This is a genomic window from Psychroserpens mesophilus (assembly GCF_050617655.1).
GTDB classification, from domain to species: domain Bacteria; phylum Bacteroidota; class Bacteroidia; order Flavobacteriales; family Flavobacteriaceae; genus Psychroserpens; species Psychroserpens mesophilus_A.
Genome location: NZ_JBODQC010000003.1, coordinates 1 through 57671 on the forward strand (window position 1 = coordinate 1; position 57671 = coordinate 57671).

Here is a 57671-nt window from a genome sequence, read left to right on the forward strand (position 1 = left end):
ACAGGCGATGCAGGAGATACAGTAACCTATAGTATTGATGGTGGTACCTCAGTAACAGCAAGTATTCCAGCAGATGGTACTTTAGAGATAGCAGTGATAGGAATTACAGCCAATACAAGTATAGATGTTAGCAATGTAGCCAATGCGAATTGTGATACAGATTTAACAGGAGTTAGTGCAACGATTACGGTTGATGCTTTACCTAATGCAGGAGCAGATGGGAACGTTGAAATCTGTATTAATGAGGATTTAACAGAAACAGAAATATTTGCTGAATTAGGAGGAACACCTGATGTTGGTGGTAATTGGACTGATGGATTAGGTAACGCTGTGAGTTTCCCAATTGTTGACGCTGGAGTATACACTTACACAGTTATTGGAAATGGTGCATGTGCTTCGGTTTCTGATACAGCAATCGTAACTGTAACCGTATGTCCTTTACCTTTAATAGAGGTTATTAAAACGGCTTCTGTTAACGATAATGGAGATAACGTTATTGGAGTTGGAGATGTAATTAATTATACAATTACAGTAACAAATGTTGGGAATTTAATATTGAATAATGTGATGATTGTTAGTGATGATTTAACAAATTTAAATGGTAATCCGCTTACATTAGATTTAGGACCAACATTTGATTCATTAAATTCAGACAACATAGAAGGTTTGTTATTAGTGGGAGAAACAGCAACATATCAGGCTAGTTATACCATTACCCAAGATGATGTTGATTCAGGAGGTGTTCAAAATATTGCTGTTGCTGAAGGAGACAGTCCAGTCGGTACTACTGTTAGCGATCAAAGTGATGACCCTACAGATACAACTGATGCTGATTTGGATGGTAATGGAGATCCAGATGATCCAACAGTAATTGCGACAGATTCAAATTTTGAATTATCAGTATTTAAAGAAGTTGATGTTTTAGAGCCATTAATTGGTGACAATGTCACATTTACAATTACAGTTACTAATGAAGGTTTTGTAACTGCAACTGGAGTGGTTGTCGAAGATGTACTTCCTAGCGGCTATTCTTTTGTTGATGCAATAGTAACAGTAGATAATGGTACATATTCTGATTCTAATGGTCTTTGGACAGTTGGTCAATTAAATCCAGGACAAGTTGCAATCCTTCAGATTACAGTTGAAGTGCTTGGTTTTGGAGATTATGTAAATACCGCCTTAATTTCAGATTTTATTGGTGGAAATGATACAAACACTAATAACAATGAATCTTCTGCTTCAGTTGATCCAATTTGTTTAACCATATACAATGAGTTTTCACCTAATGGAGATGGAGTTAATGAAACCTTTGTTATAGATTGTATAGAAACCTTCCCTAATAATACGTTAGAGGTTTATAACCGTTGGGGAAATATAGTTTACTCAACAAGAGGATATAAAAACGATTGGGAAGGTACTTCTAATGGAAGAGTTGTTCTCGATGGATCTAATCAATTACCAGTAGGTACCTACTACTATGTTATCGACTTAGGTGATGGCTCAGAACCAAGAGTAGGATGGTTATACATTAATAGATAAAATTAGGCAAGATTAAAAACAATATTGAAATGATACAGAAATCATCATTAGTAAAAGGATTAATACTGTTAGTGTTTAGTGCATTAACTATTAATACTAGTTTTGCACAGCAAGACCCTCAGTATACACAGTATATGTATAATACTATGAGTGTTAATCCTGCATACGCTGGACAACGAGAAGTGCTAAGTGTAACAGGTTTATACCGCACACAATGGGTTGGTATAGATGGAGCACCTAAAACACAGACTTTAGGAATTCATGCACCACTAAGGAACGATAAGATAGGTTTAGGGCTTTCTATTGTTAACGATGCATTAGGTCCAGCAAACGAAACATATATAGATGCAAATTTTTCATACACGATTCAGGTTAATGAGTCATTGACAAAGTTGTCCTTTGGTGTTAAAGCAGGAGCACATTTGTTAGATACTGATTGGAGCAAAGGACGTTTTCAAAATCCTGATGCAGCTTTTAGTGAAAACGTAAGCTTATTTTCTCCCACAGTAGGAGCAGGTTTATATCTTCATAACAGAAAATGGTATGTAGGGCTCTCAGTTCCTAATTTTCTAACGACTGATCATTATGATGATTTTCAGGAATCTGTAGCCAAAGAGCGAATGAATTATTATTTAATCGCTGGATATGTGTTTGACCTTAGTGAAAATACTAAATTCAAACCAGCAGCTTTAGTAAAGGCAGTTTCTGGTGCACCTTTAATAGCAGATGTATCCGCAAACTTTTTATTTAATAAGAAATTCACATTAGGTGTAGCCTGGCGTTGGGATGACTCTTTAAGTGGCCTTGCTGGTTTTCAAGTTACTGATGGCTTATATATAGGTTATTCATATGATGCTACAACAACTAATCTGAATAATTATAATAGTGGTTCACACGAAATCATGTTACGTTTTGAAATGCAAAAATTAGGTAGAATATTATCACCTAGATTCTTCTAAAAAAATGATTATGAAAACAAAAAGAATACTATCTATACTCGCATTTAGCTTTATTTTTACAATAGGCTATGCGCAAAAAGGAAAAGTGAGACAGGCTAAAAAAGAGTACGATAATTTAGCTTACGTAAAAACCAGTGAGATTCTGCTGGAAGTTGCAAACAATGGTTACAAGTCTGTTGATTTACTTCAGAAACTTGCCAATTCATTTTACTTTAACAATCAAATGAAAGAGGCTGCACAATGGTATGGTGAGTTAATGGCTATGAGTGAAGACATGGATCCAGAGTACTACTTTAGATATGCTCAAGCTCTAAAGTCTGTTGAGAACTATACAGAATCTGACAAGTGGATGAAAAAATTCCACGAGGCAGATCGTAGTGACCTTAGAGGAAGAGCTTTTGCTTCAACTGTAGATTATTTATCTATGATTGATGAAGCAAGTCGTGATTTTAAAGTCTATAATATGGATATCAACACGGATGTTTCTGATTTCGGAACCACACAATATCAAGATCAGTTGGTTTTTGCTTCAGCTAGAGGTGGAGGAAAAAAATACAAATGGAATGAACAGCCTTTCCTGGATTTATTCACAGCAGAAAAACAGGAAGATGGATCTTACGGTAATGTTACAGCTCTTAATGATCAGGTAAATAGTAAGTTTCACGAATCAACAGTTTCATTTACACCAGATGATCAGGTCATGTATTTCACGAGAAACAATTATTACAATAAAAAGTATAAGAGTAGTGAAGATGGTACAAATAGATTAAAAATTTTTAAAGCCACTTTAGAGGATGATACATGGACCAACATAGAGCCAGTTCATTTTAATAGTGACGAATATAGTGTTGCACATCCAACAATAAACCTTAAAGGCACTAAAATGTACTTTGCCTCAGATATGAATGGCACTTTAGGGAAGTCTGATATTTTTGAAGTTGATATTAATGCTGACGGAACTTTAGGAGAACCTGTTAATTTAGGAACTTCTATTAATACTGAAGGTCATGAGACTTTTCCATTTGTAAATTCTGAAGGTGATTTGTTCTTTTCTTCTAACGGATTCACAGGCTTGGGTGGATTAGATGTTTTTGTCATTAGAGAATTTGAAAAGCGTAGAGCATTAAACCAGCAATTAATTTTAGAGAATGTCGGAAGGCCAATTAATAGTCCGATGGACGATTTCGGTTATTACGAAAATGTGGCAACAAAAGAAGGTTTCTTTACATCTAACAGAGATGGAGGAAAAGGAGATGACGATATCTATAGTTTTTCAATTCCAGATTGCGAGCAGATTGTTGAAGGTATTGTAAAAGACCAAGAAACCGATGAACTCATCGTAGGCGCAAAAGTGACATTATTAGATGCAGATGGTGTAGCTCTTAATTCACAAACTGTTGGAAATGATGCTGCTTATATGTTTGAAAAACTAGAATGTGAGAAGGAGTATTTAATTAGAATTGAAGCCGAAGATTATGAAACTGTTGAAGAGCGTTTTACCACACCTAAGAAAAGACAAAAGTTAGTAATAAACCCTAAACTAGAAAAAGATGTAAAAGGTATTGGTCAAGGAACAGATTTAGCTGAAACTCTTGGAATTCCTATTATATACTTCGATTATGACAAATACGATATTCGTTATGATGCTGAAGTTGAATTACAAAAAGTTTTGGCTGTTATGAATCAATATCCAGATATGGTTGTCGATATAAAAAGTCATACAGATTGCAGAGGAAAAGCAGAGTATAACGAAAGACTTTCTGAAAACAGAGCACAAGCTACACGTGATTATCTGGTTTCAAAAGGAATTGATGCATCAAGACTCACGGCAAAAGGCTATGGAGAATCTCAATTAGTTAACGATTGTGGTTGTGAACCAACTAATAATTCAGATTGTACAGAAGCTCAACATCAATTAAACAGACGTAGTGAGTTTATTATTGTAAAGATGTAATCTTTCTATTAAATAAAAGTTAAAAGCTGTCTTTTTAAGACAGCTTTTTTATTTCTAGTACATTTTGTGAAATTTAGTTGTTATTTTTGTTAGCTATGAAATACGCTAAAGCAATTAATTATAGTAGTATGTCTATTAGCGAATTACATCTGACCCAATAAACCTATAAATTTGACAGATGAAAGAAGAACACGTAATTCTTGTTAACGAGAATGATGAACAAATAGGCACGATGCCCAAAATGGAAGCGCATGAAAAAGCACTTTTACATCGTGCGTTTTCAGTTTTTGTTTTTAATGATAATAATGAGCTAATGCTTCAACAGCGTGCTAAACATAAATATCATTCACCATTGTTATGGACCAATACGTGTTGTAGTCACCAGAGAGAAGGGGAAACTAATTTAGAAGCTGGTAAACGTCGCTTGCAAGAAGAAATGGGATTTGTAACAGAACTCAAAGAGACGATTTCTTTTATTTATAAGGCACCTTTTGATAATGGTTTGACAGAACATGAATTTGATCATATTTTGGTTGGTGAGTATTATGGAGAACCAAATATTAATCCTGATGAAGTTGAATGTTGGAAATGGATGCCTTTGGAAGCTGTAAAAGTCGATATAGATCTGCATCCTGAACGATACACAGCATGGTTTAAGATTATTTTTGATAAATTTTACGAACACATAAATATCGCTAAACAATGAGAGTAACTGTAAGTAGAAAAGCTCATTTTAATGCAGCACACCGTTTGTATCGTAAAGACTGGAGCTTTGAAAAAAATGATGAGATTTTCGGAAAGTGCAACAACCCAAACTTTCATGGGCATAATTATGAACTCATTGTAAGTGTCACAGGCACTATCGATAAAGAGACAGGTTATGTCATCGATATGAAAATCTTAAAAGATATTATTAAATCTGAAGTAGAAGATGCTTTTGATCACAAAAATCTTAATGTTGAAGTGTCTGAATTTAAAAACTTAAACCCTACGGCTGAAAACATTGTTGTTGTCATTTACAATAAAATAAAGCCTAAATTAAATACAGATTTTGATTTAGAAATTACACTTTATGAAACACCACGAAATTTTGTAACCTATTCAGGATTATGAAAACACAGTTGTATCCAATCAAATTCAAACCCATTTTAAAGGAAAAAATCTGGGGAGGCGAAAAACTCAAGAACCTACTTAATAAAGATTCTAAACTAACCAATGTAGGAGAAAGCTGGGAAATTAGTGATGTTGAGGGAGATACATCAATTGTGGTTAACGGTTCTTTAAAAGGACAATCACTTAAAACGCTTTTAGAAACCTACACATCACAAATTTTAGGAGTTAAGAATTATAACATATTTGGACATACTTTTCCGCTCCTGATTAAATTCATTGATGCAAAGTTGGACTTATCTATACAATTACATCCTAATGATGAATTAGCGGCAAAACGTCATAATTCCTTCGGGAAAACAGAAATGTGGTATGTCATGCAAGCAGATAAAGATGCCAACTTAATTGTAGGTTTCAATCAAAACATGACACCAGAAAAATATATAAGGCATTTAGAGAATAAAACACTTACACAAATTCTCAATTTTAACAAAGTAAAAGCAGGAGATACGTATTTTATTGAAGTAGGACGAGTACATGCTATAGGAGCAGGAGTGTTACTGGCTGAAATTCAGCAAACAAGTGATATTACCTATCGGGTTTACGATTGGGATCGTGTTGACGACCAAGGAAATGAGCGTGAATTACATAACGATTTGGCTATCGAGGCTTTTAACTTTGAAATGGAAGACAATTTTAGAGTCGATTATAAAACCGATGAGAATACATCCAACGATATGGTAAATTGTCCATATTTTAAGACGAGTTTTCTTCATGTTACAGATTCAATTTTAAAATTGAATACAAAAGATTCGTTTTTTATTTATATGTGCGTTGAAGGAGAAGCATTGATAGAAACAGAACACGCTTCAGAATTTATAAAACAAGGTGAAACCCTTTTAATTCCAGCAGCAATAGAAACCTATAAAATAACGGCTTCGAATGCAAAACTATTAGAAGTTTATGTTTAATTTTGTAGCAAATAAATTTATATAATTATGGCAAATGTTAGAGACCTAAAAAAAGACATTAATTTTGTTTTAGGAGATATTATAGAAGCAGTTTATGTTTGGGAATATTCAAACACAAATAAAGACACAAAAAAGAGCGAGGCTATCATTGATGAAGCTATTACCACTTTTGATGAACTAATAGCTAAAGTTAACGATAGAAATGTCGAGAACAAAAAAGCACACTTTAAAGCCATTAATAATGAGCTTGAAGTAAAAGGAAGGGCTTTAATCGAAAAAGTGAATAAATTATAAACTTTTTTTACAGGGCTATTTGCAAATATCATTTTCAAGTTTATATTTGCAGGCTGAAAAGCCGATGTAGCTCAGCTGGCTAGAGCAGCTGATTTGTAATCAGCAGGTCGTGGGTTCGAGTCCCTCCATCGGCTCAACACATAAAAAAAACTCCAATCATGTGATTGGAGTTTTTTTTATGTTATTATCAGATTTAATTGTTGTCTTCAGCTTTTCTAAACTCAATAGTTTCCTTCAGGAGTTTACCATACTTAGACGCTTTTATTTGTGGAGTTAAGGTATTATAAATAGTGTCTAAATAGCGAACTGATGTGTTAGGTATTTCATAAATGGCTAAATAAGGAGCAACTTCACTATTGTTATTACCCAAAGAAAAATTAATAGTATACCTATACTTTTCTTTCAAGAAGTTTTGTTGCTGCTCATTAAATGAAGTACCACTATTCGATTCAAAATTGGATTGTAATACGTCTAAATTTCTATTATTTAATTTGCTTATTGTCGACAAATACTCTTCCAGAACCTCTTGTTGTTTCGATCCTTTAATCTTAGAATTATAATTAAATAATTTTCTGGTTGAATGTATTTCGGTAACACCAGTATCCGCAAAAAACACGACCATTTCTTCTTCAGAAGCATTCTTGTCGAGTTTTAAATAAAGCATTTCAGGTTCTTCTAAGTTGGTGTGTAATTCAAAATTAGGCTCACCTTGAATTTCAAGAGAATCTAGAGTTATAAGAAGCGAATCTTGTTGTTTCTGTAAATAAACAGTACCTTTTTTTAAACCTTTTACATAACCTTTAAGTGTAAAGTTAGAATCTGTGTCTTTTTCACAAGACATATTTAATAGAATCAATACAGTTAGGCTTAAAAATTTAGAGATTTTTCTCATTTTAAATTTTAAAATTAGTAATTAAGTTATTGGAGCAACTATTCTCATTAATTCAGCAGTTAGCATGGCGCCATATGTCCCAACGACATACCCAAAAACGGCCAATAAAACTCCTACGGTTGCTAAGGATGGATGAAATGCAGCCGCAACAACTGGCGCAGATGCTGCACCTCCAATGTTTGCTTTACTTCCAACAGCTAAGAAAAAATATGGTGCTCTAATGAGTTTTGCTACTAAAAAGAGAAGCCCAACATGAATGGCCATCCATATTAAGCCAACAACAATCAATCCTGGATTATCGACAATTTTTGTAAGATCCATTTTCATACCAATGGTGGCAACAAGAATATAAATAAATACACTTCCTATTTTACTGGCACCTGCACCTTCGTATTTTTTTATTCTCGTAAACGACAATATAATGCCTAAAATTGTTGCTATAGAAATCATCCAAAAGAATTGAGATCCAAAAGAAGACCATGCCGATTTTTTATCGCTTACAACCTCAATGTTAGATTTTAAAAATTCAGAAATTTCATTCGCTCCAAAATGAGAAAAGCCAACAACTGTAAATGCAATTCCTAAAATAACCATGAAATCTGCTAGTGTTGGGTTTCTAGAAATGCTTGCAGCATAACTAGAAACTTTTTCTTTTAAGATTTCAATAGAGCTATTATCTGCTTTTAACCATTTGTCAATTTTCTCTTGCTTACCTATGCCCAATAAAAGAATAGCCATCCAAATATTCGCAACGACAATGTCAACAATAACCATACCTGCGTAATTTGTAGTATTGTACTCATAAATTTCTAGCATAGCTGCTTGATTGGCACCACCACCAATCCAGCTTCCTGCAAGTGTGGAAAGACCTCTCCAAACGGCATCAGCTCCTGCGCCACCTACAGTTTCTGGCGATACTAATGCAATTAAAAAAACAGCAATTGGTCCACCAATAATAATTCCTAAAGTTCCTGTGCCGAACATCGCTAAAGCTTTCCAACCTAAATTAAAGACCGCTTTTAAGTCAATACTAATGGTCATAAGTACCAAGGCGGCAGGAAGTAAAAATCTACTTGCAATATAATACGCTTGAGATTTTCCTGTGACTTCTACCAATGTTCCTTGCTTATTTTCTAATCCCCATTCTGGAGCAATTATACCGAAAGTAGTTAGAGCTGCTGGTAGCATATATGCCATTAATAATGCAGGAACATATTTATAGAATTTTTTCCAAAAACGGTTCTCACTTGTAGATGTGTAAAAAACAAAACCTAATGTTAACATTAAGAGTCCAAAAACTATAGTGTCTTCAGTAAAAAATGGTTTTGCTTCAATTAATAGAGTAGTATCCATATACAAAAATTTAAAGGCGCAAAATACCAAAATAAAAGCGCATAAAAAAAACGACTTGCTAAGAGTCGCTTTCATTTTTCTTTTTGGGTTGTCTATTCTTTTCTTTAAGATACTGCATCAGCATCCACTCAATCTGACCATTGGTACTTCTGAACTCGTCAGCAGCCCATTTTTCAATAGCCTTGAGCATATCTTCATTAATTCGTAATGCAAATGCTTTCTTTTTAGACATCTTATTTTTTTATAAATCTTTCAACGACTTCAATCAATTCTTCAGAAAGTTTAAAATCTGGAGACATATAAGAAGCCATATTGTCTTCATCTTTTTCTATTGTTTTTAAAACATGGTTCATGTTATCAATAATGACCAATTCTGATTTTGGATTCGCTTTATGAAGGTTTTCAGCATCTTTTTCTTCAACCTGTATGTCTTTGGTTCCATTAATTATGAGTATCGGAATGTGTAACTTTTTAATTTCTTCTATTGGATCCAATTTTAAATAACTACTTAAAAACTGATGGTTTTGCTTTGCAAATAATCCCATGAGCATTGGATTGATTTCTTTTATGGATCCTGTGTTTTTTAATTCATCAATATGTGTTTTAACAATTTTTGCTAACTCCGGATTTTGCCCATTGTATTGCCTGATTAAGGTCTTGTCTACAGATTCACCTAGTCCAGCTAATGATATATATTTATTAATGTCATTATTATTAATAGCCATCATGGCAACCAGAGAACCTTGACTATGACCAATTACATTTATGCTACTGAAACGCTCATCGTTTTTGAAATTCTTAATTACAGCCTTAACATCTTCGACGAGATCATTAAATTCATAACTTTTTAGAATGTGTTTAATATTTGAAGGTGTTACGTTTCGTTTATCAAATCTAAAAAAGGCAATACCTTTATTAGTCATTGCTTCTGCGAATTGTTTTATATAATTACCATTAACGCCATATTGTGGCTGATTACCATTACGATCTGGATTTCCTGAGCCACTAACAAAAATAAGTAGTGGTTGTTGTTTTACGTCAGCATGATATGTTAGTGTTCCAGGTAACTGAATACTGTCGTTCATGATTAAGAGGTCTTCCGAAGTAAATGTGTTTTGAGCTATTCCATAAAATGATATAACAATACACGCTAAGAGTAATTTGAATTTCATCATTTGTTTATTTTGTTTTGGTATATTAATAGAATTATGGGTAACATAATACTGCTTCCAATTACCAAAGGAAGAAACCAGCTATCTATGTTGCTAATATTTCCTTTGGAAGACTCTACAATATTGTACGCTATGACTCCAAAAATAAGCATTACAAATAGGTTAGCAAACCGAACAATTCTAGTGCTAAACCTATAGTTTTTAAGTGCGTTTTCTTCTGTAATATTGACCATATAATTATGCAGGTGCGGAAACTTGTTTATAAAATATAGTCCAATAAACATAACTATACCTAAAGCAGGAAGTAACCACAGCATGCTTTTTTCACTATAACCATCAACTTCTCCTCTGGCATTAAAATGAGATGGAATACGATCTGGCAATTCTGAATACGATAGGGCTGTATAAGCGATTAATAAAATTAATAATGTTGCTGATAGAATATCAAGAATAATGTCTAACCCTTCTAACGGGACGTTTATTTTTGGTCTACCTGTTTTCATTATCTGTTTTTATTACGTTCTAAAACAATATAGGAAATAGTATGTTGATTAGGTACAATACTATTTACAACCCAACCCTCTCTTGCATGATTGTTGAGAAGATCTTCAAGTTTTTCAACAGTATTTCTAAAGCCTAGTTTTGGAGTTACTACTTTATATTCTTTCATCATTAATGATTTAAAGTTCCTGTATTGAGAACTGGAGCTGCATCTTTATCACCACACAGAACAACCATTAAATTACTAACCATAGCTGCTTTTCGTTCTTCATCTAGATGAACGACCTCTTTTTTGCTTAATTGTTCGATGGCCATTTCAACCATACTTACGGCACCTTCAACAATTTTATGTCTAGCAGCAACAATGGCTGTAGCTTGTTGACGTTTAAGCATTGCATTTGCTATTTCCTGAGCATATGCCAAATAACCAATTCGTGCTTCAAGGACTTCAATACCTGCAATAGATAAACGCTCATCTATTTCTTTTTCAAGGGCATTACTAACTTCATTTACACTGGAACGTAATGTAATGTCTTCATCTACACCTTCATCTGCAAAATTGTCATATGGATACATGCTTGCTAACTTTCTAACAGCAGCATCAGTTTGAACCCGAACAAAATTTTCGTAATTATCTACATCAAAAGCAGCCTTGTAAGTGTTTTGTACACGCCAAACTAAAATGGTACTAATCATAACCGGATTACCAAGTTTGTCATTTACTTTTAAGCGTTCACTATCAAAATTGCTTGCTCTGAGTGAAATTTTCTTCTTCGTATAAAACGGATTTACCCAATAGAAGCCATTCTTTTTTACAGTACCTACATACTTTCCAAAAAGTAATAAAACTCGAGAGCCATTAGGTTGCACCATTATAAAACCAGGAGCAATTAAAATCGCGATAACAACACTAATTAAAAACCAAGGGTTTTTTAAAGATATCATAGTAATAATACTTCCAAAGAAAAGTATTAAAAATAAAAAAAGCATTAAGTAGCCATTTGCTGGGACAATTATTTTTTCTTCTTTCATTGTTGTTGGTTTAAATTAAATAATTCAATATGATATTATTTTGATATCAAATTTACATCAAACTTTTTTTGTTTCCAAATTGAGTTTGGCACACCATTTGCTTTATTACTAATGTAAATGATTATGATGATATTAAACGAGGAGTGATTACCTCAACTAATGGAGTAAACATTTTCATTTGGTTGGTTAGTTAGTAAAAAAGCATCTCAGTCTTGAGATGCTTTTTTTAATGCCTTAAACAAAGTGATTGATGCTAGTTTTTTATAAATGAAATAAGCTCAGCAATTAATTCGCTGGAGATCAACCTGAAAGATTCATTATAAGACTTTGAGTTTTCTAATTCTTTTCCCTCAATAATAAAAAGCACATGATTCATGTTTTCTATTATTTTTAATGTTGCTTCAGACGATTCATTTTTTAAGAGTTCTGCTTCAGATACAGGGACTTGTAAATCTTTACTGCCATTTACAATTAGTATAGGTATGTCTAAATTTTGAATGAGTTCTTGAGGATTATACTGCATCCAACTCATCATGAAAGGTTGTACATCTGTACTAAAAATGGAACCTAAAGCTTGAGGATAATCTTTTGTTAATTTTCCTTCTTTGAGCGATTCAAAAGCACGTTTAGTGCTTTTTTCTAAAGCAGGATCCATTTGTGTTATTTGATCAATAATCACATTGTCGATTGATTTTGCAGATCCAGCTAATGATATAAATTGATCGACGTTATTTTTTGAAGCAACCATCCCAACCAAGCTTCCTTGTCCGTGACCAATAACGACAATTTTTGAATAGTTATTTTGAGATTTAAAATAATTTATAACAGCATTAGCATCTGTAATAAAATCATCAAAAGTAATATTAGGATTTACTTTACCTTTTCTAATTTGTTTTACAATTCGCTTGTCATATCTAAATGTAGCAACACCTTGATTTGAAAGACTTTCTGCAAGTTTTTTTAAAGCATTATTATTTTGAAAATTTTGATTACCATTTCTGTCTGTCGGACCTGAATCTGCAATTATGATAGCCATAACAGGATTACTTACATCAACAGGAGCTAAAAGTGTCCCATCAATGTGTTCATTAATAGATAGGTCTTGAGCAGTAAAATTGATATTTTGAGCAAAAGCTACTGTAGTACAAAGTAATAGTATATGATTTACAAATGCTTTCATCTTATCGTATTAAAATTAAAATTGATATCAAAAATACGCAAAAGTAATTTTGTTTTTAGCTAACGGTTTTAAGTCTATTTTATTTAACACGAAAGGGAAATTCTTATTTTTTTAAAATTTTATGATGTGCATTTCATCGGTGAAATGCACGTTTTTATCTTTAAATGTTAAAATTATATGTATTTCATCGATTAATTATGTATTTAAACTTGTGAATTGAAATAGAGTTCTATATTTGAAGTGTACTAAAATTTAGTTTTTAGTTCAATGGATTAATTAATTAATATTTGCTTATGTGCTGAGTTAGTGACCCTAAATCTACCACATAAATAAAACGCAAATTAGGAAAACCGAGATTGAGGGATCTCGGTTTTTTCTTTTTTATAGAGTTTGTAAATTTCTAAACGTTAAATTGATTCGTGCTCCAATCACTTTTTTTGTTTTTGCAATTTGATGTAGCCAATGATGTTGCATGGCACCTTTCATTATCAAGAGGCTACCGTGTTCTAATCCTATTTTATAACGTTCTCCCTTTAAGCGTCTGTGCTTGAAATGAAAAGGTCTGACTTCACCTAAGCTTAACGATGCAATAACTGGATTTTCTCCTAATTCCTTTTCATTATCAGCATGCCAACCGTTACTATCGTTTCCATCTCTGTATAAATTAATAAGTACAGTTGTAAATGTATGTTGGGTTTCCTGTTGTATTTTGTTTTTTATTTCTAACAATTCTGAAGTAAAAGGTTGAGGATACATTGTGATGTTAGAATAAGAATAAGATGATTTGTTTTCAGCAAAAAGAGCTGTTAATCTGGGTTGTTTGAAAGTTTTTCCAAAAATGGTAATATCGTCTTGTTGCCAATCTATATTTGATTTCAGATGTTTTAAATAGTAATCGGCTTTTAATTGGTTTAAGAACTTTGGAATGTAAATTAATTCGGCATCAGGTAGTTTTAAAATCGTTTTTTCTTCAGAAAACAGGTTCATCATTTAATTTTTATCTAAATTAGCTTATATCCTATGAAACTCAAAATTACAATCATATCATTAGTGTTATTTTCGCTGGCTATTGGTTTTCAAGAGCAAAAAGAGCTTCCTGAAGGGTTTGTTTACGCCAAAAATGTAATTCCTGACTTAAATGTAGAGTTGCGTTATTATACAACTCATAATTTTGTTGGTGATACTATTGATGGTTATAAAGCCAATTCATTAATCATAACAAAAGAAACTGCTGAAGCTTTAAAAAAAGTACAACACGACTTACAACAGCAAAATTTATGCTTAAAAGTCTATGATGGTTACAGACCACAACGAGCTGTGAATCATTTTATGCGTTGGGCAAAAGATTTAAACGATACGATTAATAAACAGCAATTTTATCCAGATGTGGAAAAGCGTTATTTATTTCAGGAAGAATACATAGCTACTCGCTCTGGTCATAGTAGAGGTAGTACTTTAGATTTGACAATTATTAATGGCATTACAAGTGAACCTTTAGATATGGGAAGTCCTTATGATTTCTTCGGAAAAAAGTCTTGGGTAAATCATGAAGATTTAACAGAAATACAAAAAGCGAATAGACGTTTATTACAGGAGGTTATGTTGAAGCATAATTTCAGGAATTATGCTAAAGAATGGTGGCATTTTACCTTGAGGTGGGAACCTTTTCCTGACACTTATTTTGATTTTGAAATAGAATAGTTACACGGTTTCGTATGTTGACTAATCGTCTAATGTTATTGCATTGAGTATTGAGATAAGACGTTTTTATGGGATGGGCTAAAATCATAAAAAACAATTGCTAAACCATATAGTTGTGTAGTGAATTAAGTAAAGTTGAATTCCTTGGTTTTTATTTTATATGAAATGTATATAAGATGATTTAACAATTTATCATATATTCACTCCCGTTTTAAATGTAAACAAAAAATTGAAAAAACTCTTATTTTTAAAACCCGTTTTCATGTTTTTTATAATAGGAATTATTATAACAACATGTAGTAGGTTTATTCTTTTTGTATGGTTTTCAGAAAGAGTGACAGAAATTGAAAACTATTGGTTCATCTTTCCTATTGGCTTAAGAATTGATTTAATTCTATTGTCCTATATCGCTCTTTTGCCTACACTTTTAATAGTTTTGTTACCAGATAGTTGGTTAAAGAAAATAAATGCATTTATTAGATTCTATTTTATAATTTTTCTATTCTTATTATTGCTTATGGAATTAGCAACACCTAATTTTATATTGCAATACGACACCAGACCTAATCGTCTTTTTGTAGAGTATTTAGAATATCCTAAAGAAGTATTTGGAATGTTGTTCAAAAGTTTTTTAGGGATTATGACTTTTGCAATAATTGTACTATCATTTATAGGATATGTACTGGTTAAAAAGTCTAAACAATGGTTTAAAATAGCATCTACGAGTAGCTATGTGTTTAAATTGATATCGTTACCATTAGTCGCTTTTTTATTGTTTTTTGGTGCTCGTTCGAGTTTAACGTCTAAGCGACCAATAAACGCTAGTGATGCTGTTTTTTCAACAGACCAGCTAACTAATAGTCTGGCTTTGAATTCATTATATACTGTTGGTTTTGCTGTTTACTCATTAAAAAATGAAGAGAACACTATAGAAATGTATGGTAAATTACCAGTGGATGAAGCGTTACAAAGAGTAAAAAAATACATGACTGCATCAGCCTCTGATTTTAAAAGTTCTGAGATTCCGTTATTGCACATGCAAGAAAGCACGCATAAAAAAGAAAAACCCTATAACCTTGTTATCTTTCTACAAGAAAGCCTTGGCGCAGAATATGTAGGCTCATTAGGAGGTTTACCTTTAACTCCAAACTTTGATTCCTTATCAAGAGAAGGGCTTTTATTTACAAATATATATGCCACTGGAACCCGAAGCGTACGAGGAATAGAAGCTGTTACCACAGGTTTTTTACCAACACCTTCAAGAAGTGTAGTTAAATTAGGGAAGTCGCAAAATGGCTTTTTTACACTTGCAGATGCTTTAAAGCGACAAGGCTATCAAACCAGTTTTGTATATGGTGGTTCTGCTAACTTTGATAATATGGCCTCTTTTTTTAACGGGAATGGATTTGATGATATTATCGATGAAAGAGATTATGAAAAAGAAGATTATGATTTTAAAGGAAATTGGGGAGTTTCAGATGAGTCTTTAGTTAGAAAAGGAAATGAGTTATATGCATCTTATAATGGGCAATCATTTTTTTCTTTAATGTTTTCGAGTTCTAATCACGAACCTTTTGAGTTTCCTGATGGTAAAATTGAATTATATGATCAGGAGAAAAACACGGTGAACAATGCTATCAAGTATGCAGATTATGCGATTGGCGAATTTTTTAAATTGGCTAAAAATGAAGCCTATTACGATGAAACAGTCTTTATAGTTATCTCAGATCACAATACAAGAACCTGGGGAAAAGATTTAATTCCTGTAAATAAATTCCATATTCCAGCTTTAATCATAGCACCTAATATTGAAGGAGGAATCACCTATGATAAACTTTGTAGTCAGTTAGATATTCCACCAACACTATTGGATTTAATAGGAATTGATATCGAAACACCTATGGTTGGCAGAAACCTCTTTGAACTAAGCGAAGAGACAAAAGGGCGCGCAATTATGCAGTTTCATAGTACAAATGCATTCAGAGTAGATGAAGATTTAATTGTACTTCAAGCAGGAAAAGAACCAGTACAGTTTAAAATTGACGAGAATGATAATTTAAGTCCATCACAGCTTGATAACGATTTGGCCAAAGACGCATTGAGTCATATTATAACAGCATCAGATCAATATAATTCTCGTAAATACAAATTAAACCAAAAGGAAAAATAAAATACTACTATGAAAGATTTTATTGTAGGACGATTAAAAAGCTTAAAGTTTGCCTTTAAAGGATCATTCTTATTAATCACAACAGAACATAGTGTGATGTTGCAAACAAGTTTGTGTTGCATTATTATTATTCTGGGGTTTTACTTTGATATCTCTAAACAAGATTGGATTAATCAAACTCTTGCAATGGCTTTACTGTTAAGTATAGAAGGCTTAAACACAGCTGTTGAAAAAATAGCTGATTTTGTACATCCTAATCATCATGAACGTATTGGTTTTATAAAAGATATCGCTGCAGGTGCAGTTACTTTTGCAGCACTTGGATCTATTGTTGTATTTTTAATTATCTATTTGCCTTACTTTTAATATGATTCTTTTTTAGATTTCGGGTGCTTATTACGAGTGTTATTAAAGTAGTAATTTACAAATACCACCAAGCCCAATACATCAATCCAAATTGAAGTGGAATGCGTATAATTAAAATCCATTTCGGGATTCCAGCACTTGCTTTTTCTCCAGATAACATATAAAAATGCACTAATAAGAAAATGAGTAGCATAGTTATAATGCCATAAACAGCAAACACTTTTAACGCCGGAATACAAATGGCTATTCCTAAACCAATTTCAGCAATACCACTTAAATAGACTAACAGTTTATGATTTGGTAAATACTGAGGCATAATTCTCATGTAAGATTTTGGTTTTATAAAATGCATCATACCTGCCACAATATACAGTGCAGGCATTACATAAAAGTGCCAACTGTTATTCATCTTTATACACTTTAAAAGTCATTCCAACACCATAGTTGTTAAGGTCAGTTCTGAGTAAACTGGACTCTATGCCATTTCCTTTTTTAAATTGAACCCAACCATTATCATTAATAAAAACACGTTTGATAAATGTACGATAATCGTCTATTTCATCTGTAAAAGGGAGTAAAGGTCTAAAATTTGTAGGTATTTTAACAGTACCCGTTTTGGTTTTAATCTCTTTATATTTTTTATTAGGTAACAGTTTGCCATTATCATCAGTATAACCCAGAACTTGTAGAGACACATAAAAACCGTTATCAGGAATAATGATGTCGTGCTCTGAAACATCAAGGTTAAATTCATCTCCATTCTTTTCAGTAGCTCTAAATACGATATTGGCATAGGTGAGTGGTTCTCCTGGACTACCATTATTGTTTTTATAAAATTTCACCTTAAATAAAGTAGAAAATGTTCTTTTATCTGCATTACTACGTTTGCGTTTTTTCCAGTCACGTGATTCTAAAGTAATGGGAAATATAATAGATGAAATCTTTTTCAACAGATCATCCTCATTAGGAAAAAACACCGCTATTTCACTTTCAATAGTTGGCAACCAACATTTGTAGTAATCGTCATCTACATATGGTTTTATGGTTTCGGTTTTAAACTTTCGATTCACAGTTGTGCTAATCACAACTTCGTCTAATGTATTGGTTTTAGTATCTAAAAAAATGGATTTGGAAAGGTTTTTTGTGGCAACGGCTTTTTCTTTAAAACCTAATGCAGAAATGTAGAGAGAATCAACATCAGGATACAACTTTTTGGTGAAAAAGAAATACCCTTCATCGTCAGCAAAAATTCCTTGACCATCACCAAATGAAATGGTAGCATAGGAGACAGGGTAATCTGTTTCACTACTAATCACTTTGGTTTGAGAAAAACCAATAGTTGCGATACATAAAAGTAATGCTGTAAAATGTTTATTTAACTGATGCAATCCAATTGTCAATTTTAGTTTCTAATAATGCTAAGGGCATACAACCCGATTCTAATACCTGATTGTGAAATTGAGCCACATTAAAAGAGTCACCTAACTCTTTTTCGGCTTTAGCACGTAATTCCAGAAGTTTAAGCTGACCAATTTTATAAGATAATGCTTGTCCTGGCATTGCCATATAACGTTCAATTTCTGAAGTTATGCTTGCTTCACTTTCAGCTTCATTTTGAAGTGAATACTTAATAGCTTCTTCACGAGACCATCCTTTGGCATGGATTCCTGTGTCTACCACCAAACGAATGGCACGATGCATTTCCATACTTAACATTCCAAAATATTGATAAGGATCTGTATATAAACCTAATTCTTTTCCTAATGATTCACAATACAAAGCCCAACCTTCACCATAAGCGCTGTACCAAAGTGTTTTTCTGAAATCAGGTAAGTCTTTATTTTCTTGTTGTAATGAAATTTGAAAGTGATGCCCTGGAATAGCTTCATGTAAAAACAGCGCTTCATCTGAAAACACATTGTATTTTGAAGCATCAGGAATAGGTGTGTAAAAAATACCAGGACGGGAACCATCCAGTGCTCCTGGATTGTATTCTGCGCTGGCTGATGCTTCGCGGAAGGCTTCAGTACGACGCACTTCAAAAGCTGTTTTAGGTTTTAAATCAAATAGTTTTTCTATTTGAGGTTTCATAGTATTGTGAATTTTATTGAAATTATCAATAATGTTTTCTGGGTTTTCAAATGGCATTAATTCTTTGTTGTTACGAACATAATCAAAGAAAGAGATGATATCACCTTCAAAACCAACCTGTTTTTTAACAGATTCCATTTCAGATAAAATACGATCTACTTCTTTTAAACCTAACTCATGAATCTCTTCAGCTGTCATATTTGTCGTAGTGTATTTTTTAATTTGATGTTTATAATACTCCTCACCATTTGGTATGACCGAAACTCCACTGGAAGCGCGTCCTGATTTTAAGTAGGTTGTACTCATAAAATCATGTAATTTTATATAGGCAGGAACAATTTCAGTGGTGATTTTTGATGTGTATGCCTCTGTAATCTTTGTTTTGTCTTCTTCAGAAAAATGATCTGGAAAGTTTTTAACCGGATTGAAAAATAAGTGCTCATCTGCATTTGTTGTTGTTAATGCTTCTAACTGAGGAATCACTTTTACAATTAGTGATTTTGGTAATACATAACCTAGTTCTGTGCCTTTTTTCATTTTCTCTTCGGCAGAGTCCATCCATTGTAAATAGCCATCCAAACGCTTAAGCCAGTTGCTGTAATCTTTTACGGTCTTAAACGGTTGCGAGCTTGATCCTCCTGCTAACTGACCAATAGATAATTGAAGCGACCAAAACTGATTAATTGGCATAAAATCTTCATTGTACTTAAAGCTTTCGAGATTAATATCACATTCCCAATTTAAAATTTGTTTACTTAATTGCTGACTTTCGGTAAGTTCAGTATCTTCAAATGCATTGATTTTAGTTTTATAATTATAATAGTAATCTTTTAATTGCTGAGCATATTCATCAGACAAAAAATTTGGCAGTTGATCATTATATCTGTTATCTCCTGCAGATGTAGCATTAAGCGGATTTAACTTCAAACCTTCTTGGTGGTAGTTGTCTAAAACAGTTTCAAATGAGGTGTTTGTTGCTACAGATTTTTCAGTTTCAGTAGTTTTTTTATCTTCTTTACATGCTGAAAAACATACTATAAGTGCAGTAAAAGCTATTATTTTTTTCATTTTAATAATTCCTTTTTTTAATTTAAGACCTAAAGGTACATAATATTGAGGTTAAAAAAAGCATAAAAAAAAACCACTATCGATGAATAGCAGTTTTTAAATAGGCTGGTTGATGTAGCCTTAGTCTTTATCTAAATTTTTAGACATATTAAAACCAAAAAATAATCCTAAACCAGCAAACAGGAAAATGGTTCCTGGCATCGCTATTTCAGCATCAACATTTAGGTTTTCCTTTACAATACCACCAATTATAATTCCTAATCCAATTCCCATTAATAACAATGCAAAATTGAGAATGAGTACTTTCCAAATTGGAGTAATGTGTTGTTTGCCTTTCATAAAAATTGAAGCATCAGCTCCTTTTTCTATGAGTGCCAAGCGCTCCTTGTTTCTTGTAGAATAGTACAAGTAGAATACGCCAAAAATAGATCCAAAAATGATTCCGATAATGATTACTTCCATAACGATGTTTTTTAATTGATTAATTTTAAAGGTTCTGTGCTTATGACGACAGATGTTTCATTCTGGTTACACAATTTTTAAAAAAAGTTTTTACGATTTGCTGTAACCTAATAATTAGTTGTGTCGTCTTACCATTAAAATGACCACCAACGACCAAATACTCATCAATCAAATAGTTGAAGGCGACACTAATTCGTTTACGATATTGGTTGATCGTTACAAAGACTTGGTCTTTACTTTAGCATTACGAATGTTAAAAAACAGAGAAGAAGCAGAAGAGGTTGCGCAAGACTCGTTTATAAAAACATATAAGTCGCTTAAAACGTTTAAAGGCGATTCTAAATTTTCAACATGGATTTATAGAGTGACCTATAATAGCTGCTTAGATAGAATTAAAATGAATAAAAAGTACTTGAAAAATGTTGAAATAAATGAATTTACAGCACATCAGGTTGTGGCTATTGATAACGCTTTAGACAAGATGAAAAGTAAAGAGCAGACATTAGAAATACAACGATGTATTGATAAATTACCAAATGAAGAAAGCTTTTTATTAACCTTATATTATTTTGATGACTTATCTTTAGATGAAATTTCAAAGATTGTTGGCATCACATCAAACTCCATAAAAGTGAAATTATTTAGAAGCCGGAAAAAATTAGCAACTATTTTAAAATCACATTTAGAACCAGAAATACTCGATTATTATGAAAGAGAACGCAGATAAATATTTAGACGACTTATCACGAAAAGTAATAGGGAAATCAGCAATTGAAAGTCCGTCGTTTGATTTTACAAAAAATGTAATGTCACAAATTGAACCTCTGCAGTCGTCTGTCTCCATTAGGTATGTGCCACTTATTTCAAAACGTATGTGGTTGCTTTTAAGTGTTGGTATAGCTTCATTAATTGGATATATCATTTTTGGTTCTCAAAATCACGAAATCAGATGGCTTGAACATATAAAATTAGAGTCTTACATCAATTTTATAAATACAGATTCACTTTCAGCTTTCAATGTTTCACAGACCATGTGTTATATCGCTTTACTTTTTGCAATTATGCTAGCTATACAAATACCGTTGTTAAAACATCAATTAGATAAACGTTTTAAATAAACTTGTTTTGATTGAACTGAAGCATGTTAATGATAAGATTCCTTTTTGTGATTTTTTTTGTTCTTCTTCTTTAGGTGTTTTTTAACACACTTATATTCTCCTGATTCCTTTTCTTTTTAAAAACCACATTAAATTTTAAAATAGTTTTAGAATTTTTGAAACCCTAACAATTTTCTTTCGTTATTAGTATTGAAAACTAACCAGAACTGAATGTCCAAAGCACATGATATTTTAATTGCAAAATGCCAAAACAATAATGAAAAGGCAATGATGCAAGTTTATGATGTATACTGTGATGCAATGTTTAGTATAGCTTGTAGATATTTAAACGACGAAGATGCTAAAGATGCTATGCAAGAGGGTTTTTTAAAGGCATTTACAAACATTCATAGTTACAAACCAGACCATACCTTTGGAGCTTGGCTAAAACGAATCATCATCAATACCTGCTTAGATGTTTTAAAAAAACGGAAAATTCAATTTTCAGATGTTGAAGTTGAAGATTTACAACGTTTAGAAGATCCAGATTGGTATGTTAATACAACATTATCTAAGGAAGATATTATAAAAGCAATTGAAAAACTTAAACCTAAATATAAGGTGGTTCTTAATTTGTATCTCGCAGAAGGCTATGATCACGAGGAAATATCACACATTTTAGACATTCCTGTTAAAACATCAAGAACACATTTAAGGCGAGGCAAATTACAGTTACAAGACCTTTTAAAAGACAAGTATAATGAAGCAAGATATTAGAGATTTATTTACAAACGAAGAAGGTTCAGGAAGTCAGTTACCAGAACACCACAGACAAGAATTTTACGATAAGCTTAAAGCGTCTAGACCAAAACGAAAGTCGTCATTAAGCAGAAATTATCTACTAAAAATGGCAGCTGTAATATTGTTGTTCTTAGCGTTAACATTTGTCATTAATACCACTACAGATAAAGTGAGTAATCAAATCGCTGATGAGTCCGTTATGGAAACTCAAATTAATGCTATTGAAAAACAGTATCTCACAAATATCGATGACGAATGGCAAAATTTTATACGTATTACAGATGATGATACATTAGTAAAACGCTATAAACAAAAACTGGATGATCTTGATAAGGATTATAAGGAGATTTCTAATCAGTTTAAAGCAGATCAAAATAACATATTGGTAGTAGAAGCATTGGTTGACAATCTCAAAACAAGACTTCAGTTATTGAAGGATATTCAGGAACATATTAAAGTATTAAATCAAAAAAACGAACACTATGAAACCATTAGTATTTAAAATTTACATACTGATGTTTATCACATCAGGACTAGTTTGCGCACAAAAAAAAACCGTGTATTCCGAAGCTTTTTCTACAGATAAAAACACCACAGCCATTTTTAATCTTGAAAATACAACTGTAGCTATTGAAGCGTCTGCTGATGACAGAGTTCATTTTGACTATACATTAGAATTTAATGGATATTCTAAAAAGGAAATTGAAGAAAAAATACAAAGTGTTAGTGTTGAAGCTACAAAATTTGAAAATCATATTACGTTGGTTTCTGCTAGTATTACTAAGATTTCAGATGTTACTTATGCTTATGACGCTCCAAACGGATTGGTTTTAAACTATAATGGTTCGTCAAAACATACTGACAGCATTGTAAGAAAAACTAAAGATTCGATTCTTAAGGAAATACGATATAATAACTTCGGAAAGTTGAAAGCTCCTTTTAAATATTTTGAAGATCGTTTTAAAACTCAAGATAAAAACGGAAAGCTAAAAAACATAAACAAGGGAAATGTTAAGATTTTGAGAAGCCATTTTATAATTAAAATACCACCATATTTAAAACTCAAGATAAATGGTAAAGATGCACAAATAACCATGCGAGATGATAGTATGAATGAGTTGTCTGTAGTTTTAAAACGTGGCTATTTGTACGCAAAACAATTGATAAACGAATACAATGTTTTTAAAATTGAAAATGCCAATTTAAGAGCAGAAGCCATAATTGGCGGAACATACGATTTTAATAATATATCTAATGGGTTGATTGGAAGTGCACAACGTGTAAATATTACTTCAGAGTTTTCAAAAATTCAAATAGGAGAGCTTCAAGAAAAAGTGACGATTACAGATTTTAACAGCGAATATTTTTTCTATAACTGGGATACTGATTTTAAGCGTTTTGATTTGTTTTCAGAGTATTCTAAAATCCATTTGTTTTATCCAAAAAACTATGATTTTAGTCTAAAAGTGATGGGAAATAATACTAAAAGCATGTATGGCAGCAAAATGGAAGTCAATATGCAACCCACAAGCAAAGGAGTAAAATATAATATGATGGAACGTAAAGCTAAAGGAGAGGGTTATTTTTCTGGAGCTATAAATTTTGATATTATTCACGGCATCATCTACAATTACAACGATACATTTAGCAACTCTAAACACTAAAAATAATGAAGAATTTAATGGTATTAGCTGTAACATTTATTGGCTTCAGCATGTTAAACGCACAAAACAGTGATATTAAACTATACACCAAATATGGCTCAGACCATAAGGAATTGCATGATTTGATGAGGTTTCAGGACGTAGAAACCATTAAACTTACATTTACAGGTAACGATTTAAAAGGTAAACATTACAGACTCTTAGTAAAAGAATATACCAATGGAAGCCTTGCTAAAATCGATACTATTATAGATAGTGGCCAACATGATTACGTTTCAGTCATTAACGATACCATTTTTGAATTTAAATATCATGTTAAAACCCAAATTAATAATACGATTAAAATGAACTTTAAGTTTGATCGTTTTTCCTCACCAAGGTTGTATAACATCAGAGCATCAGAAGATAAATATGCGTTACATGATTTCTTAAAATCAAGTGATCCAATGCCAGTTGAGTTAAATGCTAAAACTCTAATTATGGGCTATTTCTTGCCTTATATCGATAAAGTAAGTGGTTGGAAAAAATATTGTGATGTTTCAGGAAGCGAGTATAAACCTGAAGAATGGGGAACTGTATTTGATATTCCGAACTACTATCTCATAGAGATAATATTTGAATAATTAAGTATCATAAGAAACCACTTATTAAAAACGTGGCTTTTTAAAGATAACGTCTCAAGGTTTAGTATCATGTTTCAATTAACAACACTAATACCAACGCTTCTTTTTCTTTTTAGATCCTTCACCTTTGCGTCCTTTTTTATATTTACTACCCTTCTTTTTATGAACAATGGGCTTAGCTTTGGGATCTAAAGGATAAGGATGATTGTCTTCTACAGGAATTTGAACATTTATCAATTGCTGAATGCTTTTTACATAACTTTTTTCATCAGCAGAACACAGTGAATAAGATTTTCCAAAATGACCAGCACGTCCTGTTCGTCCGATACGATGCACATAAGTTTCAGGAACATTTGGTAAATCAAAGTTCACAACAGCGTCTAATTCATTTATGTCAATACCACGAGCTGCAACATCGGTCGCAATTAAAATATTAACTTCGGCATGTTTAAATTTATTAAGAGCAGTTTGTCGTTCACTTTGTGTTCGGTCACCATGAAGGCGTTCTACACTATAACCATTATTGCTTAGAGTGTTTTCTAATTTATCAACACCAAATTTTGTACGTCTGAAAATCAAAATTCGTTTGCCTTTGATGGTATTTCTCAACAGGTGTAAACACAGTTCTATCTTATTTCGTTTTGGAACATAATATAGCAGCTGACTCACATTTTTTGCAGCAGATGAGGTAGGTGTAACTTCAATACGCTCTGGAGCATTTAAAATGGAGTTGGCTAACTGTTCAACTTTGAATGGCATCGTTGCCGAAAACAATAAATTCTGTTTGGTTTCAGGGCATAAACGTTCAATTTTTTTGACGTCATCAATAAAGCCCATGTCTAACATTAGATCGGCTTCATCTAAAACCAAAATTTCTACATAATCCAAATTTAAAATGTCTTGCTTGTGTAAATCTAATAATCGTCCAGGAGTTGCGACAACAATGTCAACACCTTTTTTAAGAATATCTATTTGAGGTTCAATGCCAGTGCCACCAAAAACAACAGTCGTTCTTAGATTGGTATATTTTGAATAGGTATTGAAATTTTTTCCAATTTGCACAGCGAGTTCTCGTGTTGGACTCACAACTAAAGCTTTGATCTTTTTTCCTTTTTTTGGAGCATCTTGTTTATCAAAAAGCAGTTGTAAAATAGGAAGCGCAAACGCAGCTGTTTTACCTGTTCCGGTTTGTGCTGAAGCAATAACATCTTTTTTGTCTAAGACATACGGAATGGTTTGCTCCTGAATTAAAGTAGGTTCTGTATAACCAGCTTCATCAATAGCTTTTACAATAGCTTTATTGAGATTGAGTGTTTTGAAAGACATTAATTATGTTTTTATAAACTTACAATAAATGTTAGGATTTGTATTATAAAGTTTGAACGCTTTTCTCCTAACTTTAAAATAATCTGAAGGAATCCATAAACGCACCAGTTTGTTTATCGTTTCGTCCAAGATATGAAATAGAATACACTCTGTTTTCTTTTTTGAAAACCTGAATCAGAAAATGACCATTACTATTTTTTTCTGTAAGATTTTGTGTAGGTTTCAAAACAATGTATTTTCCTTTTAAACCATGTTGTTCAATGTCATCTTCATAATCCAGTTCAAATGTATTTGAAGTTTGATAAATATAATTGGTCTTTGATAATTTAAAAACCTCTTCATCTGTCATCTGATTTATATAAGCTTCCGGATAATCAATGTATTCTATAGCAAAAATTTTATTAGGACCAAGAACTGTTCTGAACGAATGCAATTCTAACAGCTCTTTCCCGAATTCTCTTTCAACTTTAGAATAAGAAGGCTTTGCAGGAAATTTGGCTATAAAGCGTCCAGTTTTTGAAGCATACTCTCCAGTTTTAGTTTTATAGATGTATTCTGAATTGTTATTTTCGCAAGACATACAACAAATACCAACTATAAAAATAAATAACCTGATTGCTTTAAACATCGCTTAAAATTAGTACATGCTTTTTACCTTTCTAAGCTTATCTTTCCAGGTTTGAAGATTGTCTTTATGATTCTTTATGTTTTTAATCACATCTCGAACTAAAGGATTTGTTTCATCAACATTAGAAAAAAACTGCATGTTATTTTCGAGCTGATTGATTTCACCTTTAATTTCGCCAATTTTCTTTCTGATGTAGTTTTGCTCATTATCTAAAAGACGTGTATCATCAGGTTTAGATAAGGTCTCTAACTTGTTTTCAAACTTTATCATTTCTAATTTCGCCTTGTCCATGTCTAACTTCCCAAAAAGGGCATCAATCGCTTTGTTGAATTTGCCTTCAATAAAACGTTTGTTAGAAGGAATAGATCCAATAGCTTTCCAGGCAGCAATTTGCTCTTTTATGGTTTCGATGTCTTTGTCAGGTTTTCCAGTAAGTTCTATCGATTTTACTTTGTCTAATAATGCAGATTTTTCTTCAAAAGCAGCCATTTCTTCTTTGCTGGCTGCATTTCTTTCAGCATGCATCCTGTCAAAGTAATGATTGCAAGCCTTTTTAAATTGTTTCCAGATTTTATCACTGTCTTTTCTTGGAACGTGACCAATATTTTTCCAGTCTGCTTGTATTTTTTTCATTAAAGACGTTGTGGTTTCAAAATCTTCACTGTCTTTATTGTCTTCAGCAATTTTGATAAGTTCAAGCTTTTTGTTCAGATTGTCGTACTGGTCTTTTTTAAGTGATTTGTAAAAGGCATTTTTATTTCTGTTAAAATGTCTAACCGCTGTTTTGAACTTTGTCCAGGTTGCATCATTTACTTTAATAGGGACTTTACCAGCATTAAAAAATTCCTGACGTAACGCTTCTATGGCTTTTATCTTTTTTTGCCATGCCTGATGGCTCTTAGGTTGATCTTTAGCAATGTCATCTATTTTTGAAATAATCTCTTCTTTTTTAACCAGATTGGCTTCGTAAGCTTTATCTAAATCGGCATAATATGCCTGACGTTTATCATGAATGGTTTTGGTTGCGTTGCTAAAACGCTCCCAAACATCTTCTCTGTGTTCTCGGTCAACAGGTCCTAATTCTTCTTTCCAGAGTTTATGAAGCACTTGTAATTCTCTGAAAGCTCTGTTGATATTGTCGTCTTGTGCCAGTTCTTCAGCGCGTTCAATAATCTTGGTCTTTTGTTCAAGATTATGCTTGAAATCCATATCACGTAAATCGCGATTTAAATGTAAAAAGTCATAAAAAACCTCTACGTGATGATGGTAAGAATTCCATGCGTTATTGTAACGGTCTCTGGGAATCGGACCAGCATTTCGCCATTGTTCCTGTAAGTCTTTAAAATGTTTATACGTGGTGTTAATGTTCTCTTCAACATTTATTAACCCTTTGATTTCTTCAATAATCGCAAGCCTGTTTTCGAGGTTTTGCTTTAAATTAGATTCACGATCTTTATAGTATGCATTAAGATTATTTCGGTAGGTTTTATAAGCGTCGTTAAAGCGTTTTTTTACAGGAGTAGTATAATAAAAATCAATTTCGTTGCCACCTTCACTTAAAAACTCTTCTTTCTTTTCGTCAAGAAGTTCTCCGAATTTAGAATGAAACTCAGATTTAATCTCATCAACCTGAGATTTTATCGTTTGTATTTTTTTGTCTTTTAAAAGCGATTCAAGCTCATCAACCAATTGCTCCATCGTCATGGCATGATAGTCTTTACTTTCTACTTCATGACGTTCAGCATTAGTTTCGTCTTCAGCATCTTCGGCATTAGATTCCTCAATTTCTTCAACGTGAGCATCTGCTTGTTTAGTTGTTTCAGAAACCGTTTCAGTATCTTTTTTTGGTTCTTCTGAAGGTTCTTCAGCTTTATCTTCGGAAACTGGTTCAACTTCAGCAGGCATTTTTTCTTCCTTTAGATCTTCGGAAACCTCTTCGTTTTCAGAAGCTTTCACAGGTTCGGTTGAAGCTTTAGGTTCTTCGGAAGATGAGGTTTCAGCAGCTTTAGATTCCTCAGGAGTTTGAGGTGTTTCAGTAGTATTTAGTTCAATCTTTCCATCTGCATCTTGCAGGTTATCGTTCTCAGACATTTTTCAATGTTTTTATATTAGAAGGCTAAGATACTAATCGATGGCTGATTTACAAAAAAGTAGCTCTATTTAGAAGAGTTAAAGCGTTGAATTCCAAATTTTCCATGCTTTCTCTGCTTGCAACTCCAGCATTTTAAGTCCGTTACTAATTTGAGCACCTTGTATTTTTCCAAGTCTTAAAAACTTAGTTTGCTCAGGATTGTAAATTAAATCGTACAATATATGCTGGTTTGTGATGCCATCATATGGAATATCAGGACAACTATTAACCTCTGGGTAGGTTCCAACAGGTGAGCAGTTGATGATTATTTTATAATTATTAATGTCTTCGATAGTTAAATCATCATATGTGAATTTTACATTTTTTTTAGGTGTTCGAGACACATAATCAAAGGTGATATTCAGTTTTTTTAAGGTATAAGCAATTGCTTTTGAAGCGCCTCCAGTGCCCAGAATCAATGCCTTTTTATGGTGCTTTTTGAGAAAAGGTTTAATCGCCTTCTTAAAGCCGTAACAATCGGTATTGTAGCCTTTAAGTTGTCCTTTGGAATTAATAGTGATGGTATTAACAGCTCCAATTTTTTTAGCTTTTTTGTCTAATTTATCTAAAAAAGGAATGATCTGTTCTTTATAAGGAATGGTCACATTAAGTCCTGATATGTCTGGATTATTTTGAAGCAATTTCGGAAACATAGTGATGTCTTCAAGATCAAAATTTTCATAAGTACAAGCTATTTGCTCAGCTTCAAACTTTACTTTGAAATAGTTTCTAGAGAATGAATATGCAATGTCTTTTCCTAATAATCCTAATCTAACCATGAGTTTTGTTTGTTTTTTGACCATACCATTCTAAAGCGAGTACGACTAAAATTCCTATAATGATATAAGCAAATGCAAAATAGGTTTCGCTATGTAATTCTGGTAGAAAGCGTTTGTAGTTGGCAATGATCTTTTCACCTCTTGAGTCTAATAAAAAACCACCATCTTCTTGAGTTTTAAATATGGTTTCTTTCCATGGCCACACCACACCTAGAGATCCAATAATAAAACCTATAATGGAAGCTGTAGTGATGCTTTTGTAATGTTTAAGAACATAACTTAATACATGAGAGAAGGTCACTAATCCTGTGATTGAACCTAAGGTGAACATGCCTAATACTTTTAAGAGTCTTAATCTGACTTCATTTTTCACAAAGCTAAAATCACCTGTAATAATTTCAGAAAATGTATCGTAAAGTGCATTTACCGAATCGACAAGTAACAACACATAATTACCTAAGAGAATGAGAATAAAAGAACCTGAAAAGCCTGGAAGTGTCATTCCCGAAACACTAATAATCCCACAGAAAAAGACAAACAATAAATTGTCGTTTTCTTTTGCAGGATCTAAAAAACTAATCCCAATGCCTAAAATAATTCCGATGGCCAGAGCGATGATACTTTTATAATTCCAGTCGTTAAAATCTTTATTGATGTAATAAATAGAGCCGATAATCATTCCGAAGAACAGACTCCAGACATAAAGTTCGTAGTGTTGTAGGAAGTAGTCCAGAATTTTAGAAACACTAAAGTAACTAACAATCATTCCAGAAAATAATAGTGCCAGAAATCGACCGTTTATGTATCTGAAAAAGCTTTTAAACCGACCATTAAACAAAAGTTTAAAAGCTGTTTTATTAACCCGTTGTAAGGAATAAATAAACTCTTCATAAAATCCTGCAACGAAGGCAACAACACCTCCGGAAACACCAGGAACTTTGTTGGCTGCTCCCATGCCAAGCCCTTTAATGACCAGGAAAAAACGATCTTTAAAGGTTCGAGTAGACTCCATTATATGTTTGCTTTTTTATTGCCTAAGCTTTCCAGGATAAAAATTGTTAAAAATCCACAAATCATTAAGAGGATTGCCCATACAAAATTTGAATTACCAGAATAAGAGAAAGGAGAAATGCTTTCTTCTAAAACGGTCTTATAAGTTTCAAAATCATGAGTTTGCTGCTGGTATAATGATAAGGTACCAACATCTGAGATTTTCAAAAAATCTTCGACAGAACCAGTATTGGCATTGAGTACAGAAATTGTTTTTTTCCATGGCCAAACTTTATTCAGTGAGCCAACAATAAATCCTGTAAGTAATGCCAGTGTTGTGTTTTGATAATTTTTAAAAAGCCATTTTAGAACGCGACTAAAACTCAGTAAACCAACAATGGCACCTGCCATAAAAATTACAATTTTCTTAATATCAAAATCATGTAAGGCATCACTTAAAGTTTTATAAGCACCTAAAATAACTAATATGAAAGAACCAGAAATACCAGGTAAAATCATGGCACAAATAGCAATTGCACCAGCAAAAAATAAATAGAATAAGCTGTCATTTGAGCCTAATGATGGTAAAGTAGAAATGTAGTAAGCTATGATAGCACCAAGTATAAGTGCTACAATTGAAGCCATGTTCCATTTTTTGAGTTGTTTGCCAACATACCAGATGCTAGCAATGATTAACCCGAAAAAAAATGACCATATCAATATTGGATGTTGTTCTAATAAGTATTTTGCTATACGCATAAAAATCACAAAGCTGACGGCAATACCTGTTAATAAGGCTAATAGAAAAGACCCATTGAGTTGCAGCCAAAAAGCTTTAAACCCTTTTTGTCTTAGAGTGTTAAATAAGGAAAAATCAATATTACCAATAGTAGTTATGAGTTCTTCGTAAATACCAGATATTAAGGCAATAGTTCCACCAGAAACACCAGGTACAGCATCTGCAGCTCCCATTGCAACACCTTTTAGCACTATAAATAAGTAATCTTTAAATTGTCTAAGCATTTTTATAAATAAGAAAAGTAAAGGTATGAAATAGGAATGATTATTTTTTGAACTTTAAAAAATCATTTTATAAATCAAAAAAACAATGAAGAATTATTTCTTTATCTCTGAGATAAGTTGTTTGACAGACGGTTTCTGTAACACATTTGGAAACAGTTCATCAAGAATAAAATTGAATTCAGGGTCTAATAAAAGTGCATTTTTTAGATGATAATGACCTTTGCTGCTTTCGTGTAAGGTAAAATGCAAGCCAGCCAAACGAAATTCTATTTCTGCTGTTTCGGGATAGAATTCTGCGGCTTGTATTAAGTTTAAAACAGAAGCTTCATATTCGCCCAGAGTAATAAGAATATCGGTTCTGGATAACCACGTTTGAAGCTCATAATTACCTAAATCTAAAGTTTTCTTATAGCCACGTTCTGCTTCTTCTAGAAAATTTAAACGATGATTGATTTGTGCATATAATTTCCAGTAAATGACATTTTCACCATCAATATTTATGGCTTTATTAATGTAAAATAAGGCTTTCTGGTAGTTGTGTTTTTTATTGTAAAACTTTGTAATTGCAATCCATCCTTTATCTAATAACGGATCTTCATGTACTGTTTTATAAAAATATTGAACCGCTAAATCGTCCTGACCAAGTTTTTCATGACAATGCCCAATTCTTAAAAGGGCAAAAGATGTCGGTTCATCTAATGCCAGTGTAATTTTATAATTTTCAATGGCTTCTAAGTACAATTTTTGCTTCTCTAATACTTTTCCTTTTTCAAGATAAGCTCCAACAAATTTATCATCTGAGATAATGGCGAAATCAAAAGAAGTTAAGGCTTTATCATAATCTTTAATAGTAAAATATTGACGACCCAATTGGTGCCAGGCGACTTCGCAGTAAGGATTTTTATCAAGATAAATATTCAGAAAATCGATAGCTTCATCATTTTGATCTAGAAAATCGTAACAGTAAATGATATTATAAAGTGCAGAATAATCTTCCAAATCTAATGCAAGACATTTTGAAAAATACTCTCGAGCATTTTCAAATTGATCTAAGAACAAATATTCCATACCAATGAGCGCAAACAAATCTGTTAAACCTTCATCATCCTGATTGAGTGTTAATGCAATTTTGAGAGTATCAATTGCCTTTTCATGTAAGTCTTGTTTTGAGAACACACTAGCTTTTTGGATGTAGATTTCCTCATTAGAAGGTTCGACCATATGAATGTCGTTTAAAATCTCATCAGCTTCAGAAAACTTGTTTTCCATGATGTAGATTTCTGTTAAGAACAGTTTTAAATTAACAGAAGTTGGATGTTGTTCCAAACCAAGTTTGATTGCTTTTTTTGCTAAAGCAATTTTGCCACTTTCGAGATAGTGATGGATGATGTTTTCAAATTCGTTTGAATCAAAAAATAAAACATGATTTGTTTTAAGCATAGATTCAAAGCGTGTAAGCGAAAAATTGTTGTTGTCGTCAGGTTGACTAAACTCCATAAGCAAATTTGGATTAATCGTTATTTAAAATTACTCTTATCAGTTCAAAAACATCATTTTTAGTGCCAATCTTTTCAACAAAGTAATTAACAGTTGTAGTGTTGTTACAAGTAAGGCGATTTTAGGTCTTGTAAATCAGTGTTTTGAATGAGTTTAGAGAGCTTTGGTTTTAGATTGAATATTGTCTAAAATTCGAGTTATTATGAGGCATCCTTTTATGATTTCTTCATTTGAAATGGTCAAAGGAGGTGTAATTCGTATGGCTTTTGATTCAAAAAGTAACCAAAATAAGATCAATCCTTCGTCTTTTGCTTTTAAAATAACCTCATTTGTTATGTCTGCTGAAGGCGTAATTACAGCCAGCATTAATCCGCGACCACGAATTTCAGAAATGAGAGGATGGATTAAATGCTTTCTAATTAATTCTTCCTTTTCAAGGGCTTGAGACATTAAATTAGATTCAGTAATTTCTTTAACTGTTGCTAAAGCTGCAGCAGCTATAACCGGATGACCTCCAAAGGTTGTAATGTGTCCTAATTTTGGATTGTCTTGAAGTACATCCATCATTTTTTTTGAAGCTGTAAAAGCACCAATAGGCATACCACCTCCAAGGCCTTTTCCTGTAACTAAAATATCTGGAATACAATCAAAATGTTCAAATCCGAATAGTTTTCCAGTTCTACCAAATCCTGGTTGAATTTCATCTAATATTAAAAGTGCTCCTGCTTTATTACAATGTTCTCTGACGGCTTTTAGGTAATTGGTTTCAGGTTCTATAAAACCTGCACCACCTTGAATGGTTTCCAGAATAACAGCTGCTGTTTTTGAAGTGATATGTGATAAGTCATTTGCATTATTAAAGGTAATAAATCTAACATCAGGAATGAGAGGTCTAAAAACAGATTTGCGTTCTTCAAATCCCATAACGCTCAATGAACCCATAGTATTACCATGATAGGCATGATGAGCGGCTATAATTTCACTTCTCCCAGTTACGCGTCTTGCCAGTTTTAAAGCGCCTTCAATGGCTTCAGTGCCAGAATTTGTGAGATAGGTGGTTTCTAATGGTTTGGGCAGATGTTTTGCTAAAAGTTTAGCCAAATTTACGGCTGGTTCCTGAGCATATTCACCATAAACCATGACATGCATATACTTATCTAACTGGGTTTTTATGGCTTCAATAACTTTAGGATGATTATGCCCTAGACTACATGCCGAAACACCTGCAACAAAATCTAAATGAGCCTTATGGTCAGTATCGTAAATGTAAGAACCTTCAGCATGTGAAATTGTCATTGCTAGTGGATGAGGTGTTGTTTGTGCTTGATATTTATAAAAATCATTTAGCATTAATTATCTTTTTTGTTCTCATTAATTAATGGCTCGGGAAGTTTTTGACTTTTATCTGCGTCTCGTTTTGCTTTTATTTTTTGTGTTGATTTAGGTAAATTTCGTTCCGCTTTATTTATCTCATCTTTATCTTTTTCTGCTGCAGAATCCATGCGTTTAAACAGCGCTTCATCAAAGAACTCTTCTTCTGGAACAAAAGCATCTAAACCTTTTATAAGAGGAAGTTCAAGTGGAGGCTCATCACTAAACAAATCTTCAACACTTTTTGGACGTTCTTCTTCTCGCCAATCGAATCCTCTGAACTTTCTGGCGTTTTCAGGAAATTGAGATTCTGGATAAATTTCTCCATCAACTTGATTAAAAAGGGTAACAATTTTATAGCCATCTTCAAATTTCATATTGATTCTAGCTGATTTTGATTTGTTGATGCCTATAAGCGAATCTTCATCGTTTCTTGAATAAAAGATAATTTCAGCGTTCTTAATGATATCAACATCATGTAGTTCATTGTTTTCAAACAAACCAATTAACCGCTGACCTTTAATTTGATTAAACCCATCTCCAATGGTGTCTTTACTGATTAGAAAAGCATTATTAAATACTTTTAAAGAATCTAGCTCTTCTTTTTCTACATTAGATATGAGGTGAATAGAATCACCAGTCATTTGATTCCCTAAATTCCATAGAATAGGTCTTCTTTTTATCGCATAAGCTTCTTTAGATGAAAAACGATCTAAATTGATCAGTTGTGATAACCCTGTTTTATGATCTGCATGAATAGAATCAGCTTTACCACTCATATCACTTTTATACATTTTAGCATTATAAAATGCTCGTGTAATGCGATGTTCTGGTTTTCCTGTGATCATTAATGTATCGGCATGAATGTATATAGAGTCTGCCTCTTGAACCGTAATGGCCAAAGCTCGTTTTGTGATAAATACAGAATCTTTTGCTCTGAAGACTTCAGCGTAATGTCCTTTTACAATGCTATTATTAATGGTATCTGTGACCACTATATTATTGGTTGCAGAGGCAAAATTTTTATTTCTATCAAAAAAAAGGCTGTCACCAATAATTTCTCTATTGTTATAGTTGATTTTTGAATTTTTAATGAAATAACCAATATCATTGTTTGTGTCATAAAAGCCACGTTCACAATAGATTTTGCTGGAATCTCCTACGATAGTTGAAGGACCATACATGTATGAATGTCCAGTTTCAGAATAAAAATCTAATTGATTAGTATTAAGGGTATATTCAGGATTTACTAAAACGACATCTTTTAGAAATCGATATTTGCTCGTATCCATGTAATAACGACCAACTTGACTGGTTATGGTTCCTGAAGAATCTCTTACCACTTTTCCGGTAGTTCTGTAATATGCTTCTTGTTTTGTTCTGTCAAAGTAAAGAGTATCAGTTGTTAAAACCGATTGAGGCTCGGTAAGCACAACATCACCAGCAGCAAAAGCCATTTTTGTAATACCACTGTATTCGACATAGTCAGATGTCATGTTAATAGTATCACCTTGTTTCACTACGACATCGCTAAAGGCTTCAATAAAATCCTCATCCTGATAGTAAATAGCTTTATCACACCACATATCAATATCTTCATGAACCACATGAATTTGAGCTTGATCGCTTCTCACAAACGTAGTGATGTTTTCTCCTTTAAGGGAGTCTTTTACAGTAAAACCTGAATATTCAATTCTGATTTTTTTTGGCTGCTGAGCATAGGAGAGTGCTGTTGCAAAACAACAACTAAGTACAATTATATATCTGAAAGCTAGATTCAAGGTTTGGTGTTTTGCTCCAAAAATAACTATTATCTCTTCGGAATAGTATGCCTTAACAGATTTTTAATAGATATATCTCAGAAGTTATCTGTTGATGGTCTGTGTTCTATCTGGTCCAACAGACACAATGGTAATAGGAATTTCTAGCTCTTTTTCAAGAAACTCGATATATTCATTAAGTTCTTTTGGAAATTGAGATACGTCTCTCATTTTGGTGAGGTCTTCTTTCCAGCCTTTAAATTCGGTATAGATTGGACTTACGTTTTCTGCTTCGATATTAAAAGGTAAATGTGAAATTATTTCACCTTTATATTTGTAAGCTGTACAAACTTTAAGGGTTTTAAAACCTGAAAGCACATCACCTTTCATCATGCTTAATTGCGTTACACCATTCACCTGACAAGCATATTTAAGAGCTACTAAATCTAACCATCCACAGCGACGAGGCCTTCCTGTAACAGCACCAAATTCATGACCAATGCGAGCCATTTCTTCACCAGTTTTATCAAATAATTCTGTTGGAAACGGTCCAGAGCCAACACGAGTTGTATAGGCTTTAAAGATTCCAAAGACTTCTCCAATTTTATTCGGAGCCACACCTAATCCAGTACAAGCGCCAGAAGCTGTAGTGTTTGATGAGGTTACAAATGGGTACGTTCCAAAGTCGATATCTAACAATGAGCCTTGAGCACCTTCAGCTAAAATAGATTTTCCGTTTTTTAAGGCCTGGTTTAAATACTCTTCGCTATCTATAAATTGCAATTCTTTTAAGCGTTTAACAGCTGCAAAGAATTCATCTTCCATTTCTTTTAAATCATATTGAATATCAACGTTGTAAAATCCAATCATAGCTTCATGCTTATTCGCTAAAGCTCTATATTTTTCTTTCCAGTTGTCTAGTTCAAGGTCACCAATTCTAATTCCGTTACGACCAGTTTTGTCCATGTAAGTCGGACCAATACCTTTAAGTGTAGACCCAATCTTTGCTTTTCCTTTAGCTGTTTCAGAAGCAGCATCTAAAAGGCGATGCGTTGGCAGAATTACATGTGCTTTTCTTGAGATGATTAGTTTTGACTTGTAATCTAAATTGAATTGATCTAAACCATCCAGCTCCTGCACAAATACAACAGGATCAATGACTACACCATTACCAATTACATTAATGGATTCGTCATGAAATATACCTGACGGAATAGTTCTTAATACATGCTTGATGCCATCAAATTCTAAAGTGTGTCCTGCATTTGGTCCACCTTGAAAACGTGCAATAATATTGTATTTGGAGGTGAGTACATCAACAATTTTTCCTTTGCCTTCGTCGCCCCATTGTAATCCTAGTAGTAAATCTACTGCCATCGTATAATCTAGTTAGTTGGTTTATTCTTTGTTCCGTAAAAGTAGAGTGAATGATTAGAAATTGAAATATCAAAGACCTCCTCAATTGTCTTTTTAATAGACTGTATTCGCGGGTCACAAAATTCAATAACTTCACCAGTATCTGTTAAGATAACATGATCGTGTTGTTTATCGAAATATGATTTTTCATAATGTGCCTGATTTTGGCCAAACTGATGTTTGCGAACCAATGCACATTCCAGAAGAATTTCAATGGTATTATAAAGTGTAGCACGACTTACACGATAGTTTTTATTCTTCATTTTGATGTATAAGGATTCAATATCAAAATGTTCTTCACTATCATAAATTTCTTGAAGAATAGCATAGCGTTCAGGTGTCTTTCTGTGGCCTTTTTCCTCTAGAAATTTTGTAAAAACGTTCTTTACAATGTCTTGATTACTCTGTTCTGTTTGTGTACTCATAATTTGTGTTGCGAATTTACACAATTATACTCTTGTCACCTTATCTATTCCATTAATTTTTTTAAGGTTATCCATAAGTTTTTTCAATATTGTATTGTTAGTAACTACCACATTAATCTTCCCAGAAAAGATGCCACCATCTGTGTCAAAACTAATACTTTTCATGTTGACATGCATGTTAGAAGAAATCTCTTTAGTGATGTTGTTAACTAATCCTAAATTATCAATTCCAGATAAGGTAATTTGGGCAGAGAATTCTTGTTGTGATGAATCTATCCACTTTGCCTGCATAATTCGATATGCATAGTTAGAATGTAGACTCAATGCATTTGGGCAATTCTTTTTATGAACTTTAATGCCTTCATTAATCGTTAAAAAACCAAACACAGGATCACCAGGAATTGGGTTGCAACAGGTTGATAATTTATAGTCGAGTTTTTCTTCTTCCTTACCAAAAACAAGCATGTCGTATTTGGCTGTAATTTCTTCTTTATCAATATCTGGAGCAACGGTTGGTTTACGAATCTTACTTTTAATATAAGTCATGAACATGTTACTTCTGGAAGAAGCATATTCCTTGAGCATTTTATTATCTATGGTTCCAATGCCAACTCTGTAAAATAAATCAAGACTTGTTTTTAACTTAAAGTAATTCACCATTTCGTTAATGGACTTCTCATCTAAACTAATTTTAAGCTGCTTTAGTTTGCGTCTTAAAATCTCTTTTCCGTCTTCTGCAACTTCCTTTTTTTCATCCTTTAAAGAGGATTTAATTTTGCTTCTTGCTCTTGCAGTTGTGGCATAATCTAGCCAGTTGCTATTGGGTTTTATATTTTCTGAAGTTAAAATTTCGACCTGATCACCACTATTGAGCTCATGACTTAAAGGCACCAATTTGCCATTTACTTTAGCACCACGTGTTTTCATACCAATTTCGGTGTGTACATTAAATGCAAAATCTAAAGGTGTTGCGCCTTTTGGTAATGACTTTAAATCACCATTTGGAGTAAACACATAAATTTCTTTGGCGTAAAGGTTGAGTTTAAATTGCTCAACAAAATCAACAGCATTCGTTTCGTTACTTTCTAAAGCTTCTTGTAACTTGTCGATCCAGGTATCTAAAGCATCTTCGGCATTGCCTTGTTTGTATTTATAGTGTGCTGCATAGCCTTTTTCGGCAATTTCATTCATACGCTCACTACGAATTTGTACTTCTACCCAACGTCCTTTTGGTCCCATGACTGTAATATGAAGCGCTTCATAACCTGTAGATTTTGGTGATGAAATCCAGTCACGCAAACGAATGGGATTAGGTGTAAAATGGTCTGTTACGATGGAATAGATTTTCCAAGCGATAAATTTTTCGTTGTTGATATCGGACTTATATATAATTCTAACAGCAAACTTATCATACACTTCATCAAAATCAACCCCTTGTTTGACCATTTTTCGTCTGATGGAATAAATCGATTTTGGACGACCTTTTATGTCGTAGTTTAAGCCTTCGCTATTTAAAGAATCGACAATAACTTTTGAAAACTCTTTAATGTAATTGTCCTGTTCTTCTTTGCTTTCCTGAATTTTTTCAAGAATGTCATTATACACTTCGGGTTCGGTGTATTTAAGTCCTAAGTCTTCAAGTTCGGTTTTAATATTATAAAGTCCAATACGATGTGCTAAAGGTGCATATATGTATAAGGTTTCAGAAGCTATTTTTTCTTGTTTATCAGAACGCATAGAATCCATAGTTTGCATGTTGTGGAGTCGATCTGCGATTTTTATAATGATTACACGAACATCATCATTAAGTGTGAGTAACATTTTACGAAAGTTTTCCGCTTGTGTCGACACATCTTTATCTTTGTTAAGAGATGAAATTTTTGTAAGTCCGTCAACAATACGAGCAATCGTTTCGCCAAACATACGTTCTATGTCTGCGAGTGTATAGTCAGGACTATCTTCAACCACATCATGAAGTAGTGCAGCAGCAATACAAGTGGCATCTAAACCAATTTCGCTGGCTACGATTCTAGCGACAGCAATAGGATGAAAAATATAGGCTTCACCAGACTTACGACGTTGATGTTTGTGCGCGTCGACAGCCACTTCAAACGCCTGACGAATTAATTTTTTGTCAGTGGTTGAAAGTGTTTGGTAACTTACTTTAAGAAGATCTTTGTAAGCTTTTGCAATCTCTGCATTTTCTTTTTCAATGTCTACGTCTGCCATAGAACTAAAGTATGAATAAGAAATGTAATGTGCAATGTGTTTTTTAGGTTTTGTTTAAAGATTAAATCAAAACCCATTGAACCAAAAATTTATTGAGGTTTTTACTTTTTATTACTGGCTACAATTCCCATCAATGATATCTTGAGGTGTTGGGTTGTAAGCGTTGTAATCAATAAAAGTTTCTATTGATGTACCATTGCCATTTATAAACAATTCCTCTAAGGCACAAAAATTTGTTAGATTGGGATTAGGTCCATAAAGATAACCACTATCTGAAAACTCCAAACCAATCATAAGAGTTGGGACATTTGGACCTCCAGGATTAGTAATTGAAATCAAGTTACCTAATCCATTAAGGTCTGATAATTCTTGATTACCAGCAATCTCTAACCTATCTAATTGAGTAATTTGTTCTAATCCAGCTAAAGTGGTTAGCGCATCGTTATAATAAATTTTTAGACGTACTAACTCATTTAAGTTCTCGAGACCAGTTAGCGATGTAAGGGATTCATTTTGTCTAATAGTTAGATTTACTAGGCTAGTTATATTGTTAAAGTTATCTAGTGAAAACAATGAGTCATTTAAATAAATCCATAATTCATAACTTATGCTGACAAGACTATTTAGTCCTTCTGTTGAAGAAAGGTTATCATTATATGAAAGACTGAAACTACCAACATTAGCTAAGTTATTTAATCCTGTAAGCGAGATTAATAAATCGTTATTTTCTATTCTAAATGATCCAGAAATATCAGTTATATTATTTAAACCATTTAAGTTTTCTAGAAGCGAATTGCCAGAAATAATTAGCGAGCCATCAATACTTTCTAAGCCTATCAATGGTGTCAGATTATTAATGTCAGTTGGATTTTCAAAATCAGCAATGATAAAGTTTCCATTAATACTTGAGTAATTAAAGAGTCCAAAATTATCTACTTCTAACTGAGTTTTTAGTTGAATGTTTCCGTTATAAATACCACCTGTGTTACCACATGTACTTGATGTTTCAAGATTAATTGTTCCTCCATTTAAAATTATATCATCCGATATGCTCCATTGACCAGTATTATAATCAAATATTTGCAATTGGGTGGTGATTATTGAACAATGTTGTATTCCAATATTTATAATTCCATCTGTAATACTAAATGTATTATTTTCATCGAAATAAACATAACCATTTGTTAGTGGGTTTCCATCACAGTTGGTGACAGTTCCTGTAATTGTAGTAGTTTGTATATTTTCGGAAAAAGAAATATCTACATTAGCGTCAGAACTAAATCCGTTTAATACTTCCTCATGAACTAATTGAGAGTAGCACTGTCCACCAGCACTATATACAGTCACTGTAATCTCTTCATTAATTGGAACTAAACCACATTCAAAACCATCTTGAGATGTGAGAGTTCCATTATAAATTAGTTGATTATTACTGTTGCGTGTAATTGAAACATTATAAGGTGTTGATGCTTCTGATGTGCCAGAAGTAATCGAGAAGCAAAGGTTGACATATTCAAGAGGTAAATCACAATTCCACCACGTAAAATGAGTCACTTCAGCAATATATTTGTTTTCGCTTTTAATGGCTTGCCCTTCCTCTTTCCAGTAGCCCACAGTGTCATCAAAATACCATAGATTCATAGTTTCTGGTGCTATATCTGTTTGCGTATAGTGTATTGGGTATTCAATAGTTGCTGGATTGTTTTCATCAATGTTTAATGCTTCACCAGATGGTGAAAATAATTTGACAGACAACATTCCATAAGTTTCTAAAGCTACGGCATCATTAGTTGAAGTTTGGGCAAATAAACTTCCAGGCATTTGAGTAAAAGTAGAGTTGTCATTTGGTCGTATATAATGCAATACAACCTCTACTTGACCATTATAAATAGTACCATCTGAAGTAATAAAATCTCCTGTAAAATTAACTGAAGCTCCAGATTTGTAAACGGTTGAAGGTTCACCAGAATTCACAGTAGCTGTTACCTCTTTTTCTAGTAAAACGATATTGATTCTATTTACACCATTTTCTTTTGGAATTACAACTCTAGACCCATTTATATACCCATTTTTGTAGGCTTTTATATAAGCAAAATTTTCAAAAACGGCTACATCATTTAAAACAAATAGTCCGTTACGATCTGTTGATACCATAGCATTACCAATAGTAATTTGAACGTTTTCTAATTTCTCACCAGTTTCATTTGTCACCAAACCAATAAAATTGCCAGAGGTTGTATTTCCAAAATGTTCAGATTGGAAGATAAGATCGTTTGTGTTTAAATCTGGATCATTATTGTTTTGAGAATCAAAATCGTCTTTTTCACAGTTGTGAAACAGTAATATGGTAAAGGTTAATAGGAGTAGTTGGGTGATGTTTTTCATAAACCTGGTTTTCTTAAAGATACAAATTTTCTTAAAGATACAAAAATTCACAAAAGGTTGCGTCAACATTTTTGATTTTTTAGCTTCCCTAGAAATGTCTTTATAAGCTTTTGCAATCTCTGCATTTTCTTTTTCAGTGTCTACGTCTGCCATAAAAATAAAGTAGCAATAAGAAATGTAATGTGCAATGTGTAATTAGAATTTATTATTTCTTTAAATTCCTCACACGCTCCAAAAGTGTCGGATGTGAATAATGCATCCAAACATACGATGGATGAGGTGTGAGATTACTCAAACTATTTTTAGACAGCTTTTTAAGTGATGTAATTAAAGGTTCGGCTTTATAAGTTGTTTTTGCATAGTCATCTGCCTGGTACTCGAATTTTCGTGAGATGTAATTCATAGCTAATCCTATAAGTTCTGAAATAGGTGAATACAACATTCCGAAGGCAATTAAACCTACATGAAAACTTGGAGTTTCAACACCTAAGGCATTCGATAATAAAGGGTTTGATATAAAAACAGATAAGATAAATAGCATGATTCCTGTCAATACTATTGACGACACGAGATTAAAAATAATATGATTTCGTTTGTAATGACCAACTTCGTGAGCTAAAACAGCGACAATTTCTTCTTCCTCTAAATCGTTAACTAAGGTATCGTATAAAGTGATGCGTTTTTCGCTACCAAAACCAGAAAAATAGGCATTGGCTTTGGTGCTTCGTTTGGAGCCATCAATTACAAAAATGTTTTTCAAACTAAAACCAACCGATTGGGCATATTCCGAAATCTGCTCACGTAAAGTTCCGTCTTCTAAAGGCGTTTGCTTATTGAATAATGGCACTATTAACCTAGCATAAAACAGATTCATAAATACCGTAAATACAGTTACAATTCCCCATGCATAAAGCCAAAATTGCTCTTGTGTTTGTTGGTAAAACCAAATGATAAGCGCCAAAATTCCACCACCTAAAATGGCTGACATCAATAATCCTTTTATTTTATCGAGAATGAAGGTTTTGACTGTGGTTTTATTAAATCCGAATTGTTCTTCAATCACAAAGGTTTTATATATTGAAAATGGTAACGAAATAAGATCACTACCAATCATAATAATTCCGAAGAAAATCAAAGCAATACCAATTGGATTTTCAGTGTAACTTCTAGCAATATTATCTATATATTCAAAACCATCAAGTAGCAAAAAGCCAAGTGTCAAAATTATTGAAAACGTTGAGCTAAAAATTCCAAACTTATAATTGGTTTTTTTATAGGCCTGCGATTTTTTATATTCGGCTTCGTCATATACATCATTCAATTCTTCAGGAATGGCATCGTCATAATGTTTGGCATTTAGTGCATCAAGTACTTTATCGATAATAAAATTAATAACAATAATACTTATAATGATATAGAATAGCGTTTGTGCTGTCATTGTGTTTATTTTCAATTATAAAGAAAGATAGTGGCTTATCTTTTAGTGATTGCTGAGTTGTACTTAAGATTTTTATTTAAAACCTCTCTGTCTTTTCGCTTCAAAAATAAGAATTCCTGCAGCAACAGATACATTCATGCTGTCTATTTCACCTTGCATTGGAATAATAATATTTTGAGTGGATGCTTTTAACCACTCATTAGTTAGACCATCGGCTTCTGTGCCTACTACAATGGCAGTTGGTTTGGTGTAATCTTGTGTGTGATATGATTTTGAAGCTTGTAATGCTGCACAGTAGGTGTTGATCTTCATTTTAGAAAGAAATGCAATGATTTTAGTTGTAGAAGCCATTACAACTTGGTTTGTAAACACACAGCCAACACTAGAACGAATAATATTAGGATTATATACATCGGTTTTTGGATTTGCTATTATTACTGCATCGATATGAGCTGCATCTGCTGTTCGTAATATAGCTCCTATATTTCCTGGTTTTTCTGGAGCTTCAGCTATTAAAATTAAAGGGTTTTTATGAGTGATTTGTAAATTTTCAAGTGTATGAGGTTTGCTTTTTGCTACAGCAATAATGCCTTCAGTAGTATCTCGATAAGCTAATTTTTGGAATACTTCTCTGGAGATTTTAACAATGTTGAGTTGTGAAGTTGTAAAGTCGCTTAGTTCTTCTTCTGTGATTAAATCAGGATAGAACAGTAGGGTTTCAATTTCATAACCTCCTTTTATAGCTAATGATAATTCACGCTGACCTTCGATTAAAAATAATCCTGTTTTTTTGCGCTCACGCGATTTTTCTTTTAAAACAAGAATTTGTTTTACCAATGAGTTTTGGGTACTGGTAATCTCCTTATATTGCATTTGATGTTATATTCAGTATATTTGACAACCCTCAAATTTACGCTTTTATACTGCAATTACAATGTGTTTTGCGCATTAGAATTTTTAATAATTCGAAATTTAAGGTAGGGAAATCAATAACTTATTTGTTATAGTATTGACATCAATAGATTTTAATTTGAGTGTCTGAAATAACTAAACAACCACCTTAATTTATGAAAGTAAAATTACTCCTTCCGCTATTAGCCTTTCTTTTTTCAGTTTTAACTCATGCCCAAATTGGAGTCAATCCTCCAATAGATTTATATGCATGTGATAACTTTAATGGCTTTGCTAATTTTGATTTAAACCAAAATGATGCCATTGTTCTTGGTGGTTTGAGTCCTAATGAGTATACAGTAAGCTACCATATGACGCAAATAGATGCTGAAACAAACACAAATGCATTGATTAGTCCTTTTTCCAATACTACTAACCCTCAATTAATTTTTGTTAGAGTTGCAGAAATGGCTACAGGAAATTTTGAGATTCAGAGTTTTAATTTATTTGTAGACTCTGTTCCTGTTCCTACTCTGGATGATGTGTATGAGTTTTGCGATAGTTTTGAACTTGTAGTTGACTCTGGATTTGGCGATCAAGATTTTATTTTTGCATGGTATTTTGATGGTATTTTGTTACCAGATGAAACCGATTCTATGCTAACAATTAATCAGTCAGGTTATTATCAATTACAGGTATCAACTCCAGATGGTTGTTCTTCTTTCACAGATTTTGAAGTGGTGTCAGATACATTTGAAAACCTAACAACGCCCTCAGCACAAGTGGTTTGTGATGACAATAATGATGGTTTAAGTTCCTTTAATTTGTGGGATGCAATTAACGAAATTGGTATAGCATTAGGAATGCCAAGCCAAATAACCATACACGAAACATTAGGAGATGCCGAAATTGGTGTAAATGCAGTTAACCCAGTATATAACAATATAGTGCCTTATGTACAAACTTTGTATGTTAATGTATCAACTGTAAATACAGATTGCTATGGTATTACAACTATAGATCTTATTGTAGATACCAATTGTGTTGCAGCATCACCTGTTGAAGCGTTCATTTGCGTTGGTGATTTTAACATACCTGTTGATTACGACTTAACGTCTCAGGAGGCAAGTATGGTAAATGGACAAAATACGTCAGACTTTACGTTTACGTATTACTATTCTGAAACGAATGCTCAAAGTCAAAACAATGCTATTACAAATCCAGAAACTTTTCCTGTAAATGCTAATACACCTGTAATATATGTTCGTATTGAAGATAATCAATCAGGAAACTCAGTTATAGTTGAAATATACTTGAACTTAAGTTTGAATCCGCAAATAGACTTTAATGGACCTTACACAATTTGTAGCGGAAATGAAATTGTGCTATATCCTTTCATTAACAATAATAATGCAACCTACGAGTATGTATGGAACACAGGAGACACCAGTCCTGAAATTGTTGTATTAACAGGAGGAACGTATTCAGTTACAGTTACAGATTTAATCTCAGGTTGTTCAGCTACAGCTAGTGTAGATGTTATTGAAGGTGGTGATGCACCAATCCTCACAGATGCAGCAGGTTTATATAGTTGTGAGCAAAGTTCAACCTTTGATTTGACGAGCACCATTCCAGAGATTTTAAACGGTCAGGATGAAAGTCAGTATGTTATTGGCTTCTATAATAATTATAATTGGGCTTATGCAGATAACAATCCAATTACAAACCCAACTAATTATATTTCTGCAGGTGGAAGTGAAACCATTTTTGTAAGAGTTCAAAATATTGGAGATGAATGCTTTTCTATATCCAATTTTAGTGTTACTACAGATAATTCGTGTCCTACAGTTGTAAATTGTGAAAATGGTCCCGTAAACACAACCTATTGTTATGACAATAATGATACTACTGAATTCAATTTTCAGAGTTCAGATGGATTACCATTGACCCTTTATTTTAATACTGGTCAAACAGAAGTTAATTTTGATACAGTTTCAATATTAGATTCAGATGGTTCAACTATGAACTCTAATTTACTTTATGGAAATGATGGTGATTTTACAGGATTGACTTACACATCAACAGGAAGTTCAATAACGGTTCAATTTAATTCCGATAACACTATTAGTTGTACTAATAATAGTACTTGTTGTAATGAAGAATTTGATTTTAATGTGTTTTGTGCTTCGGCTGTTGGAATTATTCAAGTGAATGCTTTTGTTGATGCCAATTCAAATGATGTGTATGATGCCAACGAATTTAGTTTTTCTAATGGTTATTTCGCCTATGAAGTTAATGGCGATGGCATGATTAATACTGTAAATTCATCAACAGGGAGCTTTCAAATCATTAGTGAAAATGAAGCCGATACGTATGACATAACCTTTAATTTACACGAAGAATCTGCTGGATGTTACGATATTACAACAGCTGGTTTTGATACTGTTAGTGTTACTCAAGGCAATACAGTAACTATAGATTTTCCAGTTGTTGAAGAACAAAGTTGTGAAGATTTGGCAGTGTATTTAATAAACTACTGGACACCTCCAAGACCAGGTTTTACGCATGAAAATTATTTGGTATTAGAAAACTTAGGCTTTACCACAATTACATCTGGTACTGTAGAGTTTGTTGCAGATCCTCAACTGGTTTATAATGGTGTTACAAGCGTCAATCCAAACTATACAATTACAAGTACAGCAACTGGATTTGCAGTGGATTTTGTAAACCTACAACCAGGTGACGTTGAATATATTGATATTTCATTAACCTGTCCAGCTACTGTTGCTTTAGATGATATTGTTACCAATACAGCAACTTATGTTACAGATACAAACGATTTAGTTCCAGGAAATAATTATTCTACCTTATCAGAATTGGTGGTAGGTTCTTGGGATCCTAATGATAAAATGGAAGCTCATGGTCCAAAAGTGTTGTATGACGATTTCTCAGCTTCTGATGAATGGTTATACTACACCATTCGTTTCCAAAACTTAGGAACAGCAGCAGCAGAGTTTGTAAGAATAGAAGATGAATTAGATGCTAGTTTAGATGAAACCACCTTTCAAATGTTACGATCTAGTCATGATTATATCGTAACCAGAACAGAAAGTAGTTTAGAATGGTATTTTGATAACATCAATTTGTCTGCAGAACAAGACGATGCTGAAGGAAGTAACGGTTTTGTGTACTTTAGAATTAAACCAAAAGCAGGATACGCTTTAGGTGATGTGATTCCGAATACTGCAGCCATTTATTTCGATTTCAATCCACCAGTGATCACAAACCGTTTTGAAACCGAATTTGTAGATGATGCATTGTCAGTATCTGAATTTGATATCAACGGATTTACTATGTATCCTAATCCAGCAAAAGATATTTTGACAATTAAGTTAAATAACATTAGTAATGCTAAACTTAGTATTTATGACATTCAAGGGAAATTAGTATTAGAACGTTCTATTTCAAAAGAACAAAATTTAGAGCTTAATGTTTCAGACTTACAAAGCGGATTATACTTTGTGAAACTAAATACATCAACTAAAGAGGTGGTCAAGAAATTAATTGTTGAATAATAGCAATTAATTAGTGAATTAAAAGCCTCAGAATTGTTCTAAGGCTTTTTTTATATTATAAACTGTTGTTTAAATTAATACTCTTATATTTAGTGTATCAAACAACTTTACATAATGAATTTAAAACTACTCCTTGTAACTATAGCACTGATTATGTGCTCTGTTGCTCACGCTCAAGTAGCAAATCAACCATCAGATTATCAGTTATGTGATATGGATAATGAAGGTTTAGCTGAATTTGATTTAAGCTTAAAGGACTCAGAGATTCTTCAAGGTCAAGATCCATCAGATTTTATGGTAACTTATCATATCAGTCAATTTGATGCTGAAAATGGAAATGAGGCTTTATCCAGTCCATATTCAAACGTTGCAAATCCACAAATGATTTGGGCTAAGGTTGAAGAAATATCTACAGGTAATTTTGACACCACATTTTTTAGTTTGGTTGTATTAGATGTTCCTTTCATACCAGACACTGACCTTTATATATGTGATGAAGATGGTGATGGAGAAGTGGAATTAAACTTTGCGACTACAGAAAATGGTTACAGTTTAAGTTATCACTTAACCCAAAATGAAGCAGAACAAAACATCAATGCATTAATGTTTCCTCTTATACTTCAGGCTGAAAATATTCCAAACCAAGTATATGCAAGATCTGAAAACACAGAGGGTTGTTTTTTTGTTGTCCCAAGAGCATTGTATTATGGAGAAGGTGTAGTGGCTAACAATTTGACACCACTTGAGGCGTGTGGAAATAATGGTACTGCTCAGTTTTATCTTCCTTATAAAAATGATGAGGTTACAGGAGGTTTGCCGCTAACTGTAAGATATTATTTAACAGAAAATGATGCTCAAAATGGTACAGGTTATTTACCATCAACTTATACCAATACTTCTAATCCGCAAACCATATATGCTCGTGTCAGTAATATTACTTGTTATGATGTAACACCTTTGGAATTGATTGCTAATGAAGGAAATGTATTAAATTTATCAAATATAGATGAACAATTTGTTTGTGACTGGACATTGCCTTATAATGTAACACAACATGAAGCACAGCTTTTACAAAACCAAGATCCTACAAATTTGGTGATCACGTATTACAACTCTCTTGGTGATTTATATAGTCAAACCAATCAAATTTCAAATCCAACCCAGTATGTCCTTGCAGCTCCTAACGAAGAAGAAATTATATATATAAGAGTAGAACATACCGTTTCAGGTTGTTTTGATTTTAAGGGCTTTTCATTAGAAGGGAAAGAGGATTTTGAATTAAATTCTATTACTTTAAGTGCTTGTGATACAAATGGTGATGGCTTAGAAGTTTTTAATCTATTAGCAAATTATACTGAAATACTAAATGGTTCAAATGTGAATTTAAGATTTTATGAGACAGAAGCAGACGCACTTAGTGATGTAAATTATATCTGGCCTACTAGCGCTTATGAAAGTGGAAATTCTACTATTTATGCAAAAGGATATTATAGTGATACAGATTGTTTTGAAATCGTTCCAATTCATCTGGAGATACAATCTGGTCCAGAACTCGCAAATTCAACTTATGGTGTTTGTGACTATAATTCGAATGGAGGTGAAGCAGTTGAATTGTTTTTTATTGAAGAGTTTGTGCTTTCTAATTTAGACGATAATTTAAGTTATGACATCAACTTTTTTGAAACTGAATCAGATGCCCTCATTTACGTTTCTGAAATAACTAATCCATACAACTTATTTACAAATGGCGCTACAATTTTTGCCCGAATCAATGTTCTTGGATCAGATGATTGTACTGTGGTTCGTCCAATTAATTTAGAGTTATTAACGCTTCCAAATATTACTAACTTTTTACCAATGTATGGTTGTGATGATGATAATGATGGTTTTGCAGAATTTGATTTTACACCAAATCGAGATGTAATTTTAAATCAGTATCCTGATCTAATAGTTACTTTTCATCCAACGTTTCTAAACGCATCTAGTGGGTCAGAAGCACTTCCCTTAAACCATTTATCAGGTAATTCTCAAATATTTATTAGAGTTTTAAATCCAGAAACTGGCTGTTATAGACTTTTTGTTTTACCACTTCAATATTTTTGTGATGAGCCTATAGATTGTGGTTCGGGAGCAGTAAATGATACGTTTTGTTATGTTGATGAAGATACAGCCACTTACCCATATTCTAGTTCTAACGGTTTACCATTAACTGTTGTATTTAATTCAGGACAAGTAGAAAATAATTTTGATCAACTTATTGTTTTAGATTCAGATGGTGTCACTAACCTTAATGCGAATACACCTTATGGAAATAATGGTGATGTAACAGGACTAGAATTCACATCGTCTGGAGGACAAATTACGATTAAAGTTGAATCTGATTATTCAAATAGTTGCCAAAGTCAAGGGTATTTGCCTTTAAATTTTGATGTCTCTTGTTTAGATTCATCAATCATTCCTAATTGTGATGCAAGTTTAACTCAACCTCTTAATGGAAGTACAGATGAAGATGTTAATTTAAACTTACAATGGAGTGCTGCAACTAACTTTCCATCGGGTTATAAGATTTCAATTGGGACAACTGCTGGTGGAAATGAATTTTTAGATCAATATGATGTTGGAAATGTTTATGAGCATGATGTCGTTGGTCTTGAGTATGAAACAACTTATTTTGTAACTATTATACCATATAATACAAATGGAGAGGCAACAGGTTGTATTGAGGAAAGTTTTACTACAATGGCTAATCCAAATCAAATTGTAGCATGTGGTGATACACCTTATAATGTCGTGTATTGCTACACAGTAGATGACACAACGACCTTTTCTTTTCAAAGTTCTAATGGGTCACCATTAACTGTTGTTTTTAATTCTGGAGAGATAGAAGTGTCTTATGATTTTTTATATGTGTTCGATTCTGATGGTACAGATATTAATGGGACACCTTGGGGAAATAATGGTGATTTAAGCGGACTTATGTTTCAATCTTCAGGAGATACTATTACTATCGAAATAAATTCAGATTATAGTATAAGTTGTGAAACGGATAATTATGACCCTTGGGATTTTGATGTGTTTTGTTCAAATTCTGTTGGATATGTTGTCGTTAATGCTTTTCAAGATGCCAATAATAATCAAGTTTTTGAGACTAACGAAGTTAATTTCACTAATGGATATTTCACTTATGAAATGAATGGAGACGGAATCATTAATACTGTAAACTCTTCAACTGGTAGCTTCCAAATCATTAGTGGTAGTGAAACCGATACTTACGATATTACTTATAATTTATATGAAGAATCTGCTGGATGTTATGATATAACAACATCTAGTTTTAACAATGTTTCTGTAGCAACTGGAAATACAGTTACAATAGACTTTCCTGTAATTGAAGAACAAAATTGTGAAGATTTAGCTGTGTATTTAATCAATTCTTGGATACCACCAAGACCTGGTTTTACACATGAAAATTATCTTGTGTTAGAAAACTTAGGCTTTACAACAATAGCATCTGGAACTGTTGAATTTACTTTAGATGCACAATTAGAATTTGATGATATCTTGAATATAAATCCTGCATATACAATGACAACTACAGCTTCTGGTTTTACGGTCGATTTTGTAAATCTTCAACCAGGAGCTGTTGAGTATATAGATGTGTCTTTAACTTGTCCTGTAGAAGTAGCTTTAGATGATGTTGTCACAAATACAGCTATATATCTCACTGATTCTAACGACTTAGTACCTGATAACAATTTTTCTTCACTATCTGAAGTTGTAGTTGGTTCTTGGGATCCAAACGATAAAATGGAAGCTCATGGTCCTAAAGTTTTATATGATGAATTTTCAACATCTGATGAATGGTTATACTACACCATCCGTTTCCAAAACTTAGGAACTGCAGCTGCCGAGTTTGTTAGAATCGAAGATGCATTAGATGTGAGTTTAGATGAAACAACGTTTCAAATGTTACGCTCAAGTCACGATTACGTGGTGACAAGAACAGAAAGTGATTTAGAATGGTATTTTGACACTATTAATTTACCAGCAGAACAAGATGATGCAGATGGTAGTATAGGTTATGTGTATTTTAAAATTAAACCAAAAGCAGGATACGCTTTAGGTGATGTGATTCCGAATACTGCAGCCATTTATTTCGATTTCAATGCACCAGTGACCACAAACCGTTTTGAAACCGAATTTGTAGATGATGCATTGTCAGTATCTGAATTTGATATCAACGGATTTACTATATATCCTAATCCAGCAAAAGATGTTTTGACAATTAAGTTAAATAACATTAGTAATGCCAAACTTAGTATTTATGACATTCAAGGGAAATTAGTATTAGAACGTTCTATTTCACAAGAACAAAATTTAGAGCTTAATGTTTCAGACTTACAAAGCGGATTATACTTTGTGAAACTAAATACATCAACTAAAGAGATGGTCAAAAAATTAATTGTTGAATAAAGGGTTATTTAATAATTTCGAAGAGGCCTCAGATTATTTCTGGGGCTTTTTTGTAAACAATTCTCAGTATCTTCGTCTAAGCGCGTAACCATTACAAATCATGATATGAAAATTAAAAGTTTGCTACTAATTGCCTTGATTGCTTTTTCTTCTTGCATAGACGATAAGAAAAATAAAACCGTTGAATCTATTGATTATTCTGAAACAGAATTAGATGTGACAACAAGTGCTTATCCAGAATCAATTACAAAAGTATTTGAGGCTCATGGTGGATTAGAACTCTGGAACGAGATGCAAACACTTAAATTTACAATGGCTAAAGAGACTGGTGAAGAGGTTACAATTACAGATTTATACACCAGGAATTCTCTTATCAAAATGCCAAAACATACCATTGGTTATGATGGTCAAGAGGTGTGGTTACAAAAGCTAGATACCACAAGTTATGAAGGAAATCCTAAGTTTTATTACAATTTGATGTTCTATTTCTATGCAATGCCTTTCGTCTTAGCAGATGGTGGTATTATCTATGAAGATGCAGAACCATTAGACTTCGAAGGTAAAACTTATCCTGGAATTAAAATTTCATATGAAAGTGGAGTAGGAGAATCACCAGAAGATGAATACATTTTATATTACGACTCTAAAACTCATAAAATGGCTTGGTTAGGCTATACAGTAACCTTTTTTACAAATGAAAAAGGTAAAGAATTTCATTTTATAAAATATAGCGAGTGGCAAAATGTTAATGGTTTAGAGTTGCCAAAAACTCTAACCTGGTATCACTACGAAAACAATTTACCAACCACAAAACGAAATGATTTAGAATTTTCTGATGTAAGTCTTACTAAAATGAAGATGAAGCCCAGTATTTTTAGTAAGCCAGAAGGAGCTGAGGTTGTAGAATAAGAAACACAATATAAATTAAGTAAAAGCGTCGTAATTTTATGGTTACGACGCTTTTACTATACTAATCAAATTCTTTTCGAGTGCCATCTTTTAGACCTCGATAATGCCTGCCATTTTCTATAAATAAAACTTCTCCATATTCACCCTTTTTAATACTAGAATCAACTCCAAAGATTTTACCTTCAAATACACGTATAACTTCATCAAAGGAGCAATGACCAACAATTATATGTTCTGAATCGGTTTTTGATAATACCTCATCGATATCTTCATGCTCTAAGTGGTCATTAAAATAACCTCTGTACCAGATAGGTCCAGTTGAGCCATAATAATTGGTATAGAAATCGGTTGATTTTAATTCCGATTTACTAATATCAATTGAAACTCTCATCGTTTCATTGATAACTTCAACATCAAAACCGATTTTAGATAAAAAGTCTTGAGAAATTCCACCGTGAACAAACACATGGTCATTGAGTCTTAAAATAGTCGATTTAGATCGTAACCATCGTCCTAAAATAGTTGTATTACTATAAAGTTTGTCATAATCTAAGTCCAGTAGCTTACTAACATTCAAGTACTTTTCATTAACATATCTCAAATCTTTATGCAAAACCATATATTCATGATTACCTAATAAAAAATGCAAATAACCACCTTGTTGTTTTGCTTGTTGCTCCAGTTTATATATAAGCCAAAGCATTTCAGTTACTTTGGGACCTCTGTCAAAAATATCACCAACAATAATAAGATGGCCTTTACCAAAACTCCAATTTAAGTCATCATCTATAATGCTGTTGTTTTTTAATACATCAATAGCTAAATCATATTGACCATGAATATCACTTAACGCAGCAATCTTTTCAACTCCTAAAAAAACAGATGGCTCAGCCGGATAAGTTTTAGGAAATGCCGAACGCTCTAACGTTTTAGTAATCACCTTTCCTTCAACTATGTTTTTTTGAATGAGATTTGTCTTATTAATAAAAACATAAGGGCCATCATTTAGTCCTTGTCCAAAACTAATAAAGCCAGTTAAGGAGATAAGAACTATGAAAATAAGTTTTGGAGTCTTCAATACATATTAAATTAATTAATCTTGAGTATTAAACTTTTCAGAATAACGTTTCCAAAGCGTCGTTTGGTGTGATTCTAAACTAATCATTCTTCCGTCTATAAAAGCATGAGAAATAATATTAGTTCGCATATCTAAAGCATCACCTTCGCTTATAAATAGAGTCGCACTTTTTCCTTCTTCCAGTGAACCATAATTTTCGTCGATACCTAATATTTTAGCTGTATTTAAAGTGATAAGTTGTAAAGCTTGTGCTTTAGTTAACCCATATGCAACAGTGGTTCCAGCATAAAACGGTAAGTTACGAGCATTCATGCGTTCCATTCCTCCACTGCCTTCAAGGGCTACAACAACACCTTTATCCACCAACATTTTAGCTGTTTTAAAAGGTAAATCGTAATCATCATCAGTTTGGTCTGGTCTAGAATGTACACGTTGTAACAATACAGAAATGTTATTCTGCTTTAGCAAATCGGCAACTCTATAAGCATGATAACCACCAACAATGGTCATATTTTTAACACCATTTTCTTTTGAAAAATTAACAGCGTCAATAATTCCTTTTTCATCATCAACATGAATGTATAGCTTTTTTGAACCATTAAAAAGCCCTTTAGTGGCTTCATAAGGAAGGTTTAAAGCAGAACCACTACCTTTTATATAAGCTTTAGTCTCATTTAAAAAGTCTGTAATCTCTTTAACTTGCTTTTCATAGTTTTTATTCATTTTCATAGCAGGATCTTCTCCTAGCCACCAACGACCTCGACTAAAACTGTTAGGCCAGTTCATGTGTATACCATCATCTTCTTTTACTGCTGCATCTTCCCAGTTCCATGCATCTAATTGTACTACAGAAGACGTTCCAGAAATTCGTCCACCACGAGGTGTAATTTGTGCTAAAAGCACACCATTTGGTCGCATCGATTCTACAACTTTAGATTCTGTATTATAAGCAATTAAACTTCTAATATGCGGATTCCAAGATCCTAATTCCGAATCATCATCAGTAGCTCGTACAGCGTCAATTTCAACAAGTCCTAAAGTGGTATTTGGAATGATAAAACCAGGATAAACGTGTTTTCCAGTAGCATCAATTACCTCCATCTCTGCGAGTTTGATTTTTACGATTCTGGAGTCTACAACATTCAGTAGTTTTCCATCCTTTAAAATGATAATACTGTTCTCTATAACTTCACCATTCCCAATATGAGCTGTTGCACCTTTAATGGCAATAGTTTTGCTTTGCTTTTTTGCTGGTGTTTGTTGTGCATTTGTTAAACCAAATGTCAATAGCAACAAAACGATATATATATTTATGTGTTTCATGTTTTTATGTTTAGTGAGATTCATGATCAATATAATCACAATGCATTTGATCTTTTTCTTTCTTCTTTATAGGTTGTGTTTTCAGTCCTTTATTTTTAGCTAACATCATCTGGTTGATAAGTTCTGCTTTTTCTTTTTTAATTTGAGAACGCATCATTTCATCACGTTTGATGTCAAAATAAGTAACACCTTCAATAAGTGTTTTTTCTGCTTTTGCATAAATAGATAACGGATGGTCTGACCATAATACCAAATCAGCATCTTTTCCCACTTTTATACTTCCAACCCTGTCATCTATATGAAGTAGTTTTGCAGGATTTAATGTGACAAATTTCCAGGCTTCTTCTTCTGAGATACCACCATATTTGACAGATTTTGCAGCTTCTTGATTTAAACGACGAGCCATTTCACCATCATCACTATTAATAGCAACAACAACTCCTGCATTGTGCATTATTGCTGCATTGTAAGGGATTGCATCGTTTACTTCATATTTGTAAGCCCACCAGTCACTAAAAGTTGAACCTCCAGCGCCATGCTCTACCATTTTATCGGCAACTTTATATCCTTCAAGGATGTGTGTGAATGTATTGATATTAAAGCCGAATTGCTCTGCAACCTTCATTAACATATTAATTTCACTTTGTACATACGAATGACAAGAAATAAAGCGCTCTTTATTTAAAATCTCTGCTAACACATCCATTTCTATATCTTTTCGGTAAGGCTTTCCGCTTTTCTTAAGCTTGTCATATGCTTTGGCTCTACTAAAATAATCAATGTATAATTGTTCAACTCCCATTCTGGTTTGCGGAAAACGTTCAAAACTCGACCAGTTAGATTGTTTTACATTTTCTCCTAATGCGAATTTTATAAATTTCGGACTATTGTCATAAATCAAATCTTGGGCATTTTCTCCCCATTTTAATTTGATAATGGCAGAGCGTCCTCCAATTGGATTCGCTGAGCCATGTAAAATCTGAATTGTTGTAACTCCGCCAGCAAGATTTCTGTAAATATCAAT

The 57671-nt window shown here is 32.9% G+C and carries 50 protein-coding genes and 1 tRNA gene (1 of these 51 running past the window's edge); 20 read left to right on the plus strand and 31 right to left on the minus strand.

Annotation, left to right across the window (positions count from 1 at the left end):
* The 8 genes from ACRHNM_RS06750 to ACRHNM_RS06785 form a co-directional block, all read left to right on the plus strand.
* A partial coding sequence (locus tag ACRHNM_RS06750) for a gliding motility-associated C-terminal domain-containing protein (protein ID WP_431134961.1) occupies nucleotides 1-1539 on the plus strand: 1539 nt, incomplete at its 5' end.
* A 29-nt stretch (nucleotides 1540-1568) separates the two neighbouring features.
* Nucleotides 1569-2498, plus strand: coding sequence for a PorP/SprF family type IX secretion system membrane protein (locus ACRHNM_RS06755; RefSeq protein ID WP_431134963.1), 930 nt, complete (start codon nucleotides 1569-1571; stop codon nucleotides 2496-2498).
* 10 nt (nucleotides 2499-2508) lie between these two features.
* Nucleotides 2509-4452, plus strand: coding sequence for an OmpA family protein (locus tag ACRHNM_RS06760; protein ID WP_431134965.1), 1944 nt, complete (start codon nucleotides 2509-2511; stop codon nucleotides 4450-4452).
* Between the two features lie 178 nt (nucleotides 4453-4630).
* Nucleotides 4631-5158 (plus strand): isopentenyl-diphosphate Delta-isomerase, encoded by a 528-nt coding sequence (gene idi / locus ACRHNM_RS06765; protein WP_431134967.1) that lies wholly within the window; start codon nucleotides 4631-4633, stop codon nucleotides 5156-5158.
* The gene (locus ACRHNM_RS06770; protein ID WP_431134969.1) at nucleotides 5155-5565 is read left to right on the plus strand and encodes a 6-pyruvoyl trahydropterin synthase family protein; all 411 of its coding nucleotides are present in this window, start codon (nucleotides 5155-5157) and stop codon (nucleotides 5563-5565) included. The genes idi and ACRHNM_RS06770 overlap by 4 nt, the downstream gene beginning before the upstream one ends.
* Nucleotides 5562-6533: a type I phosphomannose isomerase catalytic subunit gene (locus ACRHNM_RS06775; protein ID WP_431134971.1), complete on the plus strand. Its 972-nt coding sequence runs from the start codon at nucleotides 5562-5564 to the stop codon at nucleotides 6531-6533. The genes ACRHNM_RS06770 and ACRHNM_RS06775 overlap by 4 nt, the downstream gene beginning before the upstream one ends.
* A gap of 27 nt (nucleotides 6534-6560) precedes the next feature.
* Entirely contained in the window at nucleotides 6561-6827 is a 267-nt protein-coding gene (locus ACRHNM_RS06780) for a hypothetical protein (protein WP_431134973.1), read from the plus strand.
* 60 nt (nucleotides 6828-6887) lie between these two features.
* A tRNA-Thr gene (locus ACRHNM_RS06785) sits at nucleotides 6888-6961 on the plus strand.
* A 59-nt stretch (nucleotides 6962-7020) separates the two neighbouring features.
* Here the strand turns inward: ACRHNM_RS06785 and ACRHNM_RS06790 are convergent.
* The 9 genes from ACRHNM_RS06790 to ACRHNM_RS06830 all read right to left on the minus strand — a co-directional run bounded on the left by ACRHNM_RS06790 (nucleotide 7021) and on the right by ACRHNM_RS06830 (nucleotide 13944).
* Nucleotides 7021-7719, minus strand: a complete 699-nt coding sequence (locus ACRHNM_RS06790; RefSeq protein WP_431134975.1) for a DUF4369 domain-containing protein — start codon at nucleotides 7717-7719, stop codon at nucleotides 7021-7023.
* Between the two features lie 21 nt (nucleotides 7720-7740).
* Entirely contained in the window at nucleotides 7741-9072 is a 1332-nt protein-coding gene (locus tag ACRHNM_RS06795) for a DUF819 domain-containing protein (RefSeq protein ID WP_431134977.1), read from the minus strand.
* 58 nt (nucleotides 9073-9130) lie between these two features.
* Complete coding sequence (locus tag ACRHNM_RS06800; RefSeq protein WP_431134979.1) at nucleotides 9131-9304, minus strand: Arc family DNA binding domain-containing protein; 174 nt, start codon at nucleotides 9302-9304, stop codon at nucleotides 9131-9133.
* A 1-nt stretch (nucleotide 9305) separates the two neighbouring features.
* The gene (locus ACRHNM_RS06805; protein WP_431134981.1) at nucleotides 9306-10247 is read right to left on the minus strand and encodes an alpha/beta hydrolase family protein; all 942 of its coding nucleotides are present in this window, start codon (nucleotides 10245-10247) and stop codon (nucleotides 9306-9308) included.
* Nucleotides 10244-10747 carry a DUF1648 domain-containing protein gene (locus ACRHNM_RS06810; RefSeq protein ID WP_431134984.1) on the minus strand — a complete coding sequence of 168 codons (504 nt, stop codon included), beginning with the start codon at nucleotides 10745-10747 and terminating at the stop codon, nucleotides 10244-10246. Before ACRHNM_RS06810 ends, ACRHNM_RS06805 begins: the two co-directional genes overlap by 4 nt.
* On the minus strand, nucleotides 10747-10914 hold the full coding sequence (locus ACRHNM_RS06815; RefSeq protein WP_431134986.1) for a DUF4177 domain-containing protein: 168 nt from the start codon (nucleotides 10912-10914) through the stop codon (nucleotides 10747-10749). Before ACRHNM_RS06815 ends, ACRHNM_RS06810 begins: the two co-directional genes overlap by 1 nt.
* Before the next feature lie 2 nt (nucleotides 10915-10916).
* On the minus strand, nucleotides 10917-11777 hold the full coding sequence (locus ACRHNM_RS06820; protein ID WP_431134988.1) for an SPFH domain-containing protein: 861 nt from the start codon (nucleotides 11775-11777) through the stop codon (nucleotides 10917-10919).
* Nucleotides 11778-12030: 253 nt separating this feature from the next.
* Nucleotides 12031-12957, minus strand: coding sequence for an alpha/beta hydrolase (locus ACRHNM_RS06825; protein ID WP_431134990.1), 927 nt, complete (start codon nucleotides 12955-12957; stop codon nucleotides 12031-12033).
* Nucleotides 12958-13338: 381 nt separating this feature from the next.
* Nucleotides 13339-13944 (minus strand): alpha-ketoglutarate-dependent dioxygenase AlkB family protein, encoded by a 606-nt coding sequence (locus ACRHNM_RS06830; RefSeq protein WP_431135643.1) that lies wholly within the window; start codon nucleotides 13942-13944, stop codon nucleotides 13339-13341.
* A gap of 33 nt (nucleotides 13945-13977) precedes the next feature.
* On the opposite strand from ACRHNM_RS06830, the gene ACRHNM_RS06835 reads away from it, so the two are divergent.
* The 3 genes from ACRHNM_RS06835 to ACRHNM_RS06845 all read left to right on the plus strand — a co-directional run bounded on the left by ACRHNM_RS06835 (nucleotide 13978) and on the right by ACRHNM_RS06845 (nucleotide 17194).
* Entirely contained in the window at nucleotides 13978-14658 is a 681-nt protein-coding gene (locus ACRHNM_RS06835; RefSeq protein ID WP_431134991.1) for a M15 family metallopeptidase, read from the plus strand.
* A 262-nt stretch (nucleotides 14659-14920) separates the two neighbouring features.
* Nucleotides 14921-16828, plus strand: coding sequence for an LTA synthase family protein (locus ACRHNM_RS06840; protein WP_431134993.1), 1908 nt, complete (start codon nucleotides 14921-14923; stop codon nucleotides 16826-16828).
* 9 nt (nucleotides 16829-16837) lie between these two features.
* Nucleotides 16838-17194: a diacylglycerol kinase family protein gene (locus ACRHNM_RS06845; protein ID WP_431134995.1), complete on the plus strand. Its 357-nt coding sequence runs from the start codon at nucleotides 16838-16840 to the stop codon at nucleotides 17192-17194.
* Nucleotides 17195-17249: 55 nt separating this feature from the next.
* On the opposite strand, the gene ACRHNM_RS06850 is transcribed toward ACRHNM_RS06845, so the two are convergent.
* From ACRHNM_RS06850 to ACRHNM_RS06865, 4 genes are all read right to left on the minus strand, one after another.
* On the minus strand, nucleotides 17250-17603 hold the full coding sequence (locus ACRHNM_RS06850; protein ID WP_431134997.1) for a DoxX family protein: 354 nt from the start codon (nucleotides 17601-17603) through the stop codon (nucleotides 17250-17252).
* A complete protein-coding gene (locus tag ACRHNM_RS06855) occupies nucleotides 17596-18582 on the minus strand; it encodes a hypothetical protein (protein ID WP_431134999.1) in 987 nt (328 codons plus the stop codon). Before ACRHNM_RS06855 ends, ACRHNM_RS06850 begins: the two co-directional genes overlap by 8 nt.
* The gene (locus ACRHNM_RS06860) at nucleotides 18566-20353 is read right to left on the minus strand and encodes a DUF885 domain-containing protein (RefSeq protein WP_431135001.1); all 1788 of its coding nucleotides are present in this window, start codon (nucleotides 20351-20353) and stop codon (nucleotides 18566-18568) included. The genes ACRHNM_RS06855 and ACRHNM_RS06860 overlap by 17 nt, the downstream gene beginning before the upstream one ends.
* A gap of 120 nt (nucleotides 20354-20473) precedes the next feature.
* Nucleotides 20474-20821: a DUF6249 domain-containing protein gene (locus tag ACRHNM_RS06865; protein ID WP_431135645.1), complete on the minus strand. Its 348-nt coding sequence runs from the start codon at nucleotides 20819-20821 to the stop codon at nucleotides 20474-20476.
* Between the two features lie 133 nt (nucleotides 20822-20954).
* Between ACRHNM_RS06865 and ACRHNM_RS06870 the strand changes: the two genes are divergently transcribed.
* The 6 genes from ACRHNM_RS06870 (at nucleotide 20955) to ACRHNM_RS06895 (ending at nucleotide 25000) form a co-directional block, all read left to right on the plus strand.
* Complete coding sequence (locus ACRHNM_RS06870) at nucleotides 20955-21542, plus strand: RNA polymerase sigma factor (RefSeq protein WP_431135003.1); 588 nt, start codon at nucleotides 20955-20957, stop codon at nucleotides 21540-21542.
* A complete protein-coding gene (locus ACRHNM_RS06875; protein ID WP_431135005.1) occupies nucleotides 21523-21933 on the plus strand; it encodes a hypothetical protein in 411 nt (136 codons plus the stop codon). Before ACRHNM_RS06870 ends, ACRHNM_RS06875 begins: the two co-directional genes overlap by 20 nt.
* A 210-nt stretch (nucleotides 21934-22143) precedes the next feature.
* The gene (locus tag ACRHNM_RS06880) at nucleotides 22144-22689 is read left to right on the plus strand and encodes an RNA polymerase sigma factor (protein ID WP_431135007.1); all 546 of its coding nucleotides are present in this window, start codon (nucleotides 22144-22146) and stop codon (nucleotides 22687-22689) included.
* Entirely contained in the window at nucleotides 22673-23215 is a 543-nt protein-coding gene (locus ACRHNM_RS06885) for a hypothetical protein (RefSeq protein WP_431135009.1), read from the plus strand. Before ACRHNM_RS06880 ends, ACRHNM_RS06885 begins: the two co-directional genes overlap by 17 nt.
* A complete protein-coding gene (locus tag ACRHNM_RS06890; protein ID WP_431135011.1) occupies nucleotides 23196-24377 on the plus strand; it encodes a hypothetical protein in 1182 nt (393 codons plus the stop codon). Before ACRHNM_RS06885 ends, ACRHNM_RS06890 begins: the two co-directional genes overlap by 20 nt.
* A 5-nt stretch (nucleotides 24378-24382) precedes the next feature.
* A complete protein-coding gene (locus ACRHNM_RS06895; RefSeq protein WP_431135013.1) occupies nucleotides 24383-25000 on the plus strand; it encodes a hypothetical protein in 618 nt (205 codons plus the stop codon).
* 87 nt (nucleotides 25001-25087) lie between these two features.
* Here the strand turns inward: ACRHNM_RS06895 and ACRHNM_RS06900 are convergent, their stop codons facing one another.
* The 15 genes from ACRHNM_RS06900 to ACRHNM_RS06970 all read right to left on the minus strand — a co-directional run bounded on the left by ACRHNM_RS06900 (nucleotide 25088) and on the right by ACRHNM_RS06970 (nucleotide 45271).
* The gene (locus ACRHNM_RS06900; RefSeq protein WP_431135015.1) at nucleotides 25088-26326 is read right to left on the minus strand and encodes a DEAD/DEAH box helicase; all 1239 of its coding nucleotides are present in this window, start codon (nucleotides 26324-26326) and stop codon (nucleotides 25088-25090) included.
* A 73-nt stretch (nucleotides 26327-26399) separates the two neighbouring features.
* Entirely contained in the window at nucleotides 26400-26954 is a 555-nt protein-coding gene (locus ACRHNM_RS06905; RefSeq protein WP_431135017.1) for a hypothetical protein, read from the minus strand.
* 9 nt (nucleotides 26955-26963) lie between these two features.
* Nucleotides 26964-29045: a DUF349 domain-containing protein gene (locus ACRHNM_RS06910; protein WP_431135019.1), complete on the minus strand. Its 2082-nt coding sequence runs from the start codon at nucleotides 29043-29045 to the stop codon at nucleotides 26964-26966.
* Nucleotides 29046-29123: 78 nt separating this feature from the next.
* Nucleotides 29124-29888 carry a shikimate dehydrogenase family protein gene (locus tag ACRHNM_RS06915; protein ID WP_431135021.1) on the minus strand — a complete coding sequence of 255 codons (765 nt, stop codon included), beginning with the start codon at nucleotides 29886-29888 and terminating at the stop codon, nucleotides 29124-29126.
* Entirely contained in the window at nucleotides 29857-30876 is a 1020-nt protein-coding gene (locus tag ACRHNM_RS06920) for a DUF368 domain-containing protein (protein WP_431135022.1), read from the minus strand. Before ACRHNM_RS06920 ends, ACRHNM_RS06915 begins: the two co-directional genes overlap by 32 nt.
* Nucleotides 30876-31877, minus strand: coding sequence for a DUF368 domain-containing protein (locus ACRHNM_RS06925; protein WP_431135024.1), 1002 nt, complete (start codon nucleotides 31875-31877; stop codon nucleotides 30876-30878). Before ACRHNM_RS06925 ends, ACRHNM_RS06920 begins: the two co-directional genes overlap by 1 nt.
* Nucleotides 31878-31970: 93 nt before the next feature.
* Nucleotides 31971-33374 carry a tetratricopeptide repeat protein gene (locus tag ACRHNM_RS06930; protein ID WP_431135026.1) on the minus strand — a complete coding sequence of 468 codons (1404 nt, stop codon included), beginning with the start codon at nucleotides 33372-33374 and terminating at the stop codon, nucleotides 31971-31973.
* A gap of 153 nt (nucleotides 33375-33527) precedes the next feature.
* Nucleotides 33528-34724: an aspartate aminotransferase family protein gene (locus ACRHNM_RS06935; RefSeq protein WP_431135028.1), complete on the minus strand. Its 1197-nt coding sequence runs from the start codon at nucleotides 34722-34724 to the stop codon at nucleotides 33528-33530.
* Nucleotides 34724-36526 (minus strand): OstA-like protein, encoded by a 1803-nt coding sequence (locus tag ACRHNM_RS06940; protein ID WP_431135029.1) that lies wholly within the window; start codon nucleotides 36524-36526, stop codon nucleotides 34724-34726. The genes ACRHNM_RS06935 and ACRHNM_RS06940 overlap by 1 nt, the downstream gene beginning before the upstream one ends.
* 84 nt (nucleotides 36527-36610) lie before the next feature.
* Nucleotides 36611-37882 (minus strand): adenylosuccinate synthase, encoded by a 1272-nt coding sequence (locus ACRHNM_RS06945; RefSeq protein WP_431135031.1) that lies wholly within the window; start codon nucleotides 37880-37882, stop codon nucleotides 36611-36613.
* An 8-nt stretch (nucleotides 37883-37890) separates the two neighbouring features.
* Complete coding sequence (locus ACRHNM_RS06950) at nucleotides 37891-38346, minus strand: Fur family transcriptional regulator (protein WP_431135033.1); 456 nt, start codon at nucleotides 38344-38346, stop codon at nucleotides 37891-37893.
* Between the two features lie 24 nt (nucleotides 38347-38370).
* Nucleotides 38371-40575: a RelA/SpoT family protein gene (locus ACRHNM_RS06955; RefSeq protein ID WP_431135035.1), complete on the minus strand. Its 2205-nt coding sequence runs from the start codon at nucleotides 40573-40575 to the stop codon at nucleotides 38371-38373.
* 111 nt (nucleotides 40576-40686) lie between these two features.
* Entirely contained in the window at nucleotides 40687-43113 is a 2427-nt protein-coding gene (locus tag ACRHNM_RS06960; protein ID WP_431135037.1) for a hypothetical protein, read from the minus strand.
* A 52-nt stretch (nucleotides 43114-43165) separates the two neighbouring features.
* Nucleotides 43166-44398 (minus strand): M48 family metallopeptidase, encoded by a 1233-nt coding sequence (locus ACRHNM_RS06965; RefSeq protein ID WP_431135039.1) that lies wholly within the window; start codon nucleotides 44396-44398, stop codon nucleotides 43166-43168.
* A gap of 72 nt (nucleotides 44399-44470) precedes the next feature.
* Entirely contained in the window at nucleotides 44471-45271 is an 801-nt protein-coding gene (locus tag ACRHNM_RS06970) for a TrmH family RNA methyltransferase (protein ID WP_431135041.1), read from the minus strand.
* A 194-nt stretch (nucleotides 45272-45465) separates the two neighbouring features.
* Here ACRHNM_RS06970 and ACRHNM_RS06975 point away from each other — a divergent pair, with 194 nt between their 5' ends.
* The 3 genes from ACRHNM_RS06975 (at nucleotide 45466) to ACRHNM_RS06985 (ending at nucleotide 54246) form a co-directional block, all read left to right on the plus strand.
* Entirely contained in the window at nucleotides 45466-48864 is a 3399-nt protein-coding gene (locus tag ACRHNM_RS06975) for a T9SS type A sorting domain-containing protein (protein ID WP_431135043.1), read from the plus strand.
* Between the two features lie 114 nt (nucleotides 48865-48978).
* On the plus strand, nucleotides 48979-53337 hold the full coding sequence (locus ACRHNM_RS06980) for a DUF7619 domain-containing protein (protein ID WP_431135045.1): 4359 nt from the start codon (nucleotides 48979-48981) through the stop codon (nucleotides 53335-53337).
* Between the two features lie 105 nt (nucleotides 53338-53442).
* Complete coding sequence (locus ACRHNM_RS06985; RefSeq protein ID WP_431135047.1) at nucleotides 53443-54246, plus strand: DUF6503 family protein; 804 nt, start codon at nucleotides 53443-53445, stop codon at nucleotides 54244-54246.
* Between the two features lie 61 nt (nucleotides 54247-54307).
* Here the strand turns inward: ACRHNM_RS06985 and ACRHNM_RS06990 are convergent, their stop codons facing one another.
* The 3 genes in view from ACRHNM_RS06990 to ACRHNM_RS07000 are tightly spaced (at most 15 nt apart) and all read right to left on the minus strand, a layout consistent with a single transcriptional unit that may run on beyond the window.
* Nucleotides 54308-55324 (minus strand): metallophosphoesterase, encoded by a 1017-nt coding sequence (locus ACRHNM_RS06990; RefSeq protein WP_431135049.1) that lies wholly within the window; start codon nucleotides 55322-55324, stop codon nucleotides 54308-54310.
* 15 nt (nucleotides 55325-55339) lie between these two features.
* Nucleotides 55340-56647, minus strand: coding sequence for an amidohydrolase family protein (locus ACRHNM_RS06995; protein WP_431135051.1), 1308 nt, complete (start codon nucleotides 56645-56647; stop codon nucleotides 55340-55342).
* Between the two features lie 10 nt (nucleotides 56648-56657).
* On the minus strand, nucleotides 56658-57671 hold the end of the coding sequence (locus tag ACRHNM_RS07000; RefSeq protein ID WP_431135053.1) for an amidohydrolase family protein. 1965 nt of this gene lie beyond the right edge of the window; 1014 of the gene's 2979 nt are visible here — the last part of the coding sequence; the start codon falls outside the window, past its right edge — the gene reads right to left on this strand; it ends in the stop codon at nucleotides 56658-56660.

Coding starts and splice junctions, on each gene's coding strand:
- ACRHNM_RS06755 (WP_431134963.1), top strand. CDS start 1,569: ATGATACAGAAATCATCATTAGTAAAAGGATTAATACTGTTAGTGTTT.
- ACRHNM_RS06760 (WP_431134965.1), top strand. CDS start 2,509: ATGAAAACAAAAAGAATACTATCTATACTCGCATTTAGCTTTATTTTT.
- idi (WP_431134967.1), top strand. CDS start 4,631: ATGAAAGAAGAACACGTAATTCTTGTTAACGAGAATGATGAACAAATA.
- ACRHNM_RS06770 (WP_431134969.1), top strand. CDS start 5,155: ATGAGAGTAACTGTAAGTAGAAAAGCTCATTTTAATGCAGCACACCGT.
- ACRHNM_RS06775 (WP_431134971.1), top strand. CDS start 5,562: ATGAAAACACAGTTGTATCCAATCAAATTCAAACCCATTTTAAAGGAA.
- ACRHNM_RS06780 (WP_431134973.1), top strand. CDS start 6,561: ATGGCAAATGTTAGAGACCTAAAAAAAGACATTAATTTTGTTTTAGGA.
- ACRHNM_RS06790 (WP_431134975.1), bottom strand. CDS start 7,719: ATGAGAAAAATCTCTAAATTTTTAAGCCTAACTGTATTGATTCTATTA.
- ACRHNM_RS06795 (WP_431134977.1), bottom strand. CDS start 9,072: ATGGATACTACTCTATTAATTGAAGCAAAACCATTTTTTACTGAAGAC.
- ACRHNM_RS06800 (WP_431134979.1), bottom strand. CDS start 9,304: ATGTCTAAAAAGAAAGCATTTGCATTACGAATTAATGAAGATATGCTC.
- ACRHNM_RS06805 (WP_431134981.1), bottom strand. CDS start 10,247: ATGATGAAATTCAAATTACTCTTAGCGTGTATTGTTATATCATTTTAT.
- ACRHNM_RS06810 (WP_431134984.1), bottom strand. CDS start 10,747: ATGAAAACAGGTAGACCAAAAATAAACGTCCCGTTAGAAGGGTTAGAC.
- ACRHNM_RS06815 (WP_431134986.1), bottom strand. CDS start 10,914: ATGAAAGAATATAAAGTAGTAACTCCAAAACTAGGCTTTAGAAATACT.
- ACRHNM_RS06820 (WP_431134988.1), bottom strand. CDS start 11,777: ATGAAAGAAGAAAAAATAATTGTCCCAGCAAATGGCTACTTAATGCTT.
- ACRHNM_RS06825 (WP_431134990.1), bottom strand. CDS start 12,957: ATGAAAGCATTTGTAAATCATATACTATTACTTTGTACTACAGTAGCT.
- ACRHNM_RS06830 (WP_431135643.1), bottom strand. CDS start 13,944: ATGAACCTGTTTTCTGAAGAAAAAACGATTTTAAAACTACCTGATGCC.
- ACRHNM_RS06835 (WP_431134991.1), top strand. CDS start 13,978: ATGAAACTCAAAATTACAATCATATCATTAGTGTTATTTTCGCTGGCT.
- ACRHNM_RS06840 (WP_431134993.1), top strand. CDS start 14,921: ATGTTTTTTATAATAGGAATTATTATAACAACATGTAGTAGGTTTATT.
- ACRHNM_RS06845 (WP_431134995.1), top strand. CDS start 16,838: ATGAAAGATTTTATTGTAGGACGATTAAAAAGCTTAAAGTTTGCCTTT.
- ACRHNM_RS06850 (WP_431134997.1), bottom strand. CDS start 17,603: ATGAATAACAGTTGGCACTTTTATGTAATGCCTGCACTGTATATTGTG.
- ACRHNM_RS06860 (WP_431135001.1), bottom strand. CDS start 20,353: ATGAAAAAAATAATAGCTTTTACTGCACTTATAGTATGTTTTTCAGCA.
- ACRHNM_RS06870 (WP_431135003.1), top strand. CDS start 20,955: ATGACCACCAACGACCAAATACTCATCAATCAAATAGTTGAAGGCGAC.
- ACRHNM_RS06875 (WP_431135005.1), top strand. CDS start 21,523: ATGAAAGAGAACGCAGATAAATATTTAGACGACTTATCACGAAAAGTA.
- ACRHNM_RS06880 (WP_431135007.1), top strand. CDS start 22,144: ATGTCCAAAGCACATGATATTTTAATTGCAAAATGCCAAAACAATAAT.
- ACRHNM_RS06885 (WP_431135009.1), top strand. CDS start 22,673: ATGAAGCAAGATATTAGAGATTTATTTACAAACGAAGAAGGTTCAGGA.
- ACRHNM_RS06890 (WP_431135011.1), top strand. CDS start 23,196: ATGAAACCATTAGTATTTAAAATTTACATACTGATGTTTATCACATCA.
- ACRHNM_RS06895 (WP_431135013.1), top strand. CDS start 24,383: ATGAAGAATTTAATGGTATTAGCTGTAACATTTATTGGCTTCAGCATG.
- ACRHNM_RS06900 (WP_431135015.1), bottom strand. CDS start 26,326: ATGTCTTTCAAAACACTCAATCTCAATAAAGCTATTGTAAAAGCTATT.
- ACRHNM_RS06905 (WP_431135017.1), bottom strand. CDS start 26,954: ATGTTTAAAGCAATCAGGTTATTTATTTTTATAGTTGGTATTTGTTGT.
- ACRHNM_RS06910 (WP_431135019.1), bottom strand. CDS start 29,045: ATGTCTGAGAACGATAACCTGCAAGATGCAGATGGAAAGATTGAACTA.
- ACRHNM_RS06915 (WP_431135021.1), bottom strand. CDS start 29,888: ATGGTCAAAAAACAAACAAAACTCATGGTTAGATTAGGATTATTAGGA.
- ACRHNM_RS06920 (WP_431135022.1), bottom strand. CDS start 30,876: ATGGAGTCTACTCGAACCTTTAAAGATCGTTTTTTCCTGGTCATTAAA.
- ACRHNM_RS06925 (WP_431135024.1), bottom strand. CDS start 31,877: ATGCTTAGACAATTTAAAGATTACTTATTTATAGTGCTAAAAGGTGTT.
- ACRHNM_RS06930 (WP_431135026.1), bottom strand. CDS start 33,374: ATGGAGTTTAGTCAACCTGACGACAACAACAATTTTTCGCTTACACGC.
- ACRHNM_RS06935 (WP_431135028.1), bottom strand. CDS start 34,724: ATGCTAAATGATTTTTATAAATATCAAGCACAAACAACACCTCATCCA.
- ACRHNM_RS06945 (WP_431135031.1), bottom strand. CDS start 37,882: ATGGCAGTAGATTTACTACTAGGATTACAATGGGGCGACGAAGGCAAA.
- ACRHNM_RS06950 (WP_431135033.1), bottom strand. CDS start 38,346: ATGAGTACACAAACAGAACAGAGTAATCAAGACATTGTAAAGAACGTT.
- ACRHNM_RS06955 (WP_431135035.1), bottom strand. CDS start 40,575: ATGGCAGACGTAGACATTGAAAAAGAAAATGCAGAGATTGCAAAAGCT.
- ACRHNM_RS06960 (WP_431135037.1), bottom strand. CDS start 43,113: ATGGCAGACGTAGACACTGAAAAAGAAAATGCAGAGATTGCAAAAGCT.
- ACRHNM_RS06965 (WP_431135039.1), bottom strand. CDS start 44,398: ATGACAGCACAAACGCTATTCTATATCATTATAAGTATTATTGTTATT.
- ACRHNM_RS06970 (WP_431135041.1), bottom strand. CDS start 45,271: ATGCAATATAAGGAGATTACCAGTACCCAAAACTCATTGGTAAAACAA.
- ACRHNM_RS06975 (WP_431135043.1), top strand. CDS start 45,466: ATGAAAGTAAAATTACTCCTTCCGCTATTAGCCTTTCTTTTTTCAGTT.
- ACRHNM_RS06980 (WP_431135045.1), top strand. CDS start 48,979: ATGAATTTAAAACTACTCCTTGTAACTATAGCACTGATTATGTGCTCT.
- ACRHNM_RS06985 (WP_431135047.1), top strand. CDS start 53,443: ATGAAAATTAAAAGTTTGCTACTAATTGCCTTGATTGCTTTTTCTTCT.
- ACRHNM_RS06995 (WP_431135051.1), bottom strand. CDS start 56,647: ATGAAACACATAAATATATATATCGTTTTGTTGCTATTGACATTTGGT.